Annotated in this window: 52 protein-coding genes, 1 tRNA gene and 1 pseudogene (1 of these 54 cut by a window edge); 28 read left to right on the top strand and 26 right to left on the bottom strand. The window is 64.5% G+C overall.

The genetic code is table 11. From position 1 onward, the window contains the following. Nucleotides 1-1,092 carry the 3' portion of a glutamate 5-kinase gene (gene proB, locus AC1Q64_RS06760; protein ID WP_291437170.1) on the top strand. The gene continues 51 nt to the left of window position 1, outside the view, so 1,092 of the gene's 1,143 nt are visible here — the last part of the coding sequence; its start codon lies off the left edge, out of view; it ends in the stop codon at nt 1,090-1,092. A 119-nt stretch (nt 1,093-1,211) separates the two neighbouring features. Here the strand turns inward: proB and AC1Q64_RS06755 are convergent, their stop codons facing one another. Continuing rightward, nucleotides 1,212-1,889: an RNA pyrophosphohydrolase gene (locus tag AC1Q64_RS06755; protein ID WP_056060325.1), complete on the bottom strand. Its 678-nt coding sequence runs from the start codon at nt 1,887-1,889 to the stop codon at nt 1,212-1,214. A 93-nt stretch (nt 1,890-1,982) separates the two neighbouring features. On the opposite strand from AC1Q64_RS06755, the gene AC1Q64_RS06750 reads away from it, so the two are divergent. Both AC1Q64_RS06750 and AC1Q64_RS06745 read left to right on the top strand, forming a co-directional pair. After that, on the top strand, nt 1,983-3,725 hold the full coding sequence (locus AC1Q64_RS06750) for a proline--tRNA ligase (RefSeq protein WP_291437173.1): 1,743 nt from the start codon (nt 1,983-1,985) through the stop codon (nt 3,723-3,725). Next, nucleotides 3,722-4,429, top strand: coding sequence for a lytic transglycosylase domain-containing protein (locus tag AC1Q64_RS06745; protein ID WP_492250844.1), 708 nt, complete (start codon nt 3,722-3,724; stop codon nt 4,427-4,429). Before AC1Q64_RS06750 ends, AC1Q64_RS06745 begins: the two co-directional genes overlap by 4 nt. A gap of 316 nt (nt 4,430-4,745) precedes the next feature. Here AC1Q64_RS06745 and paeA read toward each other — a convergent pair whose 3' ends face one another. The 6 genes from paeA to hemA form a co-directional block, all read right to left on the bottom strand. Further along, nucleotides 4,746-6,086, bottom strand: coding sequence for a polyamine export protein PaeA (gene paeA, locus AC1Q64_RS06740; RefSeq protein WP_492250843.1), 1,341 nt, complete (start codon nt 6,084-6,086; stop codon nt 4,746-4,748). A gap of 171 nt (nt 6,087-6,257) precedes the next feature. Next, nucleotides 6,258-7,265 carry an AAA family ATPase gene (locus AC1Q64_RS06735; protein WP_492250842.1) on the bottom strand — a complete coding sequence of 336 codons (1,008 nt, stop codon included), beginning with the start codon at nt 7,263-7,265 and terminating at the stop codon, nt 6,258-6,260. Nucleotides 7,266-7,421: 156 nt separating this feature from the next. After that, nucleotides 7,422-7,745: a Grx4 family monothiol glutaredoxin gene (gene grxD, locus AC1Q64_RS06730; RefSeq protein WP_056060339.1), complete on the bottom strand. Its 324-nt coding sequence runs from the start codon at nt 7,743-7,745 to the stop codon at nt 7,422-7,424. Between the two features lie 60 nt (nt 7,746-7,805). Then, nucleotides 7,806-8,651 (bottom strand): peptide chain release factor N(5)-glutamine methyltransferase, encoded by an 846-nt coding sequence (prmC, locus tag AC1Q64_RS06725; RefSeq protein ID WP_492250841.1) that lies wholly within the window; start codon nt 8,649-8,651, stop codon nt 7,806-7,808. 72 nt (nt 8,652-8,723) lie between these two features. After that, nucleotides 8,724-9,836: a peptide chain release factor 1 gene (gene prfA / locus AC1Q64_RS06720; RefSeq protein WP_492250840.1), complete on the bottom strand. Its 1,113-nt coding sequence runs from the start codon at nt 9,834-9,836 to the stop codon at nt 8,724-8,726. 113 nt (nt 9,837-9,949) lie between these two features. Beyond that, a complete protein-coding gene (gene hemA / locus AC1Q64_RS06715; RefSeq protein ID WP_056060348.1) occupies nt 9,950-11,281 on the bottom strand; it encodes a glutamyl-tRNA reductase in 1,332 nt (443 codons plus the stop codon). Between the two features lie 72 nt (nt 11,282-11,353). Here hemA and AC1Q64_RS06710 point away from each other — a divergent pair, with 72 nt between their 5' ends. Then, a complete protein-coding gene (locus AC1Q64_RS06710; protein WP_492250839.1) occupies nt 11,354-11,632 on the top strand; it encodes a hypothetical protein in 279 nt (92 codons plus the stop codon). A gap of 172 nt (nt 11,633-11,804) precedes the next feature. Beyond that, a complete protein-coding gene (locus AC1Q64_RS06705) occupies nt 11,805-12,773 on the top strand; it encodes a Bug family tripartite tricarboxylate transporter substrate binding protein (protein WP_492250838.1) in 969 nt (322 codons plus the stop codon). Nucleotides 12,774-12,882: 109 nt separating this feature from the next. Here the strand turns inward: AC1Q64_RS06705 and ugpQ are convergent, their stop codons facing one another. From ugpQ to ugpB, 6 genes are all read right to left on the bottom strand, one after another. Then, a complete protein-coding gene (gene ugpQ, locus AC1Q64_RS06700; RefSeq protein WP_492250837.1) occupies nt 12,883-13,668 on the bottom strand; it encodes a glycerophosphodiester phosphodiesterase in 786 nt (261 codons plus the stop codon). After that, nucleotides 13,665-14,033: a bleomycin resistance protein gene (locus tag AC1Q64_RS06695; protein WP_291439207.1), complete on the bottom strand. Its 369-nt coding sequence runs from the start codon at nt 14,031-14,033 to the stop codon at nt 13,665-13,667. The genes ugpQ and AC1Q64_RS06695 overlap by 4 nt, the downstream gene beginning before the upstream one ends. 4 nt (nt 14,034-14,037) lie before the next feature. Then, entirely contained in the window at nt 14,038-15,048 is a 1,011-nt protein-coding gene (locus AC1Q64_RS06690) for a sn-glycerol-3-phosphate import ATP-binding protein UgpC (RefSeq protein WP_291439206.1), read from the bottom strand. Nucleotides 15,049-15,108: 60 nt separating this feature from the next. Continuing rightward, nucleotides 15,109-15,960: a sn-glycerol-3-phosphate ABC transporter permease UgpE gene (ugpE, locus tag AC1Q64_RS06685; RefSeq protein WP_056641167.1), complete on the bottom strand. Its 852-nt coding sequence runs from the start codon at nt 15,958-15,960 to the stop codon at nt 15,109-15,111. 146 nt (nt 15,961-16,106) lie between these two features. Further along, nucleotides 16,107-16,988, bottom strand: coding sequence for a sn-glycerol-3-phosphate ABC transporter permease UgpA (ugpA, locus tag AC1Q64_RS06680; protein WP_492250836.1), 882 nt, complete (start codon nt 16,986-16,988; stop codon nt 16,107-16,109). Nucleotides 16,989-17,108: 120 nt separating this feature from the next. Beyond that, the gene (ugpB, locus tag AC1Q64_RS06675; protein ID WP_291439201.1) at nt 17,109-18,422 is read right to left on the bottom strand and encodes a sn-glycerol-3-phosphate ABC transporter substrate-binding protein UgpB; all 1,314 of its coding nucleotides are present in this window, start codon (nt 18,420-18,422) and stop codon (nt 17,109-17,111) included. 300 nt (nt 18,423-18,722) lie between these two features. Between ugpB and serA the strand changes: the two genes are divergently transcribed. The 14 genes from serA to nudB all read left to right on the top strand — a co-directional run bounded on the left by serA (nt 18,723) and on the right by nudB (nt 35,188). Further along, nucleotides 18,723-19,952: a phosphoglycerate dehydrogenase gene (gene serA / locus AC1Q64_RS06670; RefSeq protein WP_492250835.1), complete on the top strand. Its 1,230-nt coding sequence runs from the start codon at nt 18,723-18,725 to the stop codon at nt 19,950-19,952. 99 nt (nt 19,953-20,051) lie between these two features. Then, nucleotides 20,052-23,966 carry a DUF3683 domain-containing protein gene (locus AC1Q64_RS06665; protein ID WP_192418236.1) on the top strand — a complete coding sequence of 1,305 codons (3,915 nt, stop codon included), beginning with the start codon at nt 20,052-20,054 and terminating at the stop codon, nt 23,964-23,966. Further along, nucleotides 23,966-24,397 carry an HIT family protein gene (locus AC1Q64_RS06660; RefSeq protein ID WP_492250834.1) on the top strand — a complete coding sequence of 144 codons (432 nt, stop codon included), beginning with the start codon at nt 23,966-23,968 and terminating at the stop codon, nt 24,395-24,397. Before AC1Q64_RS06665 ends, AC1Q64_RS06660 begins: the two co-directional genes overlap by 1 nt. Nucleotides 24,398-24,477: 80 nt before the next feature. Beyond that, on the top strand, nt 24,478-24,900 hold the full coding sequence (locus AC1Q64_RS06655; protein WP_492250833.1) for a gamma-butyrobetaine hydroxylase family protein: 423 nt from the start codon (nt 24,478-24,480) through the stop codon (nt 24,898-24,900). A 214-nt stretch (nt 24,901-25,114) separates the two neighbouring features. Next, nucleotides 25,115-25,846 (top strand): bifunctional demethylmenaquinone methyltransferase/2-methoxy-6-polyprenyl-1,4-benzoquinol methylase UbiE, encoded by a 732-nt coding sequence (gene ubiE, locus AC1Q64_RS06650; RefSeq protein ID WP_492250832.1) that lies wholly within the window; start codon nt 25,115-25,117, stop codon nt 25,844-25,846. 36 nt (nt 25,847-25,882) lie between these two features. Beyond that, nucleotides 25,883-26,920, top strand: a complete 1,038-nt coding sequence (locus AC1Q64_RS06645) for a Tim44 domain-containing protein (protein WP_492250831.1) — start codon at nt 25,883-25,885, stop codon at nt 26,918-26,920. Between the two features lie 61 nt (nt 26,921-26,981). Next, nucleotides 26,982-27,620 carry a hypothetical protein gene (locus AC1Q64_RS06640; RefSeq protein ID WP_492250830.1) on the top strand — a complete coding sequence of 213 codons (639 nt, stop codon included), beginning with the start codon at nt 26,982-26,984 and terminating at the stop codon, nt 27,618-27,620. Then, nucleotides 27,617-29,182, top strand: a complete 1,566-nt coding sequence (ubiB, locus tag AC1Q64_RS06635) for a ubiquinone biosynthesis regulatory protein kinase UbiB (RefSeq protein WP_492250829.1) — start codon at nt 27,617-27,619, stop codon at nt 29,180-29,182. Before AC1Q64_RS06640 ends, ubiB begins: the two co-directional genes overlap by 4 nt. 166 nt (nt 29,183-29,348) lie before the next feature. Continuing rightward, nucleotides 29,349-30,800 (top strand): high affinity choline transporter 1, encoded by a 1,452-nt coding sequence (locus AC1Q64_RS06630; protein WP_291437462.1) that lies wholly within the window; start codon nt 29,349-29,351, stop codon nt 30,798-30,800. 88 nt (nt 30,801-30,888) lie between these two features. Continuing rightward, on the top strand, nt 30,889-31,239 hold the full coding sequence (locus AC1Q64_RS06625) for an FmdB family zinc ribbon protein (protein WP_291437461.1): 351 nt from the start codon (nt 30,889-30,891) through the stop codon (nt 31,237-31,239). An 8-nt stretch (nt 31,240-31,247) separates the two neighbouring features. Next, a complete protein-coding gene (locus AC1Q64_RS06620) occupies nt 31,248-31,868 on the top strand; it encodes a DUF502 domain-containing protein (RefSeq protein WP_492250828.1) in 621 nt (206 codons plus the stop codon). 48 nt (nt 31,869-31,916) lie between these two features. After that, nucleotides 31,917-33,734 carry an aspartate--tRNA ligase gene (aspS, locus tag AC1Q64_RS06615; RefSeq protein WP_492250827.1) on the top strand — a complete coding sequence of 606 codons (1,818 nt, stop codon included), beginning with the start codon at nt 31,917-31,919 and terminating at the stop codon, nt 33,732-33,734. 138 nt (nt 33,735-33,872) lie between these two features. Next, entirely contained in the window at nt 33,873-34,700 is an 828-nt protein-coding gene (locus AC1Q64_RS06610) for a CsgG/HfaB family protein (RefSeq protein WP_056060409.1), read from the top strand. Nucleotides 34,701-34,711: 11 nt separating this feature from the next. Beyond that, complete coding sequence (gene nudB, locus AC1Q64_RS06605; RefSeq protein WP_492250826.1) at nt 34,712-35,188, top strand: dihydroneopterin triphosphate diphosphatase; 477 nt, start codon at nt 34,712-34,714, stop codon at nt 35,186-35,188. 52 nt (nt 35,189-35,240) lie between these two features. On the opposite strand, the gene AC1Q64_RS06600 is transcribed toward nudB, so the two are convergent. Further along, complete coding sequence (locus tag AC1Q64_RS06600) at nt 35,241-37,007, bottom strand: response regulator (protein ID WP_492250825.1); 1,767 nt, start codon at nt 37,005-37,007, stop codon at nt 35,241-35,243. Between the two features lie 118 nt (nt 37,008-37,125). Here AC1Q64_RS06600 and AC1Q64_RS06595 point away from each other — a divergent pair, with 118 nt between their 5' ends. The 8 genes from AC1Q64_RS06595 to AC1Q64_RS06560 all read left to right on the top strand — a co-directional run bounded on the left by AC1Q64_RS06595 (nt 37,126) and on the right by AC1Q64_RS06560 (nt 43,436). Next, nucleotides 37,126-37,863, top strand: a complete 738-nt coding sequence (locus tag AC1Q64_RS06595; RefSeq protein ID WP_291437450.1) for an endonuclease/exonuclease/phosphatase family protein — start codon at nt 37,126-37,128, stop codon at nt 37,861-37,863. 37 nt (nt 37,864-37,900) lie between these two features. Next, nucleotides 37,901-39,154 carry a cardiolipin synthase ClsB gene (gene clsB / locus AC1Q64_RS06590; protein WP_291437448.1) on the top strand — a complete coding sequence of 418 codons (1,254 nt, stop codon included), beginning with the start codon at nt 37,901-37,903 and terminating at the stop codon, nt 39,152-39,154. 117 nt (nt 39,155-39,271) lie between these two features. Then, nucleotides 39,272-39,997, top strand: a complete 726-nt coding sequence (gene folE / locus AC1Q64_RS06585) for a GTP cyclohydrolase I (protein WP_291437446.1) — start codon at nt 39,272-39,274, stop codon at nt 39,995-39,997. A gap of 3 nt (nt 39,998-40,000) precedes the next feature. Further along, nucleotides 40,001-40,423 (top strand): BLUF domain-containing protein, encoded by a 423-nt coding sequence (locus AC1Q64_RS06580; RefSeq protein ID WP_056060427.1) that lies wholly within the window; start codon nt 40,001-40,003, stop codon nt 40,421-40,423. Nucleotides 40,424-40,626: 203 nt separating this feature from the next. Next, nucleotides 40,627-41,508 carry an EamA family transporter gene (locus AC1Q64_RS06575; RefSeq protein ID WP_492250824.1) on the top strand — a complete coding sequence of 294 codons (882 nt, stop codon included), beginning with the start codon at nt 40,627-40,629 and terminating at the stop codon, nt 41,506-41,508. Beyond that, complete coding sequence (locus tag AC1Q64_RS06570; protein WP_492250823.1) at nt 41,505-42,353, top strand: DUF429 domain-containing protein; 849 nt, start codon at nt 41,505-41,507, stop codon at nt 42,351-42,353. The genes AC1Q64_RS06575 and AC1Q64_RS06570 overlap by 4 nt, the downstream gene beginning before the upstream one ends. Nucleotides 42,354-42,437: 84 nt before the next feature. Then, a complete protein-coding gene (locus AC1Q64_RS06565; protein WP_492250822.1) occupies nt 42,438-42,656 on the top strand; it encodes a hypothetical protein in 219 nt (72 codons plus the stop codon). Nucleotides 42,657-42,764: 108 nt separating this feature from the next. After that, on the top strand, nt 42,765-43,436 hold the full coding sequence (locus AC1Q64_RS06560) for a histidine phosphatase family protein (protein WP_492250821.1): 672 nt from the start codon (nt 42,765-42,767) through the stop codon (nt 43,434-43,436). Between the two features lie 584 nt (nt 43,437-44,020). Here AC1Q64_RS06560 and AC1Q64_RS06555 read toward each other — a convergent pair. The 8 genes and pseudogenes from AC1Q64_RS06555 to AC1Q64_RS06520 form a co-directional block, all read right to left on the bottom strand. Continuing rightward, a pseudogene (locus AC1Q64_RS06555) lies at nt 44,021-45,355 on the bottom strand (tetratricopeptide repeat protein); the annotation flags it as partial. 23 nt (nt 45,356-45,378) lie between these two features. Continuing rightward, entirely contained in the window at nt 45,379-45,987 is a 609-nt protein-coding gene (locus tag AC1Q64_RS06550) for a hypothetical protein (RefSeq protein WP_309826338.1), read from the bottom strand. Nucleotides 45,988-46,092: 105 nt separating this feature from the next. Continuing rightward, a complete protein-coding gene (locus AC1Q64_RS06545; protein WP_492250820.1) occupies nt 46,093-47,505 on the bottom strand; it encodes an amidase in 1,413 nt (470 codons plus the stop codon). Between the two features lie 130 nt (nt 47,506-47,635). After that, nucleotides 47,636-49,126: an ABC transporter substrate-binding protein gene (locus AC1Q64_RS06540; RefSeq protein ID WP_492250819.1), complete on the bottom strand. Its 1,491-nt coding sequence runs from the start codon at nt 49,124-49,126 to the stop codon at nt 47,636-47,638. 105 nt (nt 49,127-49,231) lie between these two features. Then, nucleotides 49,232-50,125 carry an ATP-binding cassette domain-containing protein gene (locus AC1Q64_RS06535; protein ID WP_492250818.1) on the bottom strand — a complete coding sequence of 298 codons (894 nt, stop codon included), beginning with the start codon at nt 50,123-50,125 and terminating at the stop codon, nt 49,232-49,234. Beyond that, nucleotides 50,122-51,159 carry an ABC transporter ATP-binding protein gene (locus AC1Q64_RS06530; RefSeq protein WP_492250817.1) on the bottom strand — a complete coding sequence of 346 codons (1,038 nt, stop codon included), beginning with the start codon at nt 51,157-51,159 and terminating at the stop codon, nt 50,122-50,124. Before AC1Q64_RS06530 ends, AC1Q64_RS06535 begins: the two co-directional genes overlap by 4 nt. Nucleotides 51,160-51,192: 33 nt before the next feature. Then, the gene (locus AC1Q64_RS06525; RefSeq protein ID WP_492250816.1) at nt 51,193-52,071 is read right to left on the bottom strand and encodes an ABC transporter permease; all 879 of its coding nucleotides are present in this window, start codon (nt 52,069-52,071) and stop codon (nt 51,193-51,195) included. A gap of 5 nt (nt 52,072-52,076) precedes the next feature. Next, complete coding sequence (locus AC1Q64_RS06520) at nt 52,077-53,039, bottom strand: ABC transporter permease (protein ID WP_056060468.1); 963 nt, start codon at nt 53,037-53,039, stop codon at nt 52,077-52,079. Nucleotides 53,040-53,247: 208 nt separating this feature from the next. Between AC1Q64_RS06520 and AC1Q64_RS06515 the strand changes: the two genes are divergently transcribed. Then, on the top strand, nt 53,248-53,505 hold the full coding sequence (locus tag AC1Q64_RS06515; protein ID WP_056060470.1) for a YfhL family 4Fe-4S dicluster ferredoxin: 258 nt from the start codon (nt 53,248-53,250) through the stop codon (nt 53,503-53,505). Nucleotides 53,506-53,605: 100 nt separating this feature from the next. Here AC1Q64_RS06515 and pth read toward each other — a convergent pair whose 3' ends face one another. From pth to AC1Q64_RS06495, 4 genes are all read right to left on the bottom strand, one after another. After that, nucleotides 53,606-54,214, bottom strand: coding sequence for an aminoacyl-tRNA hydrolase (gene pth, locus AC1Q64_RS06510; protein WP_492250815.1), 609 nt, complete (start codon nt 54,212-54,214; stop codon nt 53,606-53,608). A gap of 201 nt (nt 54,215-54,415) precedes the next feature. Next, a complete protein-coding gene (locus AC1Q64_RS06505; RefSeq protein WP_056060476.1) occupies nt 54,416-55,051 on the bottom strand; it encodes a 50S ribosomal protein L25/general stress protein Ctc in 636 nt (211 codons plus the stop codon). 160 nt (nt 55,052-55,211) lie between these two features. Continuing rightward, nucleotides 55,212-56,186: a ribose-phosphate pyrophosphokinase gene (locus AC1Q64_RS06500; protein WP_056060480.1), complete on the bottom strand. Its 975-nt coding sequence runs from the start codon at nt 56,184-56,186 to the stop codon at nt 55,212-55,214. A gap of 46 nt (nt 56,187-56,232) precedes the next feature. Next, a tRNA-Gln gene (locus AC1Q64_RS06495) sits at nt 56,233-56,309 on the bottom strand. Nucleotides 56,310-56,403 lie beyond the last annotated feature (94 nt).

Here is a 56,403-nt window from a genome sequence, read left to right as displayed (position 1 = left end):
TCCAGTCTTGTGACCAACGAGGGACGTGGACTGGATGAAACCGCCATCGGTGAGTGGAGCCGCCAGCTGGCCGCACTGGTACGCGGCGATGGGGGGGCTCCGCGTGAGGTGGTGATGGTGTCCAGCGGTGCCATTGCCGAAGGCATGAAACGCCTGGGTTGGACCACGCGGCCCCAGGAGATCCACGAGCTGCAGGCGGCCGCTGCAGTGGGGCAGATGGGGCTGGCGCAGATGTACGAAACCAAGCTGCGCGAGCAAGGCATGGGCAGTGCGCAGGTGCTGCTCACCCATGCCGACCTGGCGGACCGCGAGCGTTATCTCAATGCCCGTTCCACCTTGCTCACGTTGCTGCGCCTGGGCGTGGTGCCGGTGATCAATGAGAACGACACCGTGGTCAATGACGAGATCAAGTTTGGCGATAACGACACGCTGGGTGCGCTGGTGGCCAACCTCGTGGAAGCCGACGCACTGATCATCCTCACGGACCAGAAGGGGCTCTATACCGCCGACCCACGCCGTGATCCGTCTGCGCAGTTTGTGCACGAGGCCAAGGCGGGGGATCTTGCTCTGGAGGCGATGGCGGGCGGCGCGGGCTCCAGCATTGGCAAGGGCGGCATGATCACCAAGATCCTGGCGGCCAAGCGTGCTGCAGGCTCCGGCGCATCGACCGTGATCGCCTGGGGGCGCGAGGCCGACGTGTTGGTTCGCCTCGTGGGCGGTGAGGCATTGGGTACTCTGTTGGTCGCTCAGACACAGAAAAAGCAGGCCCGCAAGCAGTGGATGGCGGACCATTTGCAGCTGCGCGGCTCTGTGGTGGTGGACGCAGGGGCTGCGGCCAAGGTGCGCGACGAAGGCAAAAGCCTGCTGCCCATCGGCATGACCGCAGTGGAAGGAGATTTCTCGCGCGGTGATGTGATTGCAGTGCGCGACGGGTCCGGGGCCGAGATTGCGCGGGGTTTGGCCAACTATGCTGCGGCAGAAGCGCGTCTTTTGTGTCGCAAACCATCGACAGAATTTGAAAAACTGCTGGGCTACATGGCTGAGCCGGAAATGGTCCACCGCGACAACCTCGTCCTAGCGCAGGGGGCCTAGGTCTCGCCTGGCGGACTTCGGTAAGGCATGCGCACATGCAGCCACTGGGTCGAGCTAACCGTAAGTAGAAACAAAAAACGCCTGCGAATGCAGGCGTTTTTTGTGGGGCTGACAATCGTTCAGCGAGGGGTATCCGATACCGAAGGCATTCCGTCGAGTTCTCCCGGCATGCTGTTTTGCGGATCGGGATCAAAACTGGCGCCGGGAGGGAGTTCCATGCCAGGGTTGACGAGCATGGAGCCCGTACGGAACATGTTGGCCACGCCCGCATGTTCACCCTCGCGGGTGCGCAGACCGCTGCGCAAATAGCGGTTGCGCTGCTCGTGGCGTGGGAGATAACGCGCCAATTCGGTCAGTGCCATCTCGTAAACGCCGCGTTTGAACTCCACCACCACATCCAGCGGAACCCAGTAATCGTTCCACCGCCAAGCGTCGAATTCCGGGTGGTTGGTGGCGCGCAGGTTCAAATCCCAGTCGTGCCCCATCAATTGCAGCAAGTACCAGATCTGCTTCTGGCCCTTGTAGTGGCCGCGAGCGTCGCGGCGGATGTACCGGTCAGGCACCTCATAGCGCAACCAGTCCCGGGTGCGGGCCACCACGCGAACGTGGTTGGGCAATAATCCCACCTCCTCATGCAGCTCGCGGAACATGGCCTGCTCGGGGGTTTCGCCCCGGTCAATGCCACCCTGCGGAAACTGCCAGCTGTGGGTGCGTATGCGCTTGCCCCAAAACACCTGGTTTTTCTGGTTGAGCAGGATGATGCCGACGTTCGGCCGAAAGCCGTCCCGGTCAAGCATAATCAAACCCCAAATTTTTAAACTGTGTCCATTATGCACGGCGCCTAGCGCGCAGCAAGTGGACTGCCCCGTTCTGCCTGCAATCGATTTCCGATGAAAGCCTCCCAATTCTTTATTTCCACCCTCAAGGAAGCTCCGGCGGATGCCGAAGTGGTCAGCCACAAACTCATGACGCGGGCGGGGCTGATCAAGAAGCTGGGCGCTGGCATCTATAACTACATGCCGCTGGGGCTGAGGGTGATCCGCAAGGTGGAAGCCATCGTGCGCGAAGAGATGAACCGCGCCGGTGCTGTAGAGCTGACCATGCCTGTGGTGCAGCCTGCGGAGCTGTGGCAGGAGACTGGGCGTTTTGACAAAATGGGCCCCGAGCTGCTGCGCATCCAGGATCGCCATGGACGCGACTTTGTGGTGCAGCCGACCAGCGAAGAAGTGATCACTGACATCGCCCGCCAGGAGCTTAAGAGCTACAAGCAACTGCCGAAGAACTTCTACCAGATCCAGACCAAGTTCCGCGACGAGCGCCGTCCGCGCTTCGGCCTCATGCGCGGCCGCGAGTTCATCATGAAGGATGCTTATAGCTTCGACCGCGACCAAGCCTCGGCTAAGGCCAGCTACCAGGTCATGGCGCAGGCTTACCGCCGCATTTTTGACCGCTTTGGCCTGACCTACCGTGCCGTGGCGGCCGACAGTGGCGCCATTGGTGGCGACCTCTCCGAAGAGTTCCAGGTGATCGCCGCCACGGGCGAAGACGCCATCGTCTACTGCCCAGAGAGCGATTACGCAGCGAACATGGAAAAGGCCGAAGCGCTGGCCCCCGCCGGTCCACGTGGTGCGGCCACCCAGGCGCTGACCAAGACGGCCACCCCGGGCAAGAGCACCTGTGCCGACGTGGCAGAGCTGCTCGGCGTGCCACTGGCGACCACTGTGAAGTCGCTGGTCTTGGCCACAGACGAAACCAACGAAGCCGGCGAGATCGTCAAGACCCAGGTCTGGCTGCTGCTGCTGCGCGGCGACCATGACATGAACGAGATCAAGGTGGGCAAGGTGCCGGGGCTGGCGGGTTTCCGTTTTGCCACGGTGGGCGAAATCGAAGACCATTTCGGCTGCAAGCCCGGTTACCTGGGTCCCATCGGCCTGAAGAAGCCTTTGAAGATCGTGGCCGACCGCGAAGTCGCCCTGATGGCTGACTGGATCTGCGGCGCCAATGAGGTGGACTTCCACATCACCGGCGTGAACTGGGGCCGCGACCTGCCCGAGCCCGACGCCGTGGCCGATCTGCGCAATGTGGTGGCGGGCGACCGCTCGCCCGACGGCAAGGGCGAGCTGGCGATTGAGCGCGGCATTGAGGTGGGCCACGTGTTCTACCTGGGCACCAAGTACAGCAAGGGCATGAACGCAACGTTCCTGGGCGACGACGGCAAGCCTGCATTCTTCGAGATGGGCTGCTATGGCATTGGCGTGACGCGCCTGCCCGCCGCCGCCATCGAACAAAACCACGACGAGCGCGGCATCATCTGGCCGGACGCCATTGCACCGTTCACGGTGGTGGTCTGTCCTGTGGGCATGGACCGCAGCGAGGCCGTCAAGGCCACGGCCGAGCAGCTCTATGCCGACTTGCTGGCATCGGGTGTAGACGTGATCTTGGACGACCGTGGCGAGCGCCCCGGTGCCATGTTTGCCGACTGGGAGCTGATTGGCGTGCCGCACCGTGTGACCATTGGCGACAAGAGCCTGAAGGAAGGTGTGGTCGAGTACCAGCACCGCCGTGACGCTGCCGCCACCAAGGTCGCCGTAGCGGACATCCTGGCCCATGTGAAGGGCCGCATGGTCGTATGAGCATGTGCGGCGCCTCCTCCATCGCTCCGTCGGCCGCGGCCTCGGGCGGCCCTGTGGGGCTGTCGCGGCGCGGCTGCCTGGTGTCGCTGGTTTCGCTGGCAGCGCCCGCCGCCTGGCTGGGTGCTCCGCAGGTGGCGCATGCTGGCGGGCAGCTGGAGGAGCCCCTGATGGACTCGGTGCGCACCGCGCTTAGCTCTGCCATTGCCAACCAGGCGCCGCCCGAGCCCGAGTTTTTCACCACCGAGGCGCGCCTGCACTACCTGCGGTGGCTGGGCACGCAAAGTGATCGCTTGCGCCCCCGCAAACCGGACCTGGAGGTGCGCCGCGACTTCCTTCAGACCGTCTGGTACGAGTCCAAGCGCGCGGGGCTGGATGTGTCCCTGGTGCTCGGGCTGATCCAGGTAGAAAGTGGGTTCCGTAAATTTGCCGTGTCCAGCGTCGGGGCACGGGGCTACATGCAGGTGATGCCCTTCTGGACGCGCGTGATTGGTGATGGCGACGCGGGCAAGCTGTTTCACATGCAGACCAACCTGCGTTTTGGCTGCGTCATCCTGCGCCACTACATCGACCGGGAGCAGGGCGATTTGTTCATGGCGCTTGGCCGCTACAACGGTAGCCGGGGCCGGTCGCCGTATCCAGACGCCGTCTTTGGTGCTCAGCGCAAGTGGCTGTTTGCCGACCGGCCGCAGTCGCCTGCTGCTTAGAGCCTGTTCACGATATCACAGGGGATCGCGTTGGAGCGCCATCGGGATAAGTGAATGTTTCGGGTGCGCCGCATGGGCTTATGCCCATGCAAGCAGCCAGTGCGTCCAATCACCCGATTGCGCTCCAACCCTTCGGGCAGCGGTCTTTGCGGGCGGTCTGCGGCGTTGCGGCGCTTGCCAATAGCCAGGCTATTGGCTGTACCCCGCACCTTGCACACCATCCCGCAAAGACGGCTGCGCGACCCCTGGGAGATCGTGAACAGGCTCTTGGCGCGATTTGGGCGGCCGTCACACGGGCGCAAGTGGCCCGGAGTCACTAAACACCGGTTCCCGATGGTGCTGAGGGGGTCGGAGCGGCGCCACCAGTGGCTCCGCCCAGCCTGGAGACCATGACCTGATCGATCCGGTAGCTGTCCACGTCCAGCACCTCAAACTTGTAGCCACCCCAGCTCACGCTGTCCGTCCGGCGCGGAACGCGCCGCAGCATCACCATCAGGAAGCCGGCCAGGGTTTCGTAGTCGCCCGCGTGGGGCAGCTCGTCCAGCGACAGTGCGCGCAGCACGTCCTCGACCGGTGTGACGCCGTCGATGAGCCACGAGTTTTCATCGCGCCGCACAATCTGCTCTTCATCCGCCGGGCCCACCAGGTCGCCCATCACGGTGCTCATCACATCGTTCAGCGTGACCACGCCCACCACCAGGCTGTATTCGTTCACGATGACGGCAAAGTCCTCGTGCACCTGTCGGAACTGCTCCAGCACCTCCGACAGCGTGAGCCGGTCTGGGACGATCAGCACCTTGCGCACCAGACTGTCATCGGCCAGCGAAATGGGCTGGTTGTTCAGCACGCGCTGGAACAGGTCCTTGGCATCCACATAGCCCACCACATGGTCGATGTCCCCCTCGCACACGGGGTAGGTTGAGAAAGGCTCGGCCGCAATGCGCAGGCGGATCACGGAGTCCGGCTCGTCGCGCAAGAAAAAAGCCACACGGTCGCGCGGCGACATGGCGCTGGACACCATGCGCGTGTCCAGCTCGAACACATTTGTGATGACCTGCTGCTCGCGGGCGGCCAGCACGCCGGCACGCGCACCCGCTTCCATCATCGCCAGGATGTCGTCCGAGGTGATGCGGTCGTCCCGCAGCGACGACATACCCAGCACCCGGAACAGCGCATCCGCCCCCCGGCTGTAGAACCACACCACAGGGCGCAGCAGCGCCATGCACCAGGCCATGGGCTGCGCCAGCCGCACCACCAGCCGCTCGGGTTCGGCCATGCCCAGGCGTTTTGGGAACAGGTCGGCAAACAGGATGAAAAGGGAGGTGATGACCAGGAACGAGGCGAGAAAGCCCGCCTTCTGCGCGGCTGATTCCGACAGCCACAGGCCGAACAGCGTGGTGAAGTGGGGGCTCAGCGCACCTTCGCCCACGATACCGCCCAGGATGGCCACGGCGTTCTGCCCCACCTGCACCACGGTGAAGTAGTCGCCCGGCTGCTCCTGCATGCGCAGCACCTGGTCCGCCCTGGCATCCCCTTCGTCGGCCATCTGCCGCAGGCGCAGGCGGCGCGCTGCGGCGAGCGAGATCTCGGCCATGGAGAAAAAGGCGCTGGCTGCAATCAGCAGCCCGATGACAAAGAGGCTTTGGGAGAGGGTCATGAATGGCGACGGAGCGTGGCGCTGCGGCACACCGGATGACTGAGTGTATCTGCGCGTTCCGCAGGCACCTATCCCATGTGTGCACTCATCGGGGGGCCTGGTTGGCCTTAGGGGGTGGGGCCCCGAAGGCCAGTCCTGCGGGCGAGCGCAGGACTGGCGGCCGGTGCCTTGTTATTGCACGAAGCCGATGCGGCTACGCCCTGACGCCACCTTGGGCAGGTCAGCAATCTCCACGGTGGATCGGCGGTCCAGCCGCGCATTTCCAAAGCCCGTCATCAGCGCCCGGCGCATTTCGCGCGGCGGCATCTGCGCCAGGTGGTCCAGCACGTCGTCCATCGGCTCCGGGTCCAGCAGGCGGCCCCAGTCGTGCCCTGCGCGGATGCCCTGGTACAGGTTGCGGGCGATGGTGCGCGCCTGCTCCAGCGTGGGCGCCTCCACCTCGAACACGTTCATGCGGTTCAGGATGGGGTCGGGGATGCCGCGCGTGTCGTTGGCGGTGGTGATCCAGATCACCTGGCTGGCGTCGATGGCCACCTCGGCAAACTCGTCGGTAAAGCTCTGGGCCGTGTCGTACTCCAGCAAGCTGTACAGCGCGCCCAGCGGGTCGTACTGTGCATCGCTGCTGGCCTTGTCGATCTCGTCCACCACGATCACGGGGTTGGCGTATTCACCCTCCACCAGCGCCTCGAACACCTTGCCCGGGCGTGCGCCCTTCCACTGTGCGGACGAGCCCGACAGCAGCCAGCCTGCGGTCATGGAGCTCATGGGCAAGAGGTTCATACCCGTGCCCAGCAGCTCGGCCAGGTGGCGAGCAAAGTGGGTCTTGCCGATGCCGGGCGGGCCCAGCAACAGCATGGGCGTGACCTCCAGCCCATCGCTGCTGTCCTGCGCCAGCGCCACGTGGCGCTTGACGTCGTCCAGCACCTCGGTGAAGTTGGGCAACTGCTCGTACAGGCTGGCCATGTCGGGGATGCCCGATGGCTTGACCTGAAAACGCTCCGGGCCGCGCTCCAGCATGCGTTCGTACACGGTGCGCAGGGTTTCGTATTCCCTCTGGTTGCCGGATTCCTGCAGGCGAGCGAGCTTGCGCTCGACATCGCCCGGGTGGAACACATTGCGCATCTGGGCCACCGGCAGGCGCAGGGCAGGTGGCTGGGGAACAAGGCTATGGCTGGTCATTGCATGCTCCTGTGAGGGTTACGTCACGCAATCATTCAAGCACACAACATGCCCGCTGCTCCATCGGAAAAGCCCCTGATTGGTGCCTCTGTTGCGGGCAAACAAAAAGGCCGCCCGAAGGCGGCCCGATGAAGGGTGAGGCAAAGGGCTCGTCGATCAGCCTTCGGTGCCCAGCACCTGCTTGAGTTCGCCCGACTCGTACATCTCCATCATGATGTCCGAGCCGCCGATGAACTCGCCCTTCACGTAAAGCTGCGGGATCGTGGGCCAGTTGCTGTATTCCTTGATGCCCTGGCGAATTTCGTCGTCTTCGAGCACGTTGACGGTGACCACGCTCTTCGGGTCCACGCCACAGGCCTTGAGGATCTGTATGGCGCGGCCGGAGAAGCCACACATGGGGAAGCTGGCGCTGCCCTTCATGAACAGCAGAATGTCGCTGGATTTGACGAGGCCGTCGATGCGTTGTTGGGTGTCGCTCATGGGAAAACTCCTTGAAAGAGGCTGCGGGCGAATGGATGCTGAGGGCCCGCGATGGAGGGATTATTTCACTGTCGGCCATTGCCCGCCTGTGCAGCGTGCGATGTCGGCAAGGTCATTGCGGCTTTGTACCCGCACAAAGCCCTGGGCGGCAAGCAGCGCCTGCACGGCGTCTGCCTGGTCGTAGCCATGCTCCAGCAGCAGCCAGCCGCCCGGCTGCAGGTGCGCGGGCGCCTGGGCGACGATGGTGCGGATGTCTTCGAGGCCGTCTGCGCCGCTGGCCAGGGCCTGCAGCGGCTCATGCGTCAGCGCGGCCAGGTGCGGGTCAGCGCTGGCGATGTAGGGCGGGTTGGAGACGATGGCGTCGAACACGCCATCCACGCCTGCCAGCCAGTTGGCTTGCTGGAACTGCACCGCGAGGCCCAGCCGCTCTGCGTTGGCCTGGGCCACGGCCAGCGCGTCGGCACTGGCATCCACCGCCAGCACCTGGGCATCGGCGCGCTGGCTTTGCAGGGCCAGCGCAATGGCACCGCTGCCGGTGCCCAGGTCCACCACGCGCGGGGCGGACAGGGGGGCGATGACTTCCAGCGCCCAGTCCACCAGGGTTTCGGTGTCGGGGCGCGGGTCCAGCACGCGTGCGTCCACCTGCAGCGGCAGGCCGTAGAACTCCTTGCGGCCGGTGAGGTAGGCCACCGGCTCGCGCGCCACGCGGCGCTGGCACAGGGCGATGAACTGTGCGTGGGTGGCCTCGTCCATCGCGTCGGTGTCGTGCGCCAGCAGCCAGGCACGGCCTGCATCAGGGCGGCCCACGGCATGCAGCAGCAGCAGTTGCGCGTCGATGCGTTGCAGGCCCAGGGTGTGGGCTTGCGCCAAAGCCTGGGCAAGGGTGGGAGAGGCGGTGTTGTTCACTATTGTTTTGATAGCTGCATGGGCATATGAATCAGGCGCTATCAGCCAGTTTGACTCATATTTTTGCTGTGCTTAACCGTTGGAGCCCATTTCCAGCTCTTCAAGCTGCTCGGCCTCGCGCGCATGGGCCAGGGCCTGCAGCACGTCGCCCAGGTCGCCCTCCATCACGTACAGCAGCTTGTACAGCGTGAGGTTGATGCGGTGGTCCGTGAGCCGCCCCTGCGGAAAGTTGTAGGTGCGGATGCGGTCGCTGCGGTCGCCGCTGCCGATCAGGCCCTTGCGCAACGCGGCCTCCTTGGCGGCGCGCTCGCTGCGCTCCTTCTCCTGGATGCGGGCCTGCAGCACCTGCAGCGCCTTGGCCTTGTTGGCGTGTTGGCTGCGGCCGTCCTGGCATTCGGCCACGATGCCGGTGGGCAAGTGCACCACGCGCACAGCCGAGTCGGTCTTGTTGATGTGTTGGCCGCCCGCGCCGGATGCGCGGAAGGTGTCGATGCGCAGGTCGGCGGGGTTGAGCTTGATGGCCTCGTGCTCGTCGGGCTCGGGCATCACGGCCACGGTGCAGGCGCTGGTGTGGATGCGGCCTTGTGTCTCGGTGGCGGGCACGCGCTGCACGCGGTGGCCGCCAGACTCGAACTTGAGCGCGCCGTACACACCGCTACCGGAGGGGCCCGTGCCGGGCTGACCCTCTATGCGCAGCACGATTTCCTTGTAGCCACCCAACTCGGCCGCGTTCTCGCTCACCACCTCCACCTTCCAGCCTACGTTGGCGGCGTAGCGGGTGTACATGCGCGTGAGGTCGCCTGCGAACAGGGCGGATTCGTCACCACCCGTGCCCGCACGGATTTCCACAAACGCGTTGCGCGCGTCGTCGGGGTCCTTCGGTAAAAGCAGGCGCTGCAGTTCGTCTTCCAGTTGCAGCAGCTCGGCCTCGGCACTGGTGATTTCTTCCTGTGCCATCTCGGCCATGTCGGGGTCGGCCAGCATCTCGCGCGCACCCGCCAGGTCGGCCTCGCGCTGCTGGTAGCGGGCGTAGCGGCCGGCGACCTGCGTGACCTCGGCATGCTCGACGGAGATGCGCCGGTACTGCGCCATGTCGCTCATGATGTCTTCGCGCGAGAGCAGGAAGTCGAGTTCGCCCAGGCGCTGTGCGTAGCGCTCCAGCTGGCTTCGGAGAAAGGGTTTCATGGAATTCTGGAAAAAGGATTTGCTACAGATTTGGTAGCTGGTGGCGCATGTAAATCATGCGCCTGAGGCCGATTTGGCTCAAATCGGAACGGCTGTGGAGCGGGCGAGCGCCGCTACAGGCCGTTGTTGTGGGGGGTCTTGCTTTGCGAGCGCAGGAACAGGCGCGAGACGGTCTGGGCCGTCTGGGCGCGCATCTCGGCGTCGCCCGCGCGCAGCTCGGCCAGTGTGCCGTGCAGCATCTTCTGTGTGAGGCCGCGCGATAGGGCTTCGAGCACGGCGTCCACGTCCTCGCCCTTGGCCAGCAGCTTCTTGGCGCGCGCGATTTCCAGCGCGCGCCACTCGTCCGTCTGGGCGTTGAGCTGCTGGATCAGCGGCACCACGCCACCCTCGGCGGCTGCGGGGCTGCGCAGCTCCATCCAGTGCATGAAGCTTTGCACGCCCGCGTCGATGATGGCCTCGGCCTGCGCCACGGCGGCCTGGCGGTTGGCCTGCGCGGTCTGCACCACGGTGGCCAGGTCGTCCACGGTGTACAGGTACACGTCGCCCAGGGCCTTGACCTCGGGTTCGATGTCGCGGGGCACGGCCAGATCTACCATGAACATGGGACGGTGGCGGCGCTTCTTGAGTGCGCGCTCCACAGCGCCCAGGCCAATGATCGGCAGGCTGCTGGCTGTGCAGCTGATGACGGCGTCGAATTCGTGCAGGCGCTCGGGCAGGTCGGCCAGGCGCATTACCTCGCCGCCAAAGCGGGTGGCGAGCTTTTCGCCGCGTTCCAGCGTGCGGTTAGCAATGGCGATCTGCTTGGGGTTCTTGGCGGCAAAGTGCGTGGCGCACAGCTCGATCATCTCGCCCGCGCCGACGAACAGCACGCGGATCTTGGAGAGGTCTTCAAACAGCTGGCTGGCCAGGCGCACGGCGGCGGCGGCCATGCTGATGCTGTGTGCGCCGATCTCGGTGCTGGTGCGCACCTCCTTGGCCACGGCAAAGCTGCGCTGGAACAGCTGGTTGAGCGTGGTGCCTAAAGCGCCGGCCGTCTCGGCGGCGCGCACCGCGTCTTTCATCTGGCCCAGGATCTGGGCCTCGCCCAGCACCATGGAATCGAGCCCGCTGGCCACGCGGAAGGCGTGGCGTGCGACGAGGCTGTCTTCCAGCGTGTAGGAGTGCGAGCGCAGCAGCGCGGGGCTCACGCCGCCGCTGTGGGCCAGCCAGCCCAGCGTGTGGTCCACTGCGGGCTGGTCGCCGGCACAGTAAATTTCGGTGCGATTGCAGGTGGAGATGATGGCGGTTTCCACCCCGGGGTGGCGGCTGGCAGCGCCGCCAGAGTTGCCCAGCGACTGGCGCAAACCGTGCAGCGTGGGGGCGATCTGATCGAGCGCAAACGCAAACCGGCCGCGCAGATCGAGCGGCGCGGTGGTGTGGTTGATGCCGAGGGCCCAGACTGCCATAAGCTGCAATTATAAAATTGTTGGCCCGAACAGGCGGCCTTGCTTGTTCAAGCCTTGATTTGGGTCAATTCCATGGGTCCGCTGGACATCGTCAACCACCTCCTCAACTTTGTCGCACCCGCTGCCGCCATGGCGCTCGTGCTGGTGCTTTCGGGCCGTCTGGTGGGCTCCCGGAGTGCCTCTGCGATGTCTGTATGGCTGCGTTGGGCGATTCTGTTTGCCGTGGGGGTGGCGGTGCTCGCGGCAGGGCTGGTGCTGTGGGGACGTGACGGCAAGATGCTCACCCATGCCGCGCTGGTGGTGGCCTGCGCCACCTGCCAGTGGGTGCTGGTGCGGGGCTGGAAGGCTTGAAGCTTTCAGCAAGCCGTCACGTGTTTTGAGGGTTTGCGAGAGGTGCTCTGGAGGGCTGTTGCGCCCTGGGGTCTGATAGCCTCTTTGCATCTTCCCATGCAGCCGCCATGGCCCGCGCCGACGGAAGTGGCAAGCATCCCTCATACCCACAACCAATGCTGGAGACAACCCCATGAAGCTGCTGCGTACCTGCATCACCCTGGCCGCAGGACTGGCCTTGTCTGCCGCCGTGCACGCGCAGGCTTTTCCGTCCAAACCCATTCGTGTGGTGGTGGGTTTCCCGGCCGGCGGGCCGCTGGATCAGCATGCGCGTTTGCTGTCCGACAAGCTGCAGGCCGTGCTGGGCCAGCCTGTGGTGATGGACTACAAGGCCGGTGCTGGTGGCACCGTGGGCGCGCAGGATGTGATGAAAGCTCCCCCGGATGGCCACACCATCATGCTGGCCAACACTGGAGTGATGGTGATCAACCCTGCGCTCTACAGCCGCCTGCCGTATGCCACCCTCAAGGACTTTGTGCCCGTGGCGCGCACGGCCATGCAGCCTCTGGCCTTGCTGGTCAACACCAGCGTGCCCGCCAAGAACCTGCAGGAGTTCATGGCCTATGCCAAGTCACGGCCCGGCCAGGTCAACTTTGGCTCGGCGGGCAATGGCGGCATCAGCCACCTGGTGCCCGAGATGTTCAAGACCGCCACGGGCCTGTTCATGGTCCACATCCCCTACCGGGGCAGCGCGCCGGCGTTCACTGATCTCATGGGCGGGCAGGTGCAGTTCATGGCCGAGAGCATTCCCCAGGCTGCTGCGTACCACAAGCAAGGCAAGGTGCGTGCCCTGGCCGTGACCAGCAAGGAGCGCAACCCTGCGCTGCCCGACGTGCCCACCGTGATCGAAAGCGGCATCAAGGGCTTTGAGGTGGTCGGCTTCTATGGCTTTCTGGCCCCTGCGGGCACGCCCAAGGACGTGGTCAACAAGCTCAGCGATGCCTTCGGCCAGGTGCTGCAGATGCCCGATGTGCGCAACCGCATGGTGAGCCAGGGGGCAGATCCGGCGTTTCTGGGCGCGGACGACTTTGCCAAGTTCCTGGCCGCCGAGATGCCCCGTTGGGCCGACGCCGTCAAGAAGTCCGGCGCGAAGCTCGATTGACCCCCTGAGGCGCCGCGCCCCTTTCCCGTGATGGGGACGCCACCGGTGGCCCGGCAAGGCCGGTCCACAGTGCCCGCTGGCTTGGGGCGGGTTGGTTTGAAGATGCGCCCTATGGCGTGGCGGGCGAGAAGAAGTCCACGCGGTCGGTGATGATGCCGTCCGTGCCCAGCGCGATGAGGCGCTGCGCCGCCCAGTCGTCGTTCACCGTGTAGCTCAGCGTGCGCATGCCCAGGCCGTGGACTTGTGCCACCAGGGTCTGGTCCCACAGCGCGTGGTTGCACACGATGGCCACACAGCCGAGCGCCTGGGCCTTGTCAAAGCACCCGTCCCACAGCGCGTCGATGAGCAGCGCGCGGGGCAGGTGGGGCGCGGTGGCCATGGCGCCCGCCAGTGCCTCGGGCTTGAACGACGAGAACAAGGGCGGCACGGCCTGGCCTTGCCACAGGCGCGCAGCGTATTCGCCCACCACGCGGCCCGTGACGTCTTCCTGGCCTGGTGTGGGCTTGATCTCGATGTTCAGGAAATAGCCGTTGGCGATGCAGTAGCGCGCCAGGCTCTCCAGCGTGGGCATGGGTTCGCCCGCGTAGCTGCGGGAGTGCCAGGCGCCCGCGTCCAGCTGCGACAAAACCGCCCACGGGTGATCGCCCCCTGTGGGGCTGGCCGCTGAGCCCAATGCGTGCGAGCCATTGGTCGTGCGGCCCAGGGTGGCGTCGTGCATCAAAAATGGCACGCCGTCGGCACTCAGCTTGGCGTCGCATTCGAACATGCGGTAGCCGTACTGGGCGCCCAGCCGGAAGGCGGCCAGGGTGTTCTCGGGGGCCAGCTTGCCAGCGCCACGGTGGGCGATCCAGCGGGGGTAGGGCCAGGGAGCGAGGGTGGGCGAGGATACGCTCATGCAGGTTCACCAAATTTCAGCAGGTTGCCATGGGGGTCGATGACATGCATCTCCTTCATGCCCCAGGGCTGGACGGTGGGAGGTGCCAGTTGCAGGCCGCGTGCCGTGAAATCCGCGTGCAGCAACCCGGTGTCTGCACGCACGTAGCACGAAGTGTTTTCTGCAATGTGGCGCTCGGTGCAGCGCCAGAAGTGCAGCTCACAGCCATCGCGCTGCACGATGAGGTAGTTATCCACTTCGAGCAACGCAGTGAAGCCCAGCCGCTCGCTGTAGAACTGCCGGGTCTCCGCCAGGTGCAGGGAGGCCAGCACCGGTACGGTGGCCAGAATCCCGCGCCCGGCGCGGGCTGCTTCGGGCCGCTGCATGGGCTCAGTCGGGTATGCGTTTGCCCGTGGTGGCATCAAAAGCGTGCAGGCGGTCAGGACGCGGCACGACGTGGATCACAGTATCCGGCAGCGGCGCGTGGGTGCCTTCTTCCACACGCACGATGATCTGCTCGCCGTTGATGCGGCCATAGATCAAGCGCTCGGCGCCCAGCAGCTCCACAGTTTCGACGGTGACGGCCCAGCCTTCGCTGCGCACGTCCAGATGCTCCGGGCGGATGCCCAGGATGGTGCCGGGCTTGGCGCTGGGGGCGTTCTTGAGCAGGTTCATCGGCGGCGAGCCGATGAAGCTGGCCACGAAAGTGGAGGCCGGTGTGTGATAGACCTCTTCGGGTGTGCCGAACTGCTCCATGTTGCCCGCGTTCATGACGATCATGCGCTGGGCCAGCGTCATGGCCTCGACCTGGTCGTGCGTCACGAACAGGCTGGTGATGCCCAGTTCGCGGTGCAGTTTCTGGATCTCCAGGCGGGTTTGCGCACGCAGCTTGGCGTCCAGGTTGGACAGCGGCTCGTCAAACAGGAACACCTGGGGCTGGCGCACGATGGCGCGGCCCATGGCCACCCGCTGGCGCTGCCCGCCCGACAGCTCGCGCGGCTTGCGCTCCAGCAGGTGGCCGAGTTCGAGGATCTTGGCGGCCTTGTCCACGCGCGCCTTGATCTCTTCCTTGGGCACCTTGGCGATCTTCAGGCCGTAGGCCATGTTCTCGAAGTTCGTCATGTGGGGGTAGAGAGCGTAGTTCTGGAACACCATCGCGATGTCGCGCTGGGCGGGTTCCAGGTTGTTGACCACGCGGTCACCAATGCGCAACTCGCCGCCAGAGATTTCTTCCAGGCCTGCCACCATGCGCAGCAGTGTGGACTTGCCGCAGCCCGAGGGGCCCACGATGACGACGAATTCGCCATCCTTGACCTCGGCGTTCACGCCGTGGATGACCTGGTTGGCCTTGGGGCCCACGCCGTAGCGCTTGACGATGTTACGAAGAGAGAGGGATGCCATATGTGCAATGAATTTGATAGCTATGGGTGCTTATTGAATAAGCGCTAGCAGGGTTTTGTCTTATTTTTCGGTATCCACCAGGCCTTTGACGAACCAGCGCTGCATGACCACCACAACGAACGCGGGAGGCAGCATGGCCAGGAGGGCCGTGGCCATCACGATGTTCCACTCGTTGCCCGCATCGCCACCGGCCAGCATGCGCTTGATACCGATGACCACGGGGTACATGTCCTCGGACGTGGTCACCAGAAGCGGCCACAGGTACTGGTTCCAGCCGTAGATGAACTGGATCACGAACAGCGCGGCAATCGATGTGCGTGACAGGGGCACCAGGATGTCCTTGAAAAAGCGCATGGGGCCAGCGCCGTCCACTCGCGCGGCCTCCACCAGCTCATCGGGTACCGTCAGGAAGAACTGGCGGAACAGGAAGGTGGCGGTGGCCGAAGCGATCAGCGGCACAGTGAGGCCCGCGTAGGTGTTGAGCATGCCCAGGTTGGAGACCACCTGGTAGGTGGGACCGATGCGCACTTCCACCGGCAGCATCAACGTGATGAAGATGAGCCAGAAGCAGATGCCCTTGAAGGGGAAGCGGAAGTACACGATGGCAAACGCCGACAGCAGCGAGATGGCGATCTTGCCCACCGTGATGACCATGGCGGTGACAAAACTCACCCACATCATGCGGGCCACCGGCGCTGTGGAGCCGGCGCCTGCGCCGCCGCCAAACAATGCGTCGTGGTAGGTCTGCCAGAAGTTGCTGCCGGGCACCATGGGCATGGGCACCTGCACGATGTCCTGCGCGGTGTGTGTGGAGGCCACGAAGGCCAGGTACAGCGGGAAGCCGACGATGATCACGCCCAGCACCATGATGAGGTGCGAGAACGCGGTGAGGTAAGGACTACGTTCAACCATTGGAATCTTTCAGAACCGAAGGATGGCCCACGGCGCTTGGATAGGACACGATGCAGGCGAGGGCCGCCGAGCAAGGGCCGCCCCGCCGTGAGGGCGGCGTCCCCCTGGAGGGGGTAGGCGCGAAGCGACTCAGGGTGTGCTTCATATCAGTACTGCACTTTCTTCTCGACGTAGCGGAACTGGATGACGGTGAGCACCACCACGATGGCCATCAGCACCACCGATTGCGCAGCCGAGCCGCCCATGTCCATGGCCTTGAAACCATCGTGGTACACCTTGTAGACCAGGATGGAGGTATCGCGTCCGGGGCCACCCTGGGTGGTCGAATCCACGATGGCAAAGGTGTCGAAGAACGCGTACACGACGTTGATCACCAACAGGAAGAACGTGGTGGGCGACAGCAGCGGGAACTGGATGCTCCAGAACCGGCGCCAGGGGCCTGCACCATCGATGGCTGCGGCTTCGATCAGCGACTTGGGGATGGACTGCAGCCCTGCCAGAAAGAACAGGAAGTTGTAGGAAATCTGCTTCCACACCGCTGCAATCACGATCAGCGCCATGGCGTGGTCGGAGTTGAGCATGTGGTTCCAGTCAAAGCCCGACTGGCGCAGCATGTAGGCCACCACACCCAGCGAGGGCGAGAACATGAACATCCACAGCACACCTGCCACCGCAGGGGCGACGGCGTAGGGCAGCAGCAGGGCGGTCTTGTAGACGATGGCGCCCTTGATGATGCGGTCGGCAAAGATCGCGAGGATCAGTGACAGGCCGATGCCCACCACCGCCACCAGGATCGAGAAGAAAGCCGTGGTTTTGAACGAGGCGAGATAGCCCGGGTCTTCAAACAGGGCCTTGAAGTTGTCCAGCCCCACCCATTCGGTGGACATGCCAAAGCTGTCCTGCATCTGGAACGACTGCACCAGGGCCTGGCCTGCAGGCCAGAAGAAGAACACGCTGATGATGACCAACTGGGGCGCCAGAAGCACCCAGGGCAGCCATGCAGAGCGGAAAAGTACGCGTTTTTCCATGACGAAACTCTCAAAAAGAAAACCCCGCCGCCCCGTGAACCATGCTGGTTGACGGGGCGGCGGGCTTTCGATGCCACCCAGCCGGGTGGCCAGGTGGCATCGACAGATGGTGGACCGTGCTTACTTGTTGGCGCGTGCGAAGCGGGCCAGCTGCTCGTTGCCACGTGTCACGGCGGTGTCCAGGGCTTCCTTGGGCGACTTCTTGCCCGACCAGATCTGTTCGGTTTCCTCGTCGATGATCGAGCGGATCTGCACGAAGTTGCCCAGGCGGATACCGCGCGACTTGTCGGTGGCCTTGCGGATCATCTGCGTCACGGCCACGTCGGTGCCGGGGTTCTTGTCATAGAAGCCGGATGCCTCGGTGAGCTTGTAGGCACCCATGGTCACAGGCAGGTAGCCTGTGCGCTGGTGGCTGGCGGCCTGCACCTTGGTGTCGTTCAGGAAGTTCAGGAAGCTGGCCACGCCCTTGTATTCCTCGGGCTTCTTGCCGGCCATCACCCACAGGCTGGCGCCGCCGATGGCGGTGTTCTGCGGGGCACCCTTCACATCAGGGTAGTAAGGCAGGGTGGAGATGCCGTAGGCAAACTTGGCTTCCTTGGCCACGCGGGCGTACAGACCCGACGAGCCGGTGATCATGGCGCATTCACCAGAGGGGAAGGACGCATCGGCCGTGTTGTTGCGGCCCTTGTAGACGAAGCTGCCTTCCTTGGAGGCCTTGGCCAGGTTCTCGAAGTGGCGAACGTGCAGCGGGGTGTTGATCTGCAGTTGCGCGTCGTTGCCGTCAAAGCCGTTGTTCTTGGAGGCGAACAGGGTGTTGTGCCACAGCGAGAAGCTTTCCAGCTGCGTCCAGCTCACCCAGCTGGTGGTGAACGGGCAGCTGTGGCCGCTGGCCTTCAGCTTGGAGGCGGCAGCAAACACTTCAGGCCAGGTCTTGGGCGGCTTGTCGGCGTCCAGACCAGCCTTCTTGAAGGCGTCCTTGTTGTAATAGAAGATCGTGGTCGAGCTGTTGAGCGGGTAGCTCAGCATCTGGCCGTTGGGGGCGGTGTAGTAGCCAGCCACTGCAGATACGTACTCGGTGGGTTCAAACTTGAAGCCCGCGTCGTTGAGCACCTTGGCCGCAGGCACGATGGCGCCCTTGCTGGCCATCATGGTGGCGGTGCCCACTTCGAACACCTGCAGAATGTGGGGGGCATTGCCGGCGCGGAAGGCGGCGATGGCGCCAGTCATCGATTCGTCATATTGGCCCTTGTACGTGGGCACGACCTTGTACTGGGACTGGCTGGCGTTGTATTGCTTGGCCAGGTCATTGACCCAGTCGCCCAGCGCTGCACTCATCGAGTGCCACCATTGGATCTCAATGGGTGCCTGTGCTTGCGCAGGTACGCAGACCGACATCGCGACAGCGGCGCAGACCGCCAGAAGCTTCGTTTTCATGAATATTTCCTCCGAGGATGACGAAAAGCACAAGGGCCGGATGCTATGCAGCCTATGTGACATTGATATGTCGTTGTCGCATGACCCCGCGGCCTGCAACAACCGGGGAAACCCCTTGGGGTAACCGTGAGGGGTGCGATTGTGACCTTTTTGTGACAAGGTGTGGCGCATTTGCCGAGGCTTGCAAGGTTTTGTGCAATGCACCATGCTGGTGACCGTTCGCACGCTTGTGCAGCACCGGTTCGTTCGCGCCGTCGCGCGCCGGACTGTCCCCTCCTTTATCCCTCCTCCTTCATAGCCATGGCCACCAATTCGCTCGACAAGAACAAGATCAAGTTTCTGCTGCTCGAAGGCATTCATTCCTCTGCTGTGGATGTGATCCGGGCGGCAGGCTATACGCAGATCGAGACGGTGTCCGGCGCACTGCCCGACGAAGAACTCCAACGCAAGATCGCCGATGTGCACTTTGTGGGCATCCGCTCGCGCACGCAGCTGACCGAAGAGGTGTTTGCCCAGGCCCACAAGCTGGTGGCAGTTGGTTGCTTTTGCATTGGCACCAACCAGGTGGACCTGAACGCGGCGCGCGAGCGTGGCATTGCGGTGTTCAACGCGCCGTACTCCAACACCCGCTCTGTGGCTGAGCTGGTGTTGGCCGAAGCCATCCTGCTGCTGCGTGGCGTGCCCGAGAAGAACGCGGTGGCGCACCGGGGCGGCTGGCTCAAGTCGGCCGACAACGCCTATGAAATCCGGGGCAAGACCCTGGGCATCGTGGGCTATGGCTCCATCGGCACCCAGCTGTCGGTGCTGGCCGAGGCCATGGGCATGCAGGTGGCCTTTTTTGATGTGGTCAACAAGCTGCCCCTGGGCAATGCCCGCCAGGTGCAGCACCTGCACGACCTGCTGGGCCAGAGCGACATCGTGAGCCTGCACGTGCCCGAGCTGCCCTCCACCGAAGGCATGATCGGCGCCGCCGAAATTGCGGCCATGAAGCCGGGCGGCATCCTCATCAACGCCGCGCGAGGCACGGTGGTGGATATTGAAGCGCTGGCTGCAGCGCTCCAGGCCAAGAAGCTGCTGGGCGCCGCCATCGACGTGTTCCCGGTCGAGCCGCGCACCAACAAGGATGAGTTTGTGTCGCCCCTGCGCGGGCTGGATAACGTGATCCTGACTCCCCACATCGGCGGCTCCACCATGGAGGCGCAGGCCAACATTGGCCTGGAGGTGGCCGAGAAGCTGGTGAAATACAGCGACAACGGCACCAGCACCTCGTCGGTCAACTTTCCCGAGGTGGCGCTGCCCGCCCACCCCGGCAAGCACCGTCTGCTGCACATCCACCGCAACGTGCCGGGCGTGCTGTCGGAGATCAACCGCATCTTCTCGGACAACCAGATCAACATCTCGGCCCAGTACCTGCAGACCAACGAGAAGATCGGCTACGTGGTCATCGACATCGACGCCGCCTCGTCCGATCTGGCGCTGGACAAGCTGGCCCAGGTCAGCGGCACCCTGCGCAGCCGCGTGCTGTTCTGACACTGTTGCGGGGCCGGTTCCGGCTCTGTCAGACAGCCCCGGCCCGGCAAGCCGCAGGCCGGTGGCTTAAAATCGCGCCCCCACCCCAGGTAGACCCCCATGAATGTACCGATCGCGTTGGCGGCCTTGCAGACGCAGGCCGCCGAGCCTGCCCGACTGCGTGAAATTCCCTATAACTACACCTCGTTTTCCGACCGGGAGATCGTGATCCGGCTGCTGGGGTCTTCATCCTGGGAGGTGCTGGACCAGCTGCGCAAAGAGCGCCGCACGGGCCGTTCGGCCCGCATGCTGTATGAGGTGCTGGGCGATATCTGGGTCGTGCAGCGCAACCCCTACCTGCAGGACGACCTGCTGGACAACCCCTCGCGCCGCAAGCTGCTGGTGGATGCCTTGCAGCACCGCCTGGGCGAGATCGAAAAACGCCGCACCCCCGCAGACGATGCCGAGCGCGACCGTCTCGTCGGTGAGCTGGTCGTCGCCGCGCGACGCGCTGTGGCCGAATTCAACGCCACCTTCGAGCAGGCCGCGCAACTGCGCCGCCAGATCCAGAAAACCCTGGGCCGCCTTACGGCCAAGGACAACATCAAGTTCGACGGCCTCTCCCGCGTGAGCCATGTGACCGACGCGACCGATTGGCGCGTCGAATACCCGTTCGTCGTGCTCACCCCCGACACCGAGGTCGAGATGGCGGGCCTGGTGAAGGGCTGCATCGAACTGGGCCTGACCATCATCCCGCGCGGGGGCGGCACCGGCTACACCGGCGGCGCCATTCCGTTGACGTGGAAGAGCGTGGTCATCAACACCGAAAAGCTCGAAGCCATGACCGAGGTGGAGATGCGCCGCCTGCCGGGCCTGGACCGCGAGGTGGGCACGGTGTGGACCGAAGCCGGCGTGGTCACCCAGCGCGTGGCCGACGCGGCCGAGCGCGCCGGTTTTGTGTTTGCGGTGGACCCGACCAGTGCCGAGGCGTCGTGCATTGGCGGCAATATCGCCATGAACGCGGGCGGCAAGAAGGCCGTGCTGTGGGGCACGGCGCTCGACAACCTGGCCAGCTGGCGCATGGTCACGCCCGACGCCCAGTGGCTGGAGGTGACGCGCCTGGACCACAACATGGGCAAGATCCATGACGTGGAAGTGGCCACCTTCGAGCTGCAGTATTTCGAGGCCGATGGCAAGACGCCCGTGCGCACTGAGCGCCTGAGCATTCCTGGCAAGACTTTCCGCAAGGAAGGCCTTGGCAAGGACGTGACGGACAAGTTCCTGGCGGGCCTGCCCGGCATCCAGAAGGAAGGCTGCGACGGCCTCATCACCAGCGCCCGCTGGGTGGTGCACCGCATGCCCGAGCACACGCGCACCGTGTGCCTGGAGTTCTTCGGCAACGCCAAGGACGCCGTGCCTTCCATTGTGGAAATCAAGGACTTCATGTTCGCCGAGCAAAAGCGCAGTGGCGTGCTGCTGGCGGGCCTGGAGCACCTGGACGACCGCTACCTGAAGGCTGTGGGCTATGCCACCAAGAGCAAAAAAGGCAACGGTGGCCTGCCCAAGATGGTGCTGATTGGCGACATCGCGGGTGACAACGCCGACGACGTGGCCCGCGTGACCAGCGAAGTGGTGCGCCTGGCCAACACCCGCAGCGGCGAAGGCTTTGTGGCCATCACGGCCGATGCGCGCAAGAAGTTCTGGGCCGACCGCAAGAAGACGGCGGCCATCAGCCGCCACACCAACGCCTTCAAGATCAACGAAGATGTGGTGATCCCGCTGCCGCGCATGGCCGAGTACACCGACGGCATCGAGCGCATCAACATCGAGCTCTCCCTGCGCAACAAGCTCAAGCTGTGCGACGCGCTGACCGAGTTCTTCGAGCGTGGCAACCTGCCCCTGGGCAAGCACGACGCCGACGACGAAGTGCCCTCGCCCGAACTGCTGCAAGACCGCGTGGCCCAGGCCATCGCCCTGGTGGAAGAGGTGCGCGCCCTATGGCAGGGCTGGCTGCACGATGTGGAAACGCTGTTCCCCCAGCTGCAGGACCATACCCTGCGCGCCAGCTGGAAGACCCAGCTGCGGGCGCCCCTGCAAGGCATCTTCACTGGCGCGGCGTTCAAGCCCATCCTGGACGAGGCCGTGGCCATCCACAAGCGCGTGCTCAAGGGCCGCGTGTGGGTGGCGCTGCACATGCACGCAGGCGACGGCAATGTGCACACCAACATCCCGGTCAACAGCGACGACTACGAGATGCTGCAAACGGCCCACGAGGCCGTGGCGCGCATCATGGTGCTGGCGCGCAGCTTGAACGGCGTGATCTCGGGCGAACACGGCATTGGCATCACCAAGCTGGAGTTTTTGACCGATGAAGAGCTGCGCCCCTTTGCCGAGTACAAGCGCAAGGTGGACCCGGAAGGCCGCTTCAACAAAGGCAAGTTACTCCGAAATCAGGAGCATTCGGGGCATATTCAACCAGCGCTTGGTGCCGATTTGGCTTCAAAACCGGCGCTGCATGCCGATTTGACCAACGCCTACACACCCAGCTTCGGCCTGATGGGACATGAGTCGCTGATCATGCAGCAGAGCGACATCGGCGCCATTGCCGATTCGGTCAAGGACTGCCTGCGCTGCGGCAAATGCAAGCCCGTGTGCTCCACGCACGTGCCGCGCGCCAACCTGCTGTACAGCCCACGCAACAAGATCCTGGCCACCTCGCTGCTGGTCGAGGCGTTCCTGTACGAAGAGCAGACCCGCCGGGGCGTGAGCATCAAGCACTGGCAGGAGTTCGAGGACGTGGCCGACCACTGCACGGTGTGCCACAAATGCGAGAGCCCTTGCCCGGTGAAGATCGACTTCGGCGACGTCACCATGAACATGCGCAACCTGCTGCGCAAGATGGGCAAGAAGACCTTCCGCCCCGGCAATGCATTGGCCATGACCATGCTCAACGCCACCAACCCGGACACCATCAAGCTGATGCGCTCGGCCATGGTGGACGTGGGTTTCAAGGCCCAGCGCATGGCCGTGGACCTGCTGCGCAAGGTGGGCCGCAAGCAAACTGCCAAGCCGCCCGCGACGGTGGGCACGGCTCCGATCAAGGAGCAGGTGATCCATTTCATCAACAAGAAGCTGCCCGGCGGCCTGCCCAAGAAGACGGCGCGCGCGCTGCTCGACATCGAGGACAAGGACTACGTGCCGATCATCCGCAACCCGCAGGCCACCACGGCCGAGACGGAGGCGGTGTTCTACTTCCCGGGCTGTGGCTCGGAGCGCTTGTTCTCGCAGGTGGGCTTGGCGACCCAGGCCATGTTGTGGCACGCGGGCGTGCAGACCGTGTTGCCGCCCGGTTACTTGTGCTGCGGCTACCCCCAGCGCGGCTCGGGCCAGTTCGACAAGGCCGAAAAGATGATCACGGACAACCGTGTGCTCTTCCACCGCGTGGCCAACACGCTCAACTACCTGGACATCAAGACCGTGGTGGTGAGCTGCGGCACCTGCTACGACCAGCTGCAGGGCTACGAGTTTGACAAGATATTCCCGGGCAGCCGCATCATCGACATCCACGAATATCTGCTGGAAAAGGGCATTCAGCTGCAAGGCAAGGGCGCCTACCTGTACCACGAGCCCTGCCACAACCCCATGAAGCTGCAGGACTCGATGAAGACCGTGAAGGCGCTGGTGGGCGAGCAGGTCTTGAAGAGCGAGCGTTGCTGCGGCGAGTCGGGCACGCTGGGTGTGACCCGGCCCGACGTGTCCACGCAGGTGCGCTTCCGCAAGGAAGAAGAGATCAAGAAGGGCGAAGCCCAGCTGCGTGCCAGCGGTGCTGTCGGCGCGCAGGACAACGTGAAGATCCTCACCAGCTGCCCCAGCTGCCTGCAGGGCCTGAACCGCTACGAAGGCGACCTGAACAACGGCTTGCTCGAAGCCGACTACATCGTGGTCGAGATGGCGCGCGAGATCCTGGGCGAGAACTGGATGCCCGAGTACGTACACCGTGCCAACAACGGCGGCATTGAGCGGGTGCTAGTCTGATGACCTGCCCCTTGTGCGCTGAAGACGGCGGCGCATTGGTCTGGCGTGGCGAGCGCCTGCGTGTCATCCGTGCGCAGGAGGCGGGGTTTCCCGCCTTCTACCGCGTGGTCTGGGATGCGCATGTGGCCGAGTTCTCGGACCTGGCTGCAGCCGACCGCGTGCACTGCATGGAGGCTGTGACGATGGTGGAGCAGGCGCTGCGCCAGCACCTGTCGCCCACCAAGGTCAACATCGCAGCGCTGGGCAACATGGTGCCGCACCTGCACTGGCATGTGATTGCGCGGTTTGACTGGGACAGTCACTTTCCATCGCCCGTGTGGGCGGCGGCGCAGCGGCCCAGCCCGGCGGCGCAAGAGGCCGGCGTGCGGACCCTGCTGCCCGCGCTGGAGGCGCAGTTGCAATCGCGGCTGGCGCAGTTGCCTACCCGGTAACCCTGTTTGCGGTGTGCCCCGGAGCGGGTGGGACAATCGCGGAGGTTGTTTCTGACAACAGTTTTCTCACAGGTGAATCCATGGCAGGTTTGAAAGCGGGTGCGCCCACGCCGCAGGCCCTGACGGTGCATGAACAGTCGCGCGTGCTGGAGGTGGGCTTTTCGGATGGCGCCACATTCCGCATTCCGTTCGAGCTGATGCGCGTGTACTCGCCCTCGGCCGAGGTGCAAGGCCACGGCCCAGAGCAGGAGGTGCTGCAGACGGGCAAGCGCAATGTGGCGCTCATCAACCTGGAGCCTGTGGGCAACTACGCCGTCAAGCCCACGTTCTCCGACGGCCACGACAGCGGCATCTTCACCTGGGACTATCTCTACGAGCTGGGCCAGAAGCAGGACGCACTGTGGGCCCAGTACACCGAGCGGCTGGCTGCTGCGGGGGCCGATCGCGACGCGCCCATGGCGCCCAAGGGTGGTGCAGGGGGCCACGCCTGCGGCAGTCACTGACGCCCTCGGCAGGCCTGTTCAGGGGCCCGCCGCCAAAAGCCGCACAAGTCCCTGTGCGGCAAGGTGCTATTGAAAATATAGCTATCAGCGCAATATTTGCTTGCGCTAGCGGCTGTTTTTGTTTCAATAGTGTTCTCCAAATTGCGACAGATGCCCCAATTCAGTGCGGGGTTGTCGCTGTACCTCTGGCGTTCACGCGCCTAGCATGATTCTTATGAGCACCACGCATTTCGGTTTTCAGTCGGTGGACGAGCAGGAAAAGGCACGCCGTGTGCGCGGTGTGTTTGATTCCGTGGCATCCAAGTACGACGTGATGAACGACCTCATGTCGGCGGGCCTGCACCGTGCCTGGAAGGCCTACACCGTGATGGTGGCCAACCTGCGCGAAGGCAGCCAGGTGCTGGACATTGCGGGTGGCACCGGTGACCTGGCACTGGCGTTTTCCAAGAAGGTGGGGGCATCGGGCCGTGTGGTGCACACCGACATCAACGAAGCCATGCTGCGCGTGGGCCGTGACCGGCTCATCAACGAGGGCGTGGTGCTGCCTACGCTGGTCTGCGACGCTGAAAATCTGCCGTTCCCCGACGCGCATTTCGACGTGGTGAGCGTGGCTTTTGGCTTGCGCAACATGACCCACAAGGACCACGCCATTGCCGAAATGTGCCGTGTGCTCAAGCCCGGCGGCAAGCTGCTGGTGCTGGAGTTTTCCAAAGTGGCGCAGCCGCTGACCAAGGTGTACGACTGGTACTCGTTCAAGGTGCTGCCCCAGCTGGGCAAGCTGGTAGCGGGCGACGACGCGAGCTACCGGTATCTGGCGGAGTCCATCCGCATGCACCCGGGGCAGGAAGAACTCAAAAGCCTCATGCAGAAAAATGGTTTTGGGCATGTGGACTATCACAACATGACGGGGGGCATTGTGGCCCTCCATGTTGGAATCAAGTGCTGAGCGGTTTGCTCGGTCGATAACGGAGACGGAGAAGTCATGATGAAACTGTGGTCTGTGGTGTTGGTCGCGATGCTGGCGTTTGCGCACGCCGATGCCGACGCCGCGCGGCGACTGGGTGGTGGCAAATCGGTGGGCAAGCAGTCCAGCAATGTGACGCAGCGCGATTCGGCCACGCCGCCCGCCACGCCGGGCGCACCGGCGCAGGGCGCCACCAACACGGCTGCAGCGGCCAAGCCCGCTACCGCCACGCCGGCAGCGGCTCCGGCCGCACCGGCCAAGAAGCCCTGGGGCGCCATGCTGGGTGGCCTGGCAGCGGGTCTGGGCCTTGCCTGGCTGGCGCACTCGCTGGGTTTGGGCGCGGGCTTTGGCAACATCCTCATGATTGCATTGCTGGCACTCGCGGCGTTTGCCATCTTCAAGATGGTCATGCGGTCGCGCAACGGCGGTAGCAATGGCTCGGGCAATGCTGCAGGTGGTGCTCCGTTCGCCTTTCAGGGCGCAGGGGCTGCAACGCCCGCTGCTGCCCAGGTGCCGCCGCAGTACAGCCCCAACAACGTGGGCAACGACGCATCGGCCCGCCCCTGGGAGCGCAGCAGCATGGCATTTGATGCCTCGCGTGCCGGGCAGGGTGGCGTGGGTTCGGGTGTGGTGATCGGTTCGGGCCTGTCGGGTTCGCAGAACTGGGGTGTGCCCGCAGATTTCGACACCGAGGGTTTCCTGTCGGCCGCCAAGCGTAACTTTGTGACCTTGCAGGGCGCGTGGGACCGTTCGGATATCGCCACCCTGCGGTCCATGATGACGGACAACATGCTCGACGAGATCCGCACCCAACTGGCCGAGCGCGAAGCCCACCGGGGCACGCAGCCCAATCACACCGATGTGGTCATGATCGAAGCGCAACTGTTGGGCATCGAAGACCTGGGCGACGGCTACATGGCCAGCGTCGAGTTCTCGGGCATGATCCGTGAAGAACCCTCGGCCGGGCCCAGCCCCTTCCGTGAGGTCTGGAACATGACCAAGCCCAAGGCTGGCAACACCGGCTGGCTGGTGGCAGGCGTGCAAGCCCTGCAGTAAACGCAGCCCACGGGGCCCCTGCGCGCCAGGGGCATTCCAGTTCAGGGAATAATCGGGGACTATGGCAACACCACAGTCCCCTTTTCCTTTTCTGGACGGCCTCTTCGAGCGCCTGGCAGCCGGCCCGCAGCCCCCGCAATGGCTGGTCCACGAGGTGCAGCAGCGCCTGGTGCTGTTTCTCAACCATGTGCTGATGCAGGAGAAAGAGGCCACGGACCGGCTGGTGCGCCAAAAGGGCCGCATTGCACGGGTGCAGTGGCGGGCTTACTCCCTGTCGTTGGTCATCACCCCTGCAGGCCTGTTCAACCTGGCGTCCGAGTCTGCGGTGCCAGACCTGCGGCTGGAAGTGACCGATACCTCCCCCATCACCCTTGCCCAGGCTGCTTTGCGTGGCGACAAGCCCTCCATCCGCATTGAGGGCGATGTGCAACTGGCGGCCGAGATCAACTGGCTGGTGGACCATGTGCGCTGGGACGTGGAAGAAGACCTGGCCCGCGTGATCGGAGACGCCACTGCGCACACCCTGGCGCAGTTCGCCAGCCGGGCTGCGCAGGCCCTGCACCAGTTTGTGGGTTCGCGCATGGCTGCTGCTGGCGGGGCTCCGTCCTCGGCGGTGGCACCGATGGCCCCCATGGCGCCAAGCTCTCCGGCCGCTGCGTCGCTGTCGCCCTCGGGTGGTTCCGACCGGGCCGACGCATGAAGCGCTTCTTGCGGGGGGCTGCCATCCTGTGGGTGGTGTTCCGGTTCGGCCTGGATGGCTTGCTGCTCGACAGCTTTCAAAAGCCCTGGCTGCGTATGGTCTCGCGCATCGTGTCCATCGGGCGCAATCTGGATGCCCCGCGTGGGCAGCGCCTGCGCGAGGCGCTGGAGAGCCTGGGGCCCATCTTCGTCAAGTTCGGCCAGGTGCTGTCCACCCGCCGCGACCTGCTGCCGCCCGATATAGCCGACGAACTGGCCCGCCTTCAGGACCGCGTGCCGCCGTTCGACCCTGACATTGCCATCGCCACCATCGAGCGTGCCTTCCGCCGCCCGGTGGACGAGGTGTTCACTTCCTTTGACCGCACACCGGTGGCCAGCGCGTCCATAGCCCAGGTGCATTTCGCCACGCTGCGTGACCGGCAGGGCATTGAGCGCGAGGTGGCCGTCAAGGTGCTGCGGCCGGGCATGCTGCCAGTGATCGAGAAGGACCTGAGCCTCATGCGCATGATGGCGGGCTGGGTGGAGAGTCTGTCGGCCGACGGCAAGCGCCTCAAGCCCCGTGAGGTGGTGGCCGAGTTCGACAACTACCTGCACGACGAACTGGACCTGGTGCGCGAGGCAGCCAACGCTGCGCAGCTGCGCCGCAACATGACCGGGCTGGACCTGGTGCTGATCCCTGAAATCTTCTGGGACTTCTGCCACCCCGAGGTCATGGTGATGCAGCGCATGAACGGTGTGCCCATCAGCCAGATTGACCGCCTGCGCGAAGCCGGTGTGGACATCCCCAAGCTGGCGCGCGACGGCGTCACCATCTTCTTCACCCAGGTGTTCCGCGATGGGTTCTTTCACGCCGACATGCACCCGGGCAACATTCAGGTGAGCCTGGAGCCCGCTACTTTTGGCCGCTATATCTCGCTGGACTTCGGCATCGTGGGCACGCTGACTGAAGTGGACAAGGAATATCTGGCGCAGAACTTTGTGGCGTTCTTCCGGCGCGATTACAAGCGGGTGGCCGAGCTGCACATCGAAAGCGGCTGGGTGCCCCCGGAAACGCGGGTCAATGACCTCGAATCGGCCATTCGCGCCGTGTGCGAGCCATATTTTGACCGCCCGCTCAAAGAAATCTCGCTGGGCCTGGTGCTGATGCGCCTTTTCCAGACCTCGCGCCGCTTCCATGTCGAGATCCAGCCCCAGCTGGTGCTGCTGCAAAAGACCCTGCTCAACATCGAGGGCCTGGGCCGCGAGCTGGACCCGGACCTGGACCTGTGGAGCACAGCCAAGCCGTTCCTTGAAAAGTGGATGCTGGAGCAGATGGGCCCCCAGCGCCTGTTGCGCGAGCTGCGGGCGGAGGCGCCGCACTATGCCAAGCTGCTGCCCGAGCTGCCGCGCCTTATCTACGACGCGCTGCGGCAGCGCCCGGCAGACCACCAGCCTGCACTGCGTGAACTGCTGGAAGCGCAAAAACGCACCAACAGGCTGCTGCAGTCCATTGTTTATGGCGGGGTGGGGTTTGTGTTGGGGCTGCTGGCGATGCAGCTGTTCATGCGCATCCGGGTTTTTTAGTGTCTGCGGCACAAAAGTTGCCTTCATAATCCGCAGCAATTTTGTAACGTATTTGTAAGCGGGGCTGCGGCCCCATGGTTGTCAGGCGCCGCAGAGTGACCACCTAGGTCACTCTGCGCGCGCGCTGCCTTTTTCGCTACCACCCCTGGAGTTTTGGAGCGGCGCCATGCTGTTGTCATTCATCGTTCTGTACCTGCTGGTTTCGATTGGTGTGGGCCTGTATGCCGCCACCCGCGTGCACAACACCGCCGACTATGCGGTGGCCGGGCGCAGTCTGCCTCTGGCCGTCGTGATTGCCACCACGTTTGCCACCTGGTTTGGCTCGGAAACCGTGCTGGGCGTGTCGGCCCGGTTTGTGGACGGAGGCCTGGGAGCCGTCGTGGAAGATCCGTTCGGTGCGTCCATGTGCCTGGTGCTGGTGGGGCTGTTTTTTGCCTACAAGCTGTACCAGAAGAACCTCATCACCCTGGGCGACTACTACCGCCAGCGCTATGGCCGCGTGATTGAGGTGGCCTGCTCGGCCATCATCATGTTCAGCTACCTGGGCTGGGTGGCGGCGCAGATCACGGCCCTGGGCCTGGTGTTCAACCTGCTCACCCAAGGCGCGGTGTCGATCACCATGGGCATGATCATTGGCACACTGGTGGTGCTGGTCTACACCCTGTATGGCGGGATGTGGTCGGTGGCCATGACGGACTTTGTGCAGATGATTGTGATCGGCGTGGGCCTGCTGGCCATCGCATGGTACGCCGCCGACCTCGCGGGCGGTGCTGGCAAGGTGGTGGAGTTTGCAGCGCGCGAAGGCAAGTTCCATTTCTTCCCGACCGGGGGCGTCAAGGAGTGGACATTTTTCATCGCCGCCGCCATCACCATGATGCTGGGCTCCATTCCGCAGCAGGACGTTTTTCAGCGCGTCATGTCGTCCAACAGTGCGGCCACCGCGCGCAAAGGCCCTGTGATCGGCGGCCTGTTGTACCTGCTGTTTGCATTCATCCCGATGTTCGTGGTCACCGCAGCGGTGTTGGTCATGCCCGAGACTGCCCAGGCGCTGCTCAAGGAGGACCCCCAGAAGGTATTGCCCACGCTGGTGATGGAGCGTATGCCGCTGATGCTGCAGGTGGCGTTTTTTGGCGCCTTGCTCTCGGCCATCATGTCCACCGCGTCGGCCACCTTGCTGGCGCCGTCCACCACTTTCGTGGAGAACATCCTGCACAACTTGCGCCCCGGCATGAGCGACCAGCAGACCCTTAAGGCCATGCGCATTTCTGTGCTGGTGTTCACGGCCTGCGTGCTGACCTATGCCGTCACCATGCAGGGCACCTCGATCTACGAACTGGTGTCGGGCGCCTACCAGGTGCCACTGGTGGGGGCTTTTGTGCCGCTGGTGTTTGGCCTGTACTGGAAGCGCGCCACCACCCAGGGGGCGCTGCTGGCGGTGGTCATGGGGCTGGGGGTGTGGCTGTTGTTCGTGGCCAGTCCCATGTTGTCGGAGGCCTTTCCGCAGCAACTGGCCGGGGTGCTGGCCGCTTTGGTGGGCATGCTGGCAGGTTCGCTGGCCCCTCAGTGGATCGACGACCACAAGGGGCATGTCACCCATTACCAGGGCAGCGCCAGCTGAATGCTCGGCCCCGCACCATGGCGCGGGTCTTGCGGATGGGCATGCCGCCTATAATTGAGGGTTTTGCACTTTCCCTCAACACACTGACATGCCTATTTACGCCTACAAATGCGGCTCCTGTGGCCATGCCAAGGATGTGCTGCAAAAAATCTCCGACGCACCGCTGACGGTGTGCCCCGCCTGCGGCGCTGAAGCCTTCTCCAAACAGGTCACGGCCGCGGGCTTCCAGCTCAAGGGCTCGGGCTGGTATGTGACCGATTTCCGCGGAGGCAACGGGGGCAACTCCGCCCCGGCCACTGAGGCCAAGTCGGAATCCAAGACCGAATCAGCAGCACCTGCCAGCGCCGGTGATGCTCCTAAAAAAGAAGCTGCCAGCGCAAGCACCCCTAGCGCTACAAGCACTGGCGGCACCAGCGGCACTTCTTCCTCTTCGAGCTGAGGACCTGCATGGCTGCCCTGCGCAAATGGCTGTTGACAGGCCTTCTGGTCATCGTGCCCGGTGTTATTACGGCCTGGGTGCTCAACTGGATTGTGAGCACGCTCGACCAGACCCTGCAGATCCTGCCGGGCGCGTGGCAGCCCGACAAGCTGCTCGGAGTGCATGTCCCGGGCTTTGGCGTGATCCTCACGCTGGCCATCTTGCTGGTGGTCGGCGCTATTGCCAGCAACTTCGCGGGCCGCAAGCTCGTGCAGTGGGGCGATGCGCTGGTGCACCGCATTCCGGTGGTGCGCTCTATCTACTCCAGCGTCAAGCAGGTCTCGGACACACTGTTTTCCGAGAGCGGCAACGCGTTTCGCAAGGCCGTGCTCGTGCAGTGGCCTCGCGAAGGGGTGTGGACCGTGGCGTTCGTCACGGGTGCCCCCAACGGTGAAGTGGCTGCGTACCTGCGCGACGAGTTCGTCAGCGTGTATGTGCCCACCACCCCCAATCCCACGGGTGGGTATTTTGTGATGGTGCGCAAGAGCGACTGTGTCGAGCTCGAGATGAGCGTGGACAGTGCCCTCAAGTACATCGTCTCCATGGGTGTGGTGGCTCCGGCGGACCCCACGCTGCCCTCATCCAAGTAAGCAATCTCTTTCAACGTCAACGCGCCCTGCGGCGCCGGAAGTTTTGTCATGGCCATGCGTTCCCACTATTGCGGTCTTGTGACCGAAGCCCTGATGGGCCAAACCGTTACCCTGTCGGGCTGGGTGAACCGCCGCCGTGACCATGGTGGCGTGATCTTCATCGACCTGCGCGACCGCGAAGGCTACGTGCAGGTCGTGTGCGACCCTGACCGCGCCGAGATGTTCAAGGTCGCCGAAGGCGTGCGCAACGAGTTCTGCGTGCAGGTCAAGGGTGTGGTGCGCGCACGCCCCGCAGGCACCACCAACGACAAGCTCAAGACCGGCCAGATCGAAGTGCTGTGCCATGAGCTGAACGTGCTCAACCCCTCCGTCACGCCTCCGTTCCAGATCGACGAGGAAAACCTTTCGGAAACCACGCGCCTCACGCACCGCGTGCTGGACCTGCGCCGCCCGTACATGCAGAACAACCTGATGCTGCGCTACAAGGTGGCAATGGAAGTGCGCAAGTTCCTCGATGCGAATGGCTTCATCGACATCGAAACCCCCATGCTCACCAAGAGCACGCCCGAAGGCGCGCGCGACTACCTCGTGCCCAGCCGCGTGCACGACGGCCATTTCTTCGCATTGCCCCAGTCGCCCCAGCTGTTCAAGCAGCTGCTGATGGTGGCGGGCTTCGACCGCTACTACCAGATCACCAAGTGCTTCCGCGACGAAGACTTGCGTGCTGACCGCCAGCCTGAATTCACCCAGATCGATATCGAGACATCGTTCATGGAAGAGCAGGACATCCGCGACATGTTCCAGGGCATGATCAAGACGGTGTTCCAGAACACGCTGGGCGTGGACCTGGGCGAGTTCCCCGTCATGACCTACCAGGACGCTGCGCGCCTGTATGGCTCCGACAAGCCCGACCTGCGCGTGAAGCTCGAATTCACCGAGCTGACCGACGTGATGAAGGACGTGGACTTCAAGGTGTTCTCGGGCGCCGCCAACATGAAGAATGGCCGCGTGGTCGGCCTGCGCGTGCCCGGTGGCTCGGTCGAAGGCGGCGGAATCAGCCGTGGAGAAATCGACGCCTACACTGAGTTCGTCAAGATCTACGGCGCCAAGGGCCTGGCCTACATCCGCGTCAATGAACTGGCCAAGGGCCGTGACGGTCTGCAGTCGCCCATCGTGAAGAACATCCACGACGCAGCCCTGCAAGCCGTGCTGGAGCGCACTGGCGCACAGGATGGCGACCTGATCTTCTTCGGTGCCGACAAGGAAAAGATCGTCAACGACGCGATCGGCGCGCTGCGTATCAAGATCGGTCACAGCGAGTTCGGCAAGAAGAACGGCCTGTTCGAGAACCGCTGGGCCCCGCTGTGGGTGGTCGACTTCCCGATGTTCGAGTACGACGAGGAAAACCAGCGCTGGAACTCGGTGCACCACCCCTTCACCAGCCCCAAGGATGGTCACGAAGACTGGATGGTCACAGCGCCCGAGAAGTGCATCTCCAAGGGATACGACATGGTGCTCAACGGCTGGGAAATGGGTGGCGGCTCCGTCCGTATCCACCGCGCCGACGTGCAGCAGAAGGTGTTTGACGCCCTCAACATCACGCCCGAAGAAGCCCAGCTCAAGTTCGGCTTCCTGCTGGATGCGCTGCAGTACGGCGCGCCTCCGCACGGCGGCCTGGCCTTTGGCCTGGACCGCATCGTAACGCTGATGACCGGTGCCGAGTCGATCCGCGACGTGATCGCCTTCCCCAAGACCCAGCGCGCCCAGTGTCTGCTCACGCAGGCGCCCAGCCCTGTGGACGAAAAGCAGCTGCGCGAGCTGCACATCCGCCTGCGCAACCCCGACGCGGTCAAGACTGCGGCCTGATTCCGGACGCATCACGTCCTTCGCGCATGCAGCCATGCATCGCACACCAAGCGGCTCGGGCCTTGCGCCCTGGCCGCTTTTTTCATGCGCGGCGCATCGGGCACTGGCCGCCGTGCACGGACTGAAAGAGGTACTTCCATGCGTTTGTTGACACGCTCCCATTGGCTGCTTGCGGCCGCATGCATCGCCCTGGCCGGATGCGGCGAGAAGAAGACCGAACTGGGGCAGGGCGGCTCGGTGGTCACGGGCTCGGCCGGGCCCCAGGGCGCGCAGAACGCGGCCCGTGAGCTGGTGCGTTGCGATGCGCCGGTGGCCACGCTGGCGCTGGCCGAGAACCCCAATGGCTACATCATGGGCTCGGGCTACCAGCTGCCCGCGTCGCCGGTGCCACTGGTCAAGCTGCTGGCCCAGCAGAGCGGGTGTTTCCGCGTGGTGGACCGGGCAGCGGGCCTGAAGGGCACTGTGCAGGAGCAGGAATTGAAGGACGCAGGCATCTTGCGCAAGAACAACTCCACCGTGGCCAAGGGCAAGGGGTACGAGGCGCAGTACACGCTCACGCCCAGCCTCACGTTCAGCGAGCAGGATGCGGGCCGGGGCCTGGCCGGGGTGATCGCCATGATCCCGGTACTGCGCGACATCGCAGGCCTGGCCGGGCTGGTGGAGCAGGTCAAGTTCAAGGAAGCACAGACGGCCTTGCTGCTGTCCGACAACGAAACCACCGAACAGGTAGCGGCGGCCACAGGCTCAGCGCGCACCACCGACCTGGGGGTTGGCGGCTTGGTGTTCGGCAAGCTGGGCGGCGCAGCGGGCGCTGGCTGGAGCAATACCAACGAAGGCAAGGTCATTGCTGCGGCGTTTCTGGACGCGCACAACCAGCTGGTGGTGCAGGCGCGTGCGTTGCAGGCCAAAGAGCTGCCCCCGCCCGTGCCCACCACCACGGCAGCCCAGCGCCCCAAGGGGGGCTGAAGGCACAGGCCATGGCAGCCGCCGGGCCACCGAGGCCTTACAAGCTTCCAGAGTCGGTGCTGGTGGTGATCCACACCCCCGCGCTGGAGGTGCTGCTGATCCGCCGCACCGGGGGCGAGGGGCATTGGCAGTCGGTCACCGGTAGCAAGGATGCGCTGGACGAGCCTTTTGCCGAGACCGCACGCCGTGAAGTGGCCGAAGAAACCGGCATGGACACCCAGGCACCGGGCTGTCTGCTGACCGACTGGGCGCTGGAGAACGTGTACGACATCTGGCCCCAATGGCTGCACCGTTATGCCCCTGGCGTGGTGCGCAACCGCGAGCGCGTGTTTGGCCTGTGTGTGCCCGCAGGCACGCCCGTGGTGCTGAGCCCGCGTGAGCACGACGCCTATGAGTGGCTGCCCTGGCAGCAGGCCGCTGACCGGTGTTTTTCAGCGTCCAATGCTGAGGCGTGCCTGTTGCTCCCCCGGTTTTTGCATCTCGGGTGAGTCGACTCCGAATGGCCCGGCGGCAACGGGGGCAAGGCCGGGCGGCGTCGCCTCAAGAGGCGTCTGGAGGCCGCAAGCGCAGGGCGGCAGCAGGATCGTCGGCATCGTCTGCGGGCGACGGGCCGAGGGCCGAGCTGTCTGGCGATGGCTGCGGAGTGCGCGTGGGCGTGTTGTCGCTGCTGCCCCGCACCCTCAGCGCCACTCCGCCGGGGTGGCGTTCACTATCTTGCCCCAGGATGGCCCGTGCCGGAGTGCTGCCCATGCGGGCGCGCAGTGCGTCGATGCTCTCTTGCAGCGGTTGGGGGGCGGCCATGCGCGCGCCATGGCGTAGCAGCACTTGCTGTGCCATATCGAGCAGTTTGGAGTTGAGGGTGCGTTCGGCTTCGGCCAGCAGGTTTTGCACGGCACCGCCAGGGTCGCCGTTCAGGCTTTGCGCCATGGCGACTTCGGCCGTCTTGTTGACGCGTTGCAGGCAGTCTCGCACCAGTTGGCTGTAAGGCTCATGCAGGTTGCAGGCGTTGGCCATCAGCTCGGTCAAGCCGCGTGTGTTGGCATAGCGCATGCCCAGTGCCAGAACCCAGCTGTCGCCCTCGGGCAGCTCGATCGACGTGACGGCCAATACGGCCAGCAGGCTGCCCAGGTTGCAGGCAGCCTCGAAGTCGAAGGTGCTGGACGTGATCTCGCGGGCCATGCCACGCACCGATTCAACCGCTTGCGAAAACTGCCGCTGCTGGATGAGCTGCAGCGCCCGCGCCACCTCGGCAAAACGCCGGATGCGCGCGCTGCCGTAGTGGCGCTCCAGGATGCGCGCAAAGTCGGCCATGCAGCGCTCGATGCCCTTGCGGTCGTTCTCGGCGTAATACGCAAACGTCAGCAGCACCAGCGACTGGTAGTCGAACAGTTTGGAGTCAATGCCCAGCACTGTGGCGCGTGCCAGCACCTTGGTGGCGGTGGCGCGGTCGCCCATGTAGTACGACATCATCCCCAGCTTCTGCAGCCGCACCACCGAGTCGGGCGTGAGGGTGCTGGCCGTGCGGTAGGTCTCGATGGCCTGCGAAAAATTGCCCATCTCCACCTGCGCGCGGCCCAGCACGTCGTAGGCGTCGGCGAACGACGCGTCCTCGCCAATCAGTTCCTGCAAGGTGGTGATGGCGCGCGCGGCCTGGCCTGATTCGATCTGTGCGCGGGCCACGCCCAGCTTGGCCCAGGGCAGGGCCCGTGCCGCGATGACGGCCTCGAACAGGGTGCGCGCCTCGTCGTGGCGGCCCAGGCGCAGCAGCAGCTCCGACCCGATGCGGGCGGCGTACAGCCAATAGGGCTTGCGGGCCTCGAAACGCTCCACGCACAGCGCGGCGGCCTGCTCGAAGTCCTCGGCCTCGATGGCATCGAAAATGGGCTTGAGGTGGATCTTGCGCAGGCGCGCCAGGCTCAGGCGCTCGAACAGCGCGCTGGGCGTGAAGGGCTTGAGCAGGTAGCCGTCCAGTGCCGACTCGGCGGCCTCGGCCACTGCGGCGTACGACGCCTCGGCCGTGACCATGAAGAACACCGTCGAAAACGGCAGCAGCTGCGCGCGCCGCAGGTCGTCCAGCAGGGTCTGGCCCGAGTAGTTGGATTCGCCAAAAAACTGGTCGCACAGCACGTAGTCGAACACCGTGTGCTCCAGCCGGGCGCGCGCGTCCTGCACACGGGAGCATTGCACGATGCGGGTCACGCCGTACTCGCGCAGCTGCCCCACCAGAATGCTGCGCGATGTGGCATTGCTGTCCACGATCAGCGCCTGGGTCTGTGGGGCGGGATTGGGGCCGCTCTCGGTAGCCATGGGGGTCGGGGCCGTCCCTGCGTGCTCAAAATGTTGGAGTCTCCAGTGTAAAGCGCTGCCGCCCCCTGCCTGCGTCGGGCAAACCCCTTGCCACCACGGCTTGCGACACAATCCAGCCATGCAACACGACGACATCCTGCGCGTAGCCACCTACAACATCCACAAGGGGGTGCAAGGCATCGGGCCCGCGCGGCGGCTGGAGATTCACAATCTGGGTCTGGCGGTGGAGCAGCTCGACGCCGACATCGTCTGCCTGCAGGAAGTGCGCAAACTGCACCGGCGCGAGGCGGCGTACTTTCAGCGCTGGCCAGAGCTGCCTCAGGCCGAGTTTCTGGCGCCAGAGGGCTACGAGGCGGTGTACCGCACCAACGCGGTCACCAAACATGGCGAACATGGCAACGCGCTGCTGACCCGCTGGCCGGTGATCGGGCACCAGCATGAAGACATTTCGGACCACCGTTTCGAGCAGCGCGGCTTGCTGCATGTGGAGGTGGACGTGCAGGGCCGCAGCGTGCATGTCATCGTGGTGCACCTGGGCCTGATCCCCGGCAGCCGCATTCGCCAGGTCGAGCGCCTGCAGGGTTTCATCGAGCGTGAGGTGTCGCCCGGCACGCCGCTGGTGGTGGCGGGGGACTTCAACGACTGGGGGCAGCAGCTCAAGCGCATGCTGGCGGGCTTTGGGTTGTATGAGTGGGATGCGCCGCGCACCTTCACCTACCCAGCGCGCCTGCCCTTGGCGCAGCTGGACCATGTGTATGCGCGCGGGCTCACACCGCTGTCGCTGCAGGTGCCACGCGGCCGCATCTGGTGGCGCATGTCGGACCACCTGCCCCTGATTGCGGAGTTCCGGCTGTGAAGCTCTGCCGGGGTGCGCGCGGTGGCGGAGTGACGGGATGAGGCGCAAGCCCTTGGGTCAGGCCCCGGGTGCGGGGCCGGCCGACGACCACCAGGTCCGCCTGCTGCAAGGTGCCGAGGAGTTCTTCCCGGCGCTTATCGAGGCCATGGATGCCGCCATGGCGGACATCCAGTTCGAGACCTACATCTTTGACTTCACCGGCGCCGGTGCCTCGGTGGCCCAGGCGTTGATGCGCGCTGCGGCGCGGGGGGTGCGCACCCATCTGGTGGTCGATGGCGTAGGCACGGGTGCCTTGCCCAAGGCCTGGGCCGAGCAGCTGCAGTCGGCCGGGGTGCTGTGCAGCGTGTATTCGCCGCTTGGGCCGCTGGGGCTGCTGCTGCCCCACCGCTGGCGGCGGTTGCATCGCAAGCTGTGCGTGGTGGATGGCCGTGTGCTGTTTTGTGGCGGCATCAATGTGCTGGACGATTACCACGACCCCAACCACGGCACACTGGATGCCCCCCGGTTTGACTTTGCCGTGCGGGCCACGGGCAGCCTGGTGGCATCGGCCAGCGACACCATGGACCAGCTGTGGTGGCGTATGCAGGCCGTGCGCGATGCGCGCCAGCGCCGCCTGCCCGAGGCACTGCAGGCGCTTCGCGCTGCGAGCGCAGCGCGGCACGCGCAGCAGGCCGCGCAGGGCACCGACCCCAACGCCGGGCCCCCCGTACGCGCCACCCTGGTGCTGCGCGACAACGTGCGCAACCGCAGCCGCATCGAGAAGGCGTACCGCAAGGCCATCGGCGCGGCGCGGCATGAGGTCATCATCGCCAACGCCTACTTCATGCCCGGCGGCAAGCTGCGCCGCGCGCTGGTGATGGCAGCGCGCCGTGGCGTGCGGGTGCGCCTGCTGCTGCAGGGGCGGTACGAATACTTCATGCAGTACCACGCGGCCCGCCCCGTGTATGGCGCGTTGCTGGAGGCAGGGGTCGAGATCTACGAATACGCACCGAGCTTTCTGCACGCCAAGGTGGCTGTCATCGATGCGCAGGGCGACCGGCCCTGGGCCACGGTGGGCTCTTCCAACCTCGACCCGCTCTCCCTGCTGCTGGCGCGCGAGGCCAACGTGGTGGTGGAAGACGCGGCCTTTGCCATCGACCTGCGTCAGCGCCTGGTGCACGCCATGCAGCACGCGGGCCGCCGCATGGACCCGGCGCGCTACGCAGGCCGCCCGCTGCGCCAGCGGGTGCTGGACCGCGTGGCGTTTGGCCTCATGCGCCTGGCGCTGTGGGTGACGGGCAAGCGATATTGAGGGAGCTTTTGCTGAGCTTGCTACTATATTTATAGCTGCTAAGGCATATTCCACTAGCGCTTGCTGCCTAAAACCCTTGTAATCGATCAAACTGTGTTCGCTGGTACGATGCCACCCATGTCCAGCCAACCAGCCGCCGATATGACGCCCACCTCACCGGACGAAGGCACGCCCGTTTCCGTCAAGATCCGAGAACGCCTTGCCGCCGCGCGCAAGCGCTTTCACGCTAACGACAACATTGCCGAATTCATCGAGCCCGGCGAGCTGGAAAAGCTGCTCGACGAGGTCGAGGTCAAGATGCAGGGCGTGCTCGACAGCCTGGTCATCAACACCGAGGGCGACCACAACACCAACAACACCGCGCGCCGCGTGGCCAAGATGTACCTCAACGAGGTGTTCCGTGGCCGCTATGTGCCGCAGCCGCCCATCACCGAGTTTCCCAACGCCGAGCATCTCAACGAGCTGATGATCGTGGGCCCGCTCACCGTGCGCAGCGCCTGCAGCCACCACTTCTGCCCCGTCATCGGCAAGATCTGGATTGGCGTGATGCCCAACGAGCACACCAACGTGATCGGCCTGTCCAAATACGCGCGCCTGGTGGACTGGATCATGGGCCGCCCCCAGATCCAGGAAGAAGCCGTGGTGCAACTGGCCGACCTGATCATGGAAAAGACCCAGCCCGACGGCCTGGCCATCGTCATGGAGGCCAGCCACTTCTGCATGTCATGGCGCGGTGTGCGCGACAACGACAGCCGCATGATCAACTCGGTCATGCGCGGCGTGTTCCTCAAGGACAGCGCTCTGCGTCGTGAATTTTTGTCCCTCATTCCTGGAAAGAACTGACCCATGTTGGTACGCCTGCTTTACGCCAGTCGCGCGGTCGATACCTCGCCCGCCGCCATCGAAGCCATCCTGACGCAGTCGCGCCAGCACAACCCCGGCAGCGGCATCACCGGCGTGCTGTGCTACGGCGGCGGTGTGTTCCTGCAAGCCATCGAGGGCGGGCGCTCCGCGGTGAGCGAGCTGTATGGCCACATCCAGAAGGACACGCGCCACAAGAACGTGGAGCTGCTGCACTACGAAGAAATCGCCGAGCGCCGCTTTGGCGGCTGGACCATGGGGCAGGTCAACCTGTCCAAGATCAACCACTCCATCTTGCTCAAATATTCCGAAAAGCCCGAGCTGGACCCATATGCGGTGTCGGGTAAGGTGTCTTTTGCGCTGCTCGAAGAACTGATGGCCACCGCCTCCATCATCGGAAGAGCCTGAAAAGCGGGGCGCTTTGCTACTGCGCGGCCTGATCCCGGGTCTGCGGTACTCGCCGCACGGGAGTGCGGCTGCGTTCCTCAACCCAGGCTGAGGCCGCTCGCTACGCAAGTCACCCCACTTTTCGTCGTTGTCCTGAACTCGCCATTTCAGCCGCAGCCCACAGGGGCTGCGGCTTTTTGCATTCAAGCCGCTCCTTTTTTCCCGTGACCTTCACCGCCTTCGCCCTCATCATCCTCGCCGGGCTCATCCACGCGTGCTGGAACATCGTGGCCAAGAAGGCCGGGGGGGACTCGCGGTTTGCGTTCTTCACCTCGGTGATCATGATGGTCGTCTGGGCACCGCTGGGCTGGTACCTGGGGCGCGACGCGGTGCCGCAGTGGGGCGTGGTGGAGTGGGGCTTTGTCGCTGCCAGCGGGTTGCTGCATGTGGCGTATTTCGTCATCTTGCTGCGTGGCTACCGCGTGGCGGACCTCACCGTGGTCTACCCGCTGGCGCGTGGCTCGGGACCGCTGCTGTCGTCGCTGGTGGCCATCACGCTGCTGGGTGAGCAGATCTCTGCGCTGGGTGCCTTGGGCATCGTGGGCGTGGTGGGGGGCGTGTTCCTGATTGCGGGCGGCCCAGGCCTGCTGCGCGCCGCGCATGACCCTGCAGCGCGCGCACGTGTGCACAAGGGCATGTTGTACGGCTTGCTCACGGGCGCGTTCATTGCCAGCTACACGGTGGTCGATGGTTACGCGGTCAAGTTTCTGCTGATGTCGCCCATTCTTGTGGACTACATGGGCAACTTTGTGCGCGTGGGCCTGCTGGCCCCCGTGGTGCTGCGCGACCTGCCCACGGCCCGCACGCTCTGGCTGGCCCAGTGGCGTTTTGCCCTGGCCGTGGCGGTGGTCAGCCCGGTGGCCTATGTGCTGGTGTTGTACGCCATGCAGCAGGCGCCCCTGTCGCACGTGGCCCCGGCGCGCGAGGTGTCCATGTTGTTTGCCGCCCTTATCGGTGGGCACCTGCTGGGCGAGGGTGACCGCGTGGCGCGCATTTTTGGCGCGCTGTGCATTGCGGCCGGTGTGACGGCGTTGGCACTGGGATGACGACCGCCGCACCACAAACCCTGCTGCTGGGCTGCGACTTCTCCAGCAGCCCCACGCGGCGCAAACCCGTCGTGCTGGCGCTGGGCCAGCGCCAAGGCGTGCGCGTGTCGCTCACCGCGCTGCAGCCGTTCGACACCCTGGCCGCGTTTGGCCAGTGGCTGGCCCAGCCCGGCGACTGGGTGGGTGGGTTCGATCTGCCCCTTGGCCTGCCGCGCGAGCTGGTGCAGTCGCTGGGCTGGCCCACCGACTGGCTGGCCTGCATGCAGCACTACCGCCACCTCAGCCGCGAGCAGATCCGCGCGCAGTTTGCGGCGTTTTGCGATGCGCGCCCTGTGGGGGGCAAATTTGCCCACCGCGCCACCGACGGGCCTGCAGGCTCCAGCCCTTCGATGAAATGGGTGAACCCGCCCGTGGCCTACATGCTGCACGCGGGCCTGCCGCTGCTGCTGGATGCGGGCGTGCACTTGCCCGGCCTGCACGCAGGCGACCCTCACCGCGTGGCGCTGGAGGCCTACCCCGGCCTGCTGGCGCGCGAGGTGCTGCAGCGGCGCAGCTACAAAAGCGACGACCGCGCCAAGCAGACGCCTGATCGCCTCATCGCCCGCAAAGACCTGGTGAATGCGCTGGAGCTGGGCCAGACCCGCCTGGGCCTGCGCCTCAAGCTCAGCCACGCCCAGCGCGATGCGCTGGTGCAGGACGCCAGCGGCGACAGCCTGGATGCCGTACTGTGCCTGCTGCAAGCCGCCTGGGCCGAGCAGCGCCATGCCGAGGGCGATGCGCTCTATGGCCTGCCGCCGGGGCTCGACCCGCTGGAAGGCTGGATCGTCACGGCTGAAAATCCGTGACCAACCATTCCACCGTTTTTCTTGGCATCTGCCCGGCGCAGGCTGCGTAGGATGGGCGAGACACGCTGGATGCTTCGTTTGCCCATGCCTTTTGCCCCCCGCCTTTTGTTCGCGCTGGTCTTGCTGGCCCCGCTGCTGGTACAGGCCGCCCCCGCGCCCTGGTACTACTGGCGCAGCCTGGTCGATGGCCGGCGCGTGTGCGCGCAAACCTCGCCCGGCCCCGGCTGGGAGCAGGACAGCACCCCCCACGAAGGCCCCGGCTGCCAGCCGCGCCGCAAAGTGCTCATCGTGCCCATGCGGTAGTGTCTGTCGTTGTTTTGTTATAAAAATAATAGCTATTGAGGCTTGCTGGACGGGCGGTGGCGGCCAAAAAAACTTGCAATGCTGTGTGTACATTCGATAATGGCGCAGATGACTGAATTGATCCTGATCCGCCACGGCGAGACCGACTGGAACCGCGAACTGCGCTTCCAGGGCCACGTGGATGTGCCCCTCAACGCCACTGGTCACGAACAGGCCCGCCGCCTGGCCGAGCGCCTGGCTGCAGAGCGCCCCGTGGTGCACCACCTCATCTGCAGCGACCTCATCCGCACCCAGCAGACCGCCACGCCCAGCCTGCAGGTGCTGTTCCCCCAGGCCCGCATCGACACCCTCACCGACAGCGCCCTGCGCGAGCAAAACTTTGGCGTGGTGGACGGCAAGCGCGTGGACGACGTCAAGCAGGAACACGCCGACGCATGGAACCTGTGGCTGCGTTTTGAAGCCGACTACGGCATGCCCGGCGGCGAGACCACCCGCCAGTTCCACACCCGCGTGATGGATGCCGTGTACCGCATCGCGCAGCAGCACAGCGGCCAGACCGTGATGGTGGTCACCCATGGCGGCGTGCTGGACATGATCTGGCGTACTGCACGCGGCACGGGGCTGGATGGCCCGCGCCAGAGCGACATCCCCAACGCGGGGCTCAACCGTGTGCGGGTGAGCGGCGAGGCGGTGGAGGTGCTGGACTGGGCCGATGTGCGGCACCTGGCAGATTTGCCGGAGCAGCCGGTGTATGACCAGACGAAGTTGGTGGTGCGGTGAGGTTAGCTAGCGCGAATTAGATCCAGCGGTGTGCTCATCAGAAATCACGAAGTGCTCAACTCCTCTGCTACGGTTCGCAGCGCGTAAAGCATCCCAAAGAGTTCTTCGGGGTGATATCTCATGGTGGCTTGTGCGAGGGGAGCGCCCTTGGCAAGCCACTCTTCTCCCCGCTGCACGTATTGTTCTTCCGACAGCCCTTCGTACCGCTCCCATGGATATCGGAGGGCAACAAAGTTCTGTCCCCATTCCTTGAAAACGCTCTGATGGTTGTTCGTTAAGCCAGATGGCCCAATTCGCTCTCCTGCCAGGGAGAGTAGGCGAACTTGTATCTCTTTCGGCAAACGTTTGAACAGCTTCTCATACTTCTGTCCATGCGCATTTTCATTGAGCGTTCGTTCAAAAACTACTTTGAGTAAAAGCTCTAGGCTTAGTAAGCGCAGCAGGTAGTAGGAGTCAGATCGATTTACTTCGTCTGAAGCCGCGTAGAGTAAGTCAGCGTCCATCAGTCTCTGTAGGGCGTCCTCGTGCATTAGTCTCAGACGCAACTTGGTGATCGGCGAGGGAGACTTTTTGTACGTATCAGGTAGCCCCAGTTGTTCGTCTGTTGCCTTCATTTGTCGCGCCAGCCTCTTCGATTCCGGCTGCGTATTGACCAACGGCTGCAACACGTTCTGCACCGCCGCCCACTGCCCATTGCGCTGCAGTGCATCCAGCCAGATCTGGTGAAACAGATCCCGCTGCGCATGGCTGCCGCCAATCTCCACCAGCCGGGGCAGGGCCACTCCCAGCTTCTCCACGGCAGTAGCCCAGTCGCCCTGCGCATGCGCCAGCAGGCCGTGGGCGGCAGGCACACACACTTGCTGCCACACGGTGCGCTCCTGCGCCTCAGTGCGGGTGGCGGCGTGGGCGGTGATGTTGTTTTGCAGCGTGCGCGCGGCCTCCATGCGCCCGGCGCGGGCCAGGCCGTAGAGGTATTGCAGGTCCAGGAAGGGCAGCATATGGTCGGCAAGGCGTTGCGCGAGGTGGTTGGCCACATCAGCCCAGCGGTCGCCCACGTCCACGCCCGCCAGCTCCAGCCGGGCGAGCAGCGACACGGCATTGATCTGGTCCTGGGTGTATTCCTTGACCACGCCCCAGACCTGGCTGTCGTAGAGCGTCAGCACTTCGGCGTGCCGGTCTTGCTCCAGCAGAAAAAGCGCCTGGTGCCACCAGTTGTGCGTCACCATGAAGGAATTCAGGTCCGTCCAGGTGTCGCTCACGCTGGCCATGAAGTCGGTACCTTCGCGGATGCGGCCCTGCGTCAGCATCACGTGGGCCAGCGCGTGGTGGGCCCAGGGTTCTTTGCGGCACAGGGTGATGGCGTGGCGTGCGGCGCTTTCGGCCTCTTGCAGGCGGTGGCATTGCTCCCAGCCAAAGGCGAGCATGCCGTGCAGGTAGGGCACCTCGGCCGCTGCGGGCAGGGCCTGCAGCGCCAGGCGCAGCATGCCCGGCGAGTCGCCGCGGTTGAACAAATGGTATTGGCCGAGCTTGAGGGATGCGAGGTCGCGCGGGTGCAGGCGGGCTTGCTCTTCGTGCAGCGCAATGGCGCGGGGCAGGTCGCCATCCACCCAGGCGGCGATGGCGGCTACGAAGCGTTGCTCACGCTCGCTAGCCTCTGCAGCACGGGCCAGGGCCTGGTCGATGAAGGGGCGGGCGTTGCGCGGAGCGTCGGCCGACTCGGCAAACATGTGCAGCGCCGCGCAGCTGGCCTGAACGATGGGGCTGGTGTCGGCCGCCGCGTTCAGCACGTTCACCGCGCGGGCCTCGCAGGCGATGAAGCCTTCTACAAAGTCATTCAGCGCTGTCGCGCTGGCCTCGTCGTGCAGCGTGATGGGGTTGCCCAGGCTGTCGGTCATGCGGGTGTGCGTGGAGGATGGCATGGGGCATTGTTGGGTCGCTGGGCTCAGCCGCCGTTGATCAAGGTCAGGTAGGCGTTGCGGGTTTCGGCTGAAACGGAAGCGACGAGCTGTTCGTGCGGTGTCTGGTGCCGCGCCAGCATGCGGGCGCTGGCCACGGTTTTGGACTTGCAGTACCAGTGGCAGGTGTGCTGCATCAGAAACAGCTCGGCCGTCATCATGTAGGCGCGGTCTTTGGGCGACAGGTGGCTGGTGTTCTGCACCACATGGGCAATGCCGCGCGCGTGGATGGCGAGCGCACGACGCACGTCAAAGGTCATGGCGGGCAGCAGCTTGTCGGCAAACGGGATCGGCACGGAGAGCCGGCTGACACGGGCGTGGGCTTCGTCCACCTTAGCAAAGTCGGCGGCAAAGCGGCTGAACTGCTCGCTCAGTTGCAACTCGGTGGTGCTCAGCAGGCTCCAGATCTGGCTGCGGCGCTCGTCGGTGCTTTCACCCAGGGCGCGCAGGTAGCCGTCGGTCAGCGCCTCCATCAGCTTTTCGATCTGGTAGTTGGCCAGGTGTTTGCCCAGCAGCGCAATGCGCTTGCGCTGCTCTTTGGCGTTGAGCATGAAGGTGCCGGTGGCGATGAGGATCGCCAGGATGATGATGTCCATGCGGTGGTGATGTGGTGGTTGGTAAGGTGGGGGGCTCCAGCGGTGGTGCCAGCGTCAGAGCGTATCCCCCAAGATTACCAACAACAACGCACCCTGCACGCAGGGTTATGCCGCAGGGGGCTGGGGCCATGCCCGCTGGGGTTCGCGGATCAACTCGAACGCGTGCGCCACCTGCAGCACGCCCAGGTCGTCAAAACGTGCGCCCGCAATCTGCAGGCCGATGGGCAAACCAGCGCGGGTGTAGCCGCAGTTGACCGAGGCCGCAGGTTGCTCGGACATGTTGAATGGCACGGTAAAGCCGATGTGTTCCAGCGGGCGCAGCGGGTCGTTGGTGGGCGAGGGCAGCTCGGCCTGGAAGGCGACGTTGGGCGCCACGGGCGAGATCACATAGTCGAACGCGCTGCAGGCCTTGACGGCGGCCACGCGTGTCAGGTGGAACTGGTGGCTGGCGGTGAAGACCTCGGTGCCGCTCATGCCGGCGGCACTGTCGGCCCAGGTGCGGATGTAGGGCAGCACCTTGTCGCGCCGCGCCGTAGGCAGGGCCTGCAGGTCGATGTGGGAGCGCATGCGCCAGAAGTGGTCCATGCCGTCGAGCATGGCCTGGGTCATGAAGGGCACCATGGGCACGATGGTGGCGCCAGCGGCTTCCATGAGTTGGGCTGCGCGCTCTACGGCCGCTTTCACCTCGGGCTCTACCGGCAGGCCGCAGCCAGCGTCCAGCAGCAGGCCTATCTTCAAGCCTTGCAGGCTGCGCGCGCGCTCGGCCAGCTTGTTGAACTGGCTCCAGGCGATGTCCTGGTAGGGCAGGCTCATGCTGTCGCGTGCGTCGGGCTGGCTCAGCACCTGCATCATCAGCGCGGCGTCGGCCACGGTGCGGGTCATGGGGCCGGCGGCGCGGCCGGTGTAGGGCGGGTCAATCGGGATGCGACCCAGGCTGGGCTTGAGGCTGAAGATGCCGCACCAGCTGGCAGGCAGGCGCAGCGAACCGCCGATGTCGGTGCCGATGTGCAGCGGGCCATAGCCCGCAGCGGCCGCCGCGCCACCGCCGGCGCTGGAGCCGCCCGGGCCCTTGCTCACGTCCCAGGGGTTGCGCGACAGCGGGTGAAACGTGGACAGGCCCGAGGACAACATGCCGTAGTCGGGCATGGTGGTCTTGGCGACGATGACGGCACCGGCCTCGCGCATGCGGGCGGCGGGTGGCGCATCGGTTGCTGCGGGCACCAGCTCGACGGCGGCCGTGCCCAGCGGGGTGGGGTCGCCTTCGGTGGCGATGTTTTCCTTGATGGTGCTGGGCACGCCATCCAGCGCGCCCGAGGGCTCGCCGCGCAGCCAGCGGGCCTCGGAGGCACGGGCCTGGGCCAGGGCGGCCTCGGGCCGCAGCAGGTAGGTGGCTTTGATATGGGGCTCCCACCGTTCAATGTGGGCCAGCACGGCCTGCGTGACCTCGACCGGTGACAGCTTGCGCTGGCGGTAGGCGGCAATCAGGTCGTGGGCGGGCAGGTCGTGCAGTTCGGTCATGGCAGGGTGGGTGGTCGCAGTAGCGAGGTTTATCAATAAAAAAGGCTGCGGGCGCTAGTGGATAAAGCGCCGGCAGCTATATTTTTAGGAGTGTTGACTCCTGCACGCGCCGCGTTGCGGCGCGTGGCTGTCAGGACCAGGACAGCGCGGAGATGTCGTTCACGAACACGGGCATGTCTTTCCACAGGCCCTTGAGGTTCTTGTTGGCCACCGTGATCCACTGGTTGGAGTACAGGAAGGCGTGCACCGCATCGTTGGCCAGCAGGCGCTGCGCATCGCCCAGCAGCTTGGCGCGGTCGGCGGGGCGGGCGGCGTTCTTGATCTGGTTGAACAGGTCGTTGAACTTGGGCGAGTTGTAGGCCCAGTAGTAGTCGGGCTTGGCAAAGTTGCCCAGATCGAACGGCTCCACGTGGCTGATCACCGTCAGGTCGTAGTTCTTGCTGCCGTAAGTGCCGCTGAGCCACTGCGCCCATTCCACGTTCTGGATCTTGGCGATGATGCCGACCTTGGCCAGCTGGGCTGCAATGACCTCGCCGCCCTGGCGTGCGTAGGGCGTGGGAGGCAGCGTCATGGTCAGCTCCAGCGGTGTCTTGATGCCGGCCTCGGCCAGCAGCTTCTTGGCCTTCTCGGGGTCGTAGGGGTTCACGTCCGTGGTGTCCACGTAGCCAAACGCGCCCGGCACGTAGTGGCTGCCGATGGGTGCGCCATAGCCGTCGCCTGCACCTTCAATCACGGCCTTGCGGTCCACGGCGGCAGCGATGGCGCGGCGCACGCGCACGTCGTCCAGCGGCTTCTTGCCGTTGTTGATGGCCAGAATGGTCTTGGCGCGCGAGCCGCTGACCACCACCTGGAACTTGGGGTTGGCCTTGAACTGCGCCACGCTGCGCGGTGTGACGCGGGGAAAGGCGTCCACGTCGCCAGCCAGCAGGGCCGCGACTTGGGCCGCCGGGTCGGAGATGAAGCGGAAGGTGGCGCGCTTGATCTTGATGGCCTTGGCATCCCGGTAGCCGTCCCACGCGGTCAGCACGACCGACGAGCCCTTGTTCCACGCCTGCAGCTGGTAGGGGCCGGTGCCCACGGGCTTGTTGGCGTTGGTGTCGGCGCTCTTGGGCTCCACGATGATCGACGTGGCCTGGCCCAAGATGAACAGCAGGTCGGGGTCGATCTCCTTGTTGAGCAGCACCACGGTGTAGTCGTCCACCACCTGGGTGGTGATGCCTGCAAAGGTGCGCTTGTCCTTGTTGGTGCTTTTCTCGCCGCCCGCGCGGTCGTACGAGAACTTGACGGCGGCGGCGGTGAAGGGCTCACCGTTCTGGAACTTCACGCCACGGCGCAGCTTGAAGGTGTAGGTCTTGAGGTCGGGCGAGACCTCCCAGCTTTCGGCCAGCAGGGGCGATACGCTGCCGTCGGCGTTGATCTTGGTGAGCGTCTCGAAGATGTTGTACTGAACGATTTCGGCGATGGCAGATGCCGCACCGGCGGTGGGGTCCAGGCCTGGGGGCTCCAGCGTCATCGCCAGCGTCACCGCATCTTTGCGGCCTTGCGCCAGGGCGCCAAGCGAGGTGGTCAAGGGCACAGCGGCGAAGGCGCCAGTGGCAAGGACGGTACGGCGGTTCAGCATGTTCGGACTCTCCAGACAAAAAACCAGACAACAACCATAGAGACCCCGGTGCAATTTGTTACCGGGGAGGAAAGAAGCTTTTTACACCATCACACCTGCATGTGGTTATGCGGTTTTTGCCGTTGCCGCAGTCGCTGCAGCGGCGGCAGCTGCACGGCGTGCCCGTGCCCGGCCGGGCAGCACCTGCGGCACGGCACCCACCAGCGACTGCGTGTAAGGGTGCTGCGCGTTGCGGAACAGCTCGCCCGGCGAGCCACGCTCCACGATGCGCCCCTGGTACAGCACCACCACCTCGTCGCACAGGTGGTTGACCACCGCGAGGTCATGGCTGATGAGCATGTAGGTGATGCCGAACTGCTGCTGCAGGTCTTGCATCAGGTTCAGCACCTGGGCCTGTACCGACACGTCGAGTGCGCTCACAGGCTCGTCGGCCACGATGAGGCGGGGCCGGGTGATGAGGGCACGCGCAATGGCGATGCGCTGGCGCTGGCCGCCAGAGAATTCGTGCGGGTACTTGCCCAGGTCGTTGGTGCGCAGGCCCACTTGCGACAGCACCTGGGCGGCCTGCTCGCGCTGCTCGGCGCGCGTGGTCTGGCCTTGCGCCTGCAGTGGTTCGGTCACGATGCGCTCCACGGTCTGGCGCGGGTCCAGCGATCCGTACGGGTCCTGAAACACCATCTGAAAATCGCGGCGCGCCTGGCGCAGCTGCTCGGCGGGCAACTGGTGCAGGTTGCGGCCCAGCAGCTCCACTGTGCCGGAGGTGGGTGCATCGAGCGCCATCACCAGCCGTGCCAGGGTGGACTTGCCCGAGCCCGATTCGCCGACGATGCCGAGGCTGCGGCCTGCGGCAATCGAGAAGTTCACGCCGTTGAGCGCATGCACCTTGCCCGGCGGGCGAAACAGATGCTCGCGGGGCAGTGTGTATTCGCGCACCAGGTTGGTCACCTGGAGCAGCGGCGCGGTGGTTGGCGCGCCGGTGGTGTGGGGTGCCTGGGTCATGCTGCCACCTCGATGGTGTTCACCACGCTCGCACTCTGCGCCTCGGCAATGGCCTCGCGCCGCAGGCAGCGCACCAAGTGCTCGCCGTCGGCATCGGTGGCCACCAGCGTGGCCTCGGGTTGTTTGTGGTGGCAGTCATCCACCGTGTAGTTGCAGCGCCCCGCAAAAGGGCAGCCGGCGGGCAGGTCCACCAGTTCGGGCACCGTGCCCGGAATGGTGGAGAGGCGAGGGCGCTGGCCGGGCGCGTGCACCGCACCCAGGTGGGGCCGGGCGGCGAAAAGCCCGCGTGTGTAGGGGTGCGCCATGGCCGAAAAGACCGAGGCGGTGGAGCCGCTTTCGACCACGCTGCCGCCGTACATCACCATCATGCGGTCCACGTTCTGCGAGATCACCCCCAGGTCGTGCGAGATGAGGATGAGCGCCATGTTGCGCTCGGCCACCAGGTCGCTGATGAGGTCCAGGATCTGCTGCTGGATGGTCACGTCCAGCGCCGTCGTGGGCTCGTCGGCAATCAGCAGGTCGGGCCCGCAGGCCAGCGCCATCGCAATGGTGATGCGCTGGCGCTGCCCGCCCGAGAACTGGTGCGGGTAGGCGTCAAAGCGCTGTGCGGCGTTGGGGATGCCCACGCGGTCCAGCAAGGCAATCGCTTCGGTGCGTGCGGCTGCTGCGTTCATGCCCCGGTGCAGGCGCAGCGGCTCCGCCACCTGGCGGCCAATGGTGTGCACAGGGTTCAGGGCCGTCATGGGCTCCTGGAACACCATGCCAATGCGGTTGCCGCGCATCTTGCACATCTGTGCATCGGTGCGGCCCACCAGCTCTTGCCCATCAAAGCGGATGCTGCCGGTGACCTGTGCACTCTCGGGCAGCAGGCCCATGAGCGACATGGCGGTAATGGACTTGCCACAGCCTGATTCACCGATCAGGCCCAGGGTTTCACCGCGCGCCAGCGAAAAGCTCACGCCGCGCACGGCATCGGCGGGGCCCCGGTGCGTCTGCAGGCGGATGCGGAGGTTGGAGACTTCTAACAGAGACATCGTGGAATGCAGGTGGTCTTCGGTGCGGAGCTGTCAGCGTTTGCGGGAGAGGCGGGGATCGAGCAAATCGCGCAGCCCGTCGCCCAGCAGATTCAGCCCCAGCACGGCCAGCGCAATCGCCATGCCGGGCCACACCGCCAGCAGCGGGGCCTGGAACATTAGCGTCTGTGCCTCGCTCAGCATGCGGCCCCAGGAGGGCTGGGGCGGCTGGGTGCCCAGGCCCAGGTACGACAGGGCGGCCTCGGCCAGGATGGCGATGGCGAATTGGATGGTGGCTTGCACGATGAGCACCGACAGGATGTTGGGCAGCACATGCTCGATCGTGATGCGCCAGCTGCCTTTGCCGCAGGCGCGTGAGGCCAGGATGTATTCGCGCGACCACACGGCATTGGCCGATGCGCGCGTGACGCGTGCGAACGTCGGGATGTTGAAGATGCCGATGGCGATGATGGAATTCACAATGCCTGCACCGAACACCGCCGTCATCATGATGGCTGAGAGGATGGCGGGGAAGGCGAAAGTGAAGTCTGCCAGCCGCATGATCAGCTCTTCCACCCAGCCGCGCTTGGCGGCGGCCAGCAGGCCCAGGGCCGTGCCGATGGTGAGGCCGATGCCCACCGCGATCACGCCCACCAGGATGGAGTTGCGGGCGCCTACCAGCAGCAGCGAGGCCACATCACGGCCAAAGGCATCGGTGCCCAGCCAGTGGGTGCCGGAGGGACTCGCCAGCTTGTTGGCCAAGTCCATCTCGTAGGGCGACCAAGGCGTCCAGACAAAGGAGAGCAGCGCAGCAAGGATCAGCAGCGCCGACAACACGGCGCCGATGACAAAACTGCGGTGGCGCAGCGCGCGGTGCAGCCAGCCGGGGGCGGAGGGCGTGGAAGAGGAGGGGGGGGATACAGCGGCGCTCATGGGGATCAGATGTCGGAAGCCTTCACGCGGGGGTCGATCACGGCGTAGAGGATGTCCACGACGAAGTTCACGATCACCACCATGGCGGCGAGCAGCATCACGCAGTTGCGCACCACGATCAGGTCGCGGTTGGAGATGGACTGGAAGATCAGGCGCCCGAGGCCGGGCAGATAGAACACGTTCTCGACCACGATGGTGCCCGCCAGCAGGTTGGCAAACTGCAGCCCCATCACGGTGACCACCGGGATCATGGCATTGCGCAGCACATGGCCCCACAGCGCTGCGCGCTGCGTGAGACCTTTGGCGCGGGCCGTGCGTACAAAGTCTTCACGCAGCACCTCCAGCACGGCCGAGCGGGTGATGCGCGCCAGGATGGCAGCCTGCACCACGGCCAGCGCAATGGCGGGCAGCAGCAGGGCTTTGAGGGCTTCTAGCGGGCTGCCGCCAGCGTCTTCAGTCCAGCCCGGAAAGCCGCCGGCCGAGAACCACTGCAGCTTCACCGAGAACAGCAGGATCAGCAGGATGGCGAACCAGAAGTTGGGGATGGCAATGCCGATCTGCGCCAAGCCCATCACGCCCACGTCACCCAGCTTGTTGTGGCGCGCCGCGGCGTACACACCGGCGGCCAATGCCAGCACCGTGGTGATCACCATGGCCATCAGGGCCAACGGCACGGTAAGTGCCAGGCGCTCCAGCACCAGGTCGAGCACGGGCGAGCTGTAGGCGTAGCTGTCGCCCATGTTGCCCACCACCAGGCCGCTCACCCATTGCCAGTAGCGCAGGCTGGCGGGCTGGTCCAGACCCAGCTTGGTGGCCAGAGCCGCCACCGCATCGGGAGAGGCATCGGGACCCATCAGAATCTGCGCGGCATTGCCCGGCAGGATTTCCAGCACCAGGAACACGACGATGGAGGCGCCAATCAACGTGGCCAGGAGGGTGACAAACCGCTTGAGAAAAAACAGGCCCATGGGTGGGGTGCGTTGGCAGGTGGGTCAGACGCAGGGGCGTCAAAATTAATGTGTATACACAGCATAACGGTAAAAACGTCCCCGTCAGCGGTGGTGGGTTGCAGTGTGGCACGCAAGGCACATGCCACCGGCGCGGGATAATACGGAGCATGAACTGCGCCGCTCGCTCCGTTGCCCCTGTTTTTGGCCCCGTGCACTGGGAGGCTGTATGGCGCTGATGATCACGGACGAGTGCATCAACTGCGATGTGTGCGAGCCCGAATGCCCCAACCAGGCGATCTACCTGGGGCAGGAGATCTACGAAATCGACCCGAACAAGTGCACTGAATGTGTGGGGCATTTCGACGAGCCCCAGTGTGTGCAGGTCTGCCCTGTAGCCTGCATTCCTGTGAACCCGCAGCACGTGGAAAGCCGCGAAACCCTGTGGCAGAAGTTCCAGCGGCTGCAGGCGTCCACGCCGACGTAATTTGAGATAAATCTACCGCTTGCGCTAGTGGGTCATGCCTTAAGTGCTATTGAATAGATAGCATTATCGCTGCGCAACGGCTGGACGGACTTGTGACCCTTCAGTTCTCCACAGGCCGAGGGGGCTTGGGGCGGGGCGGTTTGGTGGTGTGGATGAGCAGCGTGGCCTTTTCCATGTCCCCCGCCAACAGAGCGGGGTAGGCCTTGAGCGAGTGGGCGATGCTGTCCTCGATCAGCGTGCGCTGGTCTGGCGACGGTTTCTTGAGCACCCAGTTGGCGACTTCGCTTTTGACGCCCGGATGGCCGATGCCGATGCGCAGGCGCCAGTAGTCGGGCGATCCCAGCTGTCCGTGGATGTCACGCAGGCCGTTGTGCCCGGCATGGCTGCCGCCGCGCTTGAGCTTGACCTGGCCCGGTGCAATGTCCAGTTCGTCGTGCACCACCAGGATTTCCTCGGGCAGGATCTTGAAAAAGCGCGCCAGCGAAGCCACCGACTTGCCCGAGAGGTTCATAAAGGTCTGCGGCTCCAGCAGCCACACGTTCTGGCCGTGCACCGTGGTGCGTGCCACCAGGCCGTGGTAACTGCGCTCGGGCACCAGCGTGGTCTTGAGTTCGCGCGCCAGGGCATCAATCCACCAGAAGCCGGCGTTGTGCCGCGTGTCTTCGTAGTCTGGCCCGGGGTTTCCCAGGCCTACAAACAGCTTGATCATGTGCGGGATTATCGGTGGCTGGGGTGGGGAAAGGCCATCGGCATTGCTGCCGCTGCATGAGGATGCAGTCGGCGAGAGAGAGGTGCGGCGTGCAAAGTGCGCCACACCAATGAAAACGGCCCACGCAAGGTGGGCCGTTTCGTGGTCAACACCGCAAAGCGGGTTGACCGGGGGAAGTGATCGAGGTCGTTGACCGGCGAATTACTTCTTGCCCTTGCCCTTGCCCTTGGCATCGGCAGCAGGAGCGGCTTCAGCAGGGGTCTCGACGACCACGACTGGAGGCACCACGGACACCAGCACGGGGTTGTTGTTCTGGCCACCACGGACCTTGGCCACCACGCCCTTGGGCAGCTTGATGTCCTTCAGGTGCAGGGAAGCACCCTTTTCCAGCTTGGACAGGTCCACAGCGATGAATTCGGGCAGGTCCGAAGGCATGCAGGTCACGTCCAGTTCGTTCACGATCGGGTTGACCATGCACTTGTCCACCTTGACGGCGTTGGACTCTTCTGCACCGCTGTAGTGCAGTGGCACCTTCAGGTGCAGCTTGGTCTTGTCGTCCACGCGCTGGAAGTCGATGTGCAGCACGAGTTGCTTGTAGGGGTGGTATTGCACGTCACGCAGCACGACCTTGGACGTGGCGCCAGCCACTTCCATGTCCAGCACGCTGGAGTGGAACGCTTCCTTCTTGAGGGCGTGCCACAGTGCGTTGTGGTCCACCTCGATCAGTTGCGGCTCGGTAGCACCACCGTACACGATGCCAGGCGTCTTGCCCGAATTACGCAGACGGCGGCTCGCACCCGTACCCTGCTTGGCGCGCTCAAAAGCGACGAAGTTCATAGTTAGCTCCTGAAAAGGGTAGACCGCGACCAGTCGTACCCCGATTAAAAAAGACCTGTGACGCCTTCATGGCGGCAGGCCTGCGCATTGCTCTCGAACAGACAAGCCTCCCGAAGGAGGCCTGCGTGCAATCCGACTGCAACGCTCCCGGGGGAGCGTGTCAGAACAGGTTGTCCTGGTCCGAGAACAGACTCATGACCGACTCACCCTTGGCAATGCGCTGGATCGTTTCGGCGATCAGCGGGGCCACGGAGAGTTGGCGAATCTTGGAACATCCCTTGGCGTTGTCGCTCAGCGGGATGGTATTGGTCACCACGACTTCATCGAGGGCTGTGCCCTTGGCGATGCGTTCGATGGCAGGACCCGAGAAAATGGGGTGTGTGCAGTAGGCGTACACCTTCTTGGCGCCGCGCTCCTTGAGCACCTCGGCCGCCTTTACCAGTGTACCTGCGGTGTCGATCATGTCGTCCATGATCACGCAGTTGCGGCCTTCGATCTCGCCGATCACGTGCATCACTTCCGACACGTTGGCCTTGGGACGGCGCTTGTCGATGATGGCCAGATCACAGTTCAGTTGCTTGGCCAGGGCGCGTGCGCGCACCACGCCGCCCACGTCGGGGGAGACGACGATCAGGTCTTCGTAGTTCTTCTGGCGCAGGTCGCCCAGCAGCACCGGCGACGCATAGATGTTGTCCACGGGAATATCGAAGAAGCCCTGGATCTGGTCAGCGTGCAGGTCCATGGTCAGCACTCGGGCCACGCCCACGGCTTGCAGCATGTTGGCCACCACCTTGGCCGTGATGGGCACACGGGTAGAGCGGGGGCGGCGGTCCTGGCGGGCGTAACCGAAATAAGGAATCACGGCGCTGATCCGCTCAGCCGACGCGCGCTTGAGCGCATCGACCATGATCAGCAGTTCCATGAGGTTTTCGTTGGTGGGTGCGCAGGTGGACTGCACCACGAAAACATCACGTGCGCGCACGTTTTGTTTGATTTCGACGGTGACTTCACCGTCAGAAAAGCGACCCACATCGGCTGCACCGAGGGTGGTGCCGAGGTGTTGGGCAATTTCAGCTGCCATGCCAGGATTGGCATTGCCGGTGAAAACCATGAAGTCGGGGTGGTTGGCTTGCATGAGCGTCCCAGCAGTCTGAAAAAAAAGCCCGTACGCGGAAAGCGTTTGGCAGGGGAAGAAGGATTCGAACCTTCGCATGCCGGAATCAAAATCCGGTGCCTTAACCAGCTTGGCGACTCCCCTACACAGGTCAATTGCCGAGGGCAATCAACCTTAAATTTCTTCTGATGCCCAGCCTGCCAGAGGATGAACCATCAGATTCTCACATGCCTTCACC

Source organism: Acidovorax sp. GW835-FHT14G06 (genome assembly GCF_058793595.1).
This window is presented reverse-complemented; position numbering and strand designations above follow the sequence as displayed.

Coding starts and splice junctions, on each gene's coding strand:
- AC1Q64_RS06545 (WP_492250820.1), bottom strand. CDS start 47,505: ATGACCGAACTGCACGACCTGCCCGCCCACGACCTGATTGCCGCCTAC.
- AC1Q64_RS06580 (WP_056060427.1), top strand. CDS start 40,001: ATGTTGGTACGCCTGCTTTACGCCAGTCGCGCGGTCGATACCTCGCCC.
- AC1Q64_RS06505 (WP_056060476.1), bottom strand. CDS start 55,051: ATGAACTTCGTCGCTTTTGAGCGCGCCAAGCAGGGTACGGGTGCGAGC.
- ugpB (WP_291439201.1), bottom strand. CDS start 18,422: ATGAAAACGAAGCTTCTGGCGGTCTGCGCCGCTGTCGCGATGTCGGTC.
- AC1Q64_RS06540 (WP_492250819.1), bottom strand. CDS start 49,126: ATGCTGAACCGCCGTACCGTCCTTGCCACTGGCGCCTTCGCCGCTGTG.
- AC1Q64_RS06625 (WP_291437461.1), top strand. CDS start 30,889: ATGCCTATTTACGCCTACAAATGCGGCTCCTGTGGCCATGCCAAGGAT.
- AC1Q64_RS06745 (WP_492250844.1), top strand. CDS start 3,722: ATGAGCATGTGCGGCGCCTCCTCCATCGCTCCGTCGGCCGCGGCCTCG.
- ugpQ (WP_492250837.1), bottom strand. CDS start 13,668: ATGAGCGTATCCTCGCCCACCCTCGCTCCCTGGCCCTACCCCCGCTGG.
- grxD (WP_056060339.1), bottom strand. CDS start 7,745: ATGAGCGACACCCAACAACGCATCGACGGCCTCGTCAAATCCAGCGAC.
- AC1Q64_RS06705 (WP_492250838.1), top strand. CDS start 11,805: ATGAAGCTGCTGCGTACCTGCATCACCCTGGCCGCAGGACTGGCCTTG.
- AC1Q64_RS06520 (WP_056060468.1), bottom strand. CDS start 53,039: ATGGGCCTGTTTTTTCTCAAGCGGTTTGTCACCCTCCTGGCCACGTTG.
- prfA (WP_492250840.1), bottom strand. CDS start 9,836: ATGAAACCCTTTCTCCGAAGCCAGCTGGAGCGCTACGCACAGCGCCTG.
- AC1Q64_RS06525 (WP_492250816.1), bottom strand. CDS start 52,071: ATGAGCGCCGCTGTATCCCCCCCCTCCTCTTCCACGCCCTCCGCCCCC.
- clsB (WP_291437448.1), top strand. CDS start 37,901: ATGAGGCGCAAGCCCTTGGGTCAGGCCCCGGGTGCGGGGCCGGCCGAC.
- AC1Q64_RS06695 (WP_291439207.1), bottom strand. CDS start 14,033: ATGCAGCGGCCCGAAGCAGCCCGCGCCGGGCGCGGGATTCTGGCCACC.
- AC1Q64_RS06600 (WP_492250825.1), bottom strand. CDS start 37,007: ATGGCTACCGAGAGCGGCCCCAATCCCGCCCCACAGACCCAGGCGCTG.
- AC1Q64_RS06710 (WP_492250839.1), top strand. CDS start 11,354: ATGGGTCCGCTGGACATCGTCAACCACCTCCTCAACTTTGTCGCACCC.
- paeA (WP_492250843.1), bottom strand. CDS start 6,086: ATGACCCTCTCCCAAAGCCTCTTTGTCATCGGGCTGCTGATTGCAGCC.
- AC1Q64_RS06535 (WP_492250818.1), bottom strand. CDS start 50,125: ATGACCCAGGCACCCCACACCACCGGCGCGCCAACCACCGCGCCGCTG.
- AC1Q64_RS06645 (WP_492250831.1), top strand. CDS start 25,883: ATGATGAAACTGTGGTCTGTGGTGTTGGTCGCGATGCTGGCGTTTGCG.
- ugpA (WP_492250836.1), bottom strand. CDS start 16,988: ATGGAAAAACGCGTACTTTTCCGCTCTGCATGGCTGCCCTGGGTGCTT.
- AC1Q64_RS06500 (WP_056060480.1), bottom strand. CDS start 56,186: ATGCAAGCCAACCACCCCGACTTCATGGTTTTCACCGGCAATGCCAAT.
- AC1Q64_RS06565 (WP_492250822.1), top strand. CDS start 42,438: ATGCCTTTTGCCCCCCGCCTTTTGTTCGCGCTGGTCTTGCTGGCCCCG.
- ubiB (WP_492250829.1), top strand. CDS start 27,617: ATGAAGCGCTTCTTGCGGGGGGCTGCCATCCTGTGGGTGGTGTTCCGG.
- pth (WP_492250815.1), bottom strand. CDS start 54,214: ATGATCAAGCTGTTTGTAGGCCTGGGAAACCCCGGGCCAGACTACGAA.
- AC1Q64_RS06620 (WP_492250828.1), top strand. CDS start 31,248: ATGGCTGCCCTGCGCAAATGGCTGTTGACAGGCCTTCTGGTCATCGTG.
- aspS (WP_492250827.1), top strand. CDS start 31,917: ATGGCCATGCGTTCCCACTATTGCGGTCTTGTGACCGAAGCCCTGATG.
- AC1Q64_RS06630 (WP_291437462.1), top strand. CDS start 29,349: ATGCTGTTGTCATTCATCGTTCTGTACCTGCTGGTTTCGATTGGTGTG.
- AC1Q64_RS06570 (WP_492250823.1), top strand. CDS start 41,505: ATGACGACCGCCGCACCACAAACCCTGCTGCTGGGCTGCGACTTCTCC.
- AC1Q64_RS06665 (WP_192418236.1), top strand. CDS start 20,052: ATGAATGTACCGATCGCGTTGGCGGCCTTGCAGACGCAGGCCGCCGAG.
- AC1Q64_RS06610 (WP_056060409.1), top strand. CDS start 33,873: ATGCGTTTGTTGACACGCTCCCATTGGCTGCTTGCGGCCGCATGCATC.
- AC1Q64_RS06595 (WP_291437450.1), top strand. CDS start 37,126: ATGCAACACGACGACATCCTGCGCGTAGCCACCTACAACATCCACAAG.
- AC1Q64_RS06515 (WP_056060470.1), top strand. CDS start 53,248: ATGGCGCTGATGATCACGGACGAGTGCATCAACTGCGATGTGTGCGAG.
- folE (WP_291437446.1), top strand. CDS start 39,272: ATGTCCAGCCAACCAGCCGCCGATATGACGCCCACCTCACCGGACGAA.
- ugpE (WP_056641167.1), bottom strand. CDS start 15,960: ATGGTTGAACGTAGTCCTTACCTCACCGCGTTCTCGCACCTCATCATG.
- serA (WP_492250835.1), top strand. CDS start 18,723: ATGGCCACCAATTCGCTCGACAAGAACAAGATCAAGTTTCTGCTGCTC.
- AC1Q64_RS06660 (WP_492250834.1), top strand. CDS start 23,966: ATGACCTGCCCCTTGTGCGCTGAAGACGGCGGCGCATTGGTCTGGCGT.
- AC1Q64_RS06755 (WP_056060325.1), bottom strand. CDS start 1,889: ATGCTTGACCGGGACGGCTTTCGGCCGAACGTCGGCATCATCCTGCTC.
- AC1Q64_RS06750 (WP_291437173.1), top strand. CDS start 1,983: ATGAAAGCCTCCCAATTCTTTATTTCCACCCTCAAGGAAGCTCCGGCG.
- AC1Q64_RS06655 (WP_492250833.1), top strand. CDS start 24,478: ATGGCAGGTTTGAAAGCGGGTGCGCCCACGCCGCAGGCCCTGACGGTG.
- AC1Q64_RS06530 (WP_492250817.1), bottom strand. CDS start 51,159: ATGTCTCTGTTAGAAGTCTCCAACCTCCGCATCCGCCTGCAGACGCAC.
- AC1Q64_RS06690 (WP_291439206.1), bottom strand. CDS start 15,048: ATGGCATCCCTCTCTCTTCGTAACATCGTCAAGCGCTACGGCGTGGGC.
- hemA (WP_056060348.1), bottom strand. CDS start 11,281: ATGGCAGTCTGGGCCCTCGGCATCAACCACACCACCGCGCCGCTCGAT.
- ubiE (WP_492250832.1), top strand. CDS start 25,115: ATGAGCACCACGCATTTCGGTTTTCAGTCGGTGGACGAGCAGGAAAAG.
- AC1Q64_RS06735 (WP_492250842.1), bottom strand. CDS start 7,265: ATGACCAGCCATAGCCTTGTTCCCCAGCCACCTGCCCTGCGCCTGCCG.
- AC1Q64_RS06640 (WP_492250830.1), top strand. CDS start 26,982: ATGGCAACACCACAGTCCCCTTTTCCTTTTCTGGACGGCCTCTTCGAG.
- AC1Q64_RS06560 (WP_492250821.1), top strand. CDS start 42,765: ATGACTGAATTGATCCTGATCCGCCACGGCGAGACCGACTGGAACCGC.
- AC1Q64_RS06550 (WP_309826338.1), bottom strand. CDS start 45,987: ATGGACATCATCATCCTGGCGATCCTCATCGCCACCGGCACCTTCATG.
- nudB (WP_492250826.1), top strand. CDS start 34,712: ATGGCAGCCGCCGGGCCACCGAGGCCTTACAAGCTTCCAGAGTCGGTG.